Genomic DNA, 57,671 nt, shown 5'->3' on the forward strand with positions numbered 1-57,671 from the left:
TTTTTTTTTTTTTTGTACGAATATATGCTGATCAACAACTAGGGAAAAACTCCCTGAAATTCGGAGATTTCTGCTCGCAAGACTAACAATCAGGGAATTTCTCCCTGAAATTCATCAGATCTGGTGGTGAATTTGGAATTCACTCTCGTTATTAGGGAGGAATTCCCTCATTTCATTGGAATATAGTGTTTTCTGGCTTTTTTTAGGGAGATTTTCCCTAATCTATCTCTTCTAGCTATCACAGGGATTCACAAAATGATCTATAGCGGCAATGGAAATATGTGGACCTGTGTGGCAACTGAAAAACACTATTATCGCAGAGTGAGTAAGAGGGAAACGGAGTGTGGATACGAAAGATGCGAAATGGTTAAGCGTAAGCAGTATTTTTAGCATAGGCGCTTCTTCTTGTTCAACCTGAATATTTCTTGAGTAAATGCTTACCGTCCTTAAAAGGATACCGAAGGCGTTTATCTTGAGTTGTGTTAGATCACGGTATGGATCGGTAGATCGTTGTATAGAAAACGCTTTATCTGATCTTTATAATGAGGGCATACTTGGGGGACACAGGTACAGAGCCTGCCGCCTTCAAGGTCCAAAACGCAGTAACAAGGAGGCAAATCATGCTAACTGATAGTGCTACAACGGTAAAAGTGAATACGGACACAGCATCTCTTATCCGTGTAACCAATGATGAGGTGAATCTAGAGATTGATCTCGGGACGGGTGAAGCATCCGTTGCCCGCGGAAACACTTCTCATATAAAAGGGATTCGCAGCGCATTCCGCTGGCAGGGCCGGGAATACAATACAGAACATTATCAGAGCCACACACTGAAGTCTCAGGAAGTAGTAGTTCGTGAGGGCTTTGGAAAAGGTGTTCACGTAGTCATTTTGCACGAAACGTCCCTGCTGCCACAGCTGGAGCAGCATTTCTATATTTATGAATCTTCATCATTTGTGTTGATGCAAATCGTAATCACAAGCGCAAGCGACAAGGAGATCAAGGCAAACCGGATGGCAGTCCTTCAGACCCAATCGGTGTCACTTGGCGGGGAGTCAGGGCAACCCGAAGAACCAAGCATTCTGCGTGTGCCGTACGACAACGACAAGTGGGTCAGATATACAGTAGTGAAGCCGCCGATGGATACGGAAAGCTATGAAGTAACTGCATTGTTCGCGCCGGAAAGCCGGCAGGGAATTATTATGGGTTCTATTACGCACAAGGTGTGGAAGACAGGGATTCGTATCAAAAGCGAACGGAGCGGAGGGATCGAGGAGCTGGATCTTTACGGCGGCGCTGTAAGTGAAATGACCCGCGATTCCCAGCCACATGGTTATGTGAAAGGAACACGGGTAGAGTCACCGCTCGTTTTCGTAGGGTTTTATGATGATTATAGAAAAGGGCTTGAAGCATACGGTCAGGCTAATACCTGGATAGAGGCTCCTCTGTCATGGGATGGCGGCGTTCCTATCGGCTGGAATAGCTGGTCTGCGGCAATGGCTGAGCTTGATTACGATCTGTATACGTCCACCAGTAATTTTCTGAAAAATGAAGTGCAGCCGCTAGGATTCCAGAATGAGGACACACTGTACATCAACTTTGATGCTTTCTGGGACAATTTCACACCAGAAGAAATGAAGAATGCACTGGACCTGGTTCGGGAGAACGGTCATAGACCGGGAACTTACTGGACGCCTTTTGCCTTCTGGGGAAGTCCGGCTCAGTTTGGGGATCTCGTGGAAGGTACAAACGGCAAATACGCTTATGGTGATATCTTGCTGCGAGACAGCGAAGGAGAAATTTTGCCGGATGTTGATGGAGGGCTGGCCATTGACCCGACACATCCAGGCAACCTGCAAAGAATAGATTGGTACACGAATAAATTCATCTCGGAAGGCTTCGAGTATGTCAAGCTCGACTTCTTGGCGCATGGTGCACTGGAAGGGCAACATTACAATCCGGAGATTACGACGGGAATTGCGGCATATCACTATGGGATGACTTACTTGCAGAACAAGCTCTCACCAGAGGTGATCGGTCGGCCGTTCTTTATCAATCTATCCATCGCGCCATTGTTCCCTTATGCCTTTGCACATAGCCGCCGGGTATCCTGTGACGTCTTCGGTACACTGCACGATACAGAATATTTGCTGAATTCGTTGACACATGGCTGGTGGATGAGCCATACCTTATATCGTTACAATGACCCGGATCATTCCGTGCTGTACAAGAGCCATAACCAAGATGCCACGGGCTGGCATGAAGGTCGGAGTCGGCTGACCGCTTCAGTCATCGCTGGAACGGTGCTGCTGTTAGGAGATGATTTCCGAAAAGAAGAAGCAGCCACCCGGGCCAAAGCGTGGTTGGGCAATAAAGAGATTATGAATATCGCCCGCCTAGGGAAGACCTTCCGCCCTGTCGAAGGGGATCTTGGCAAGCAAGCTTCCAATGCTTTCGTACTTGAAGATGCAGAAGACAATGTATTCTATCTTGCGGTCTTCAACTATGATGCTGCGAATTCCGCTCATAAATCGATCTCTTTAGAGCGTGCAGGACTGAATAGTCAAGTAGCTTACCAACTGCTTGATCTATGGGAAGGCACACAAGGGCAAGCAGCGGGAGAGCTTGCGGTTATGCTCGAACCGGCAGAGTCCAAAATCTTCAAATTAACGGCAAAGTAGAACTGATTATACACATTGAAAAAAGAATACGCGCAACCGCTTCTCGCGGGTAGCGCGTATTCTTTTTATTGAAGTCTTACCTTCGTATTCGGCTTTGTGGATGAATGCGGTACTGTGTGGGATTAATGCCGTAGCAGGTACTGAAATGTCTGGAGAAGGGGTGGATGGAAGGATAGCCCAGCTTCTCAGCAATCGCAGTCACACTAAGCTCACTTTCCAGAAGCAGCCCTGCCGCCCGCCTCATGACTAAATGATGATGATAGACGCGTGGCGTCATTCCGGTCTCCCGTAGAAATAGCTCATGGAAATATGTCCGCTTGAGCCCGCAGAACTGTGCCCAATCTTCGATAGATTTACCACGCTCGGGGTGGGTGTTCAAATATTCGAGCAGGCGGACAATACGATAATCACTTGGCTGATGCTGATGGAGGGCGTTATACCAGCTCAAGATCCAGCCGTACAGATAACTATTGGCCGTCTCATTACGATAGAACAGCGCGTCATTGTAAGACTTGGCAATCATCACAAGACTATCGTATAGCAGGGGATATTTAGCTAGTGGAAATACGCAAGGCAACTCGTTCAGCTCGGCACAGGGTGCTTCGGTGGCTTTTTTTTCAAAATGTAAGCCTTCAGGGGCGTGGATAAATGAAAGGTTATTAGATACTGGAGTGCGGTTGTCCCATAAATCAAAATAGATGTTGTAGGACGACAGTGGATGAGAAGACATGATATGAAAAGCATGGGGTTGACCGGGACGGAGAAAGACAAGCGTCCTCCGTTCAATCGGATAACGTATTCCGTCGATCTCCATCTCACCAGGGCCATCAGTAAACAAGTGGAACGCGTATGCATTACCGACTCTCAGATGCTCATTGCTGCTGCCGTCGTACACATAAGGCATGATTGCGCCGACATACGGAGTTATTTCAGATAGTTTATTCATGTGGCCCCTCTTTTCTTATCTTACCGTACAAATCGTCAAATAATCGAACGGGTCAACAAAGACAGTGGTTCATCCAAATGGTACGATAAATACAATGAATCCGCAACATATTGGATAGGTTTAAGAAAGAATGATTCATCATGAAAGAGATGGAATTATGAATAGGTTTACACTATTTAGCGGATTATTTAACAACGTTTTTAGAGGGTTAACGCGATTGCACAGATTCTACTATGGACAGGAGAAAATAAAATGAGCGATTTTAGATTATGGTATTCTACCCCTGCAACGGATTGGTCACAAGGATTGCCACTGGGCAATGGAAGAATAGGTGCAGTAGTGATAGCTGCTCCGTACCGTGAGGTATGGAACATGACCGAGGTTACCTACTGGTCGGGTCAAGCGGAGTCAGAGCCTGCTCCTTTCGGAGGCAAAGCTGCGCTGGAAGAGATGCGGAAGTACTTCTTTGCTGGCGATTATAACAAAGGTGACCGTCTAGCTAAACAACATCTGCAGCCGAAGAAACGAAATTTCGGTACGAACCTTGGTTTATGCGAGGTTGTCATTGGCTTTGCAGAACAGGACAGGGATTCCGGGTCAGCAGCGGCTATCGAGCGAGAGCTGGATTTGACCTGTGCGGTGGCTCAGACAGTGGTTCAAAGTAGAGGAGCAACGCTGCATCGTGAGATTTTTGCCTCTCATGCTGATGATCTGGTGGTCTCAAGAATTTGGAGCGATGAACCGGGAGGTGTATCCTTTACGATCGGTCTGGAGGGTGGTTCAAAGTCGTTTACGACTCAAGTCGTGAATGATGACACTATTGAATTCAGAGGACAAGCCACAGAGAATGTGCATAGTGATGGCACTTGCGGGGTATGGGCAAAGGGACAAATTAAGGTAAGCATTTCCGGTGGTACGATGTACAGAGGGGACGGTCAATTGAGAATTGCCGGAGCCAATGAGGCGCGAATTTATTTTGCCGTCAGCACTGATTACAATCGTAGTAACTCGGAGTGGGAAATGGAGAGTAGCAGCACATTACAGCAGGCTTTGATTAAAGGATATGCACAGTTAAAAGAAGATCATATCGAAGATTATGAGCAAGAATATGGTAAGGTGGATATCCAATTAGGTACCACTGGGAAGGCGAATCTGCCGACTGACAGGCGTATTCGATTACTGGCACAAGGCCAGGAGGAGGATTCGCAGTTGTTCGCGTTGTTCCTGCAGTACGGACGTTACCTGACTATTGCTGGAGCTCGGGCAGACTCCCCGTTACCGCTGAATTTACAGGGAATATGGAATGATGGCGAGGCTTGCCGTATGGGGTGGAGCTGTGACTATCATTTGGACATCAATACGCAAATGAATTACTTTCCGACTGAAGTCGTAAATCTTGGGGATAGTCATTTACCATTAATGCGCTATATTGAGGATTTGTCTCAGGCTGGAAAGTCAAGCGCTCGCGATTTCTATGGCAGCAAAGGCTGGGTAGCACATGTGTTCTCGAATGTCTGGGGCTTCACGGCTCCGGGCTGGGAGACATCTTGGGGGCTGAACGTTACAGGTGGACTATGGATTGCGACGCATCTGATGGAGCATTATGAATACAGTCAGGACCGTGTATTTCTGGAGCAACAGGCCTATCCAGTGCTAAAAGAAGCCGCAGCATTCTTCCTGGATTATATGACCATTCATCCAAAATACGGCTGGCTGGTGACCGGACCTTCGAACTCGCCGGAGAATCATTTCTATCCTGCGGATAGCAGCGATGGCGCACAGCAGCTATCAATGGGTACCACTATGGATCAGATGCTGGTGAAAGACCTTTTTGAGTTCTGTTTGAAGTCTGCGAAACTACTGAATACGGACGAGGAACTACAGGAGCAGCTGGAGCAAGCGATATCCAAGCTGCCACCGTTTCAGATCGGCAAGAGAGGGCAGCTGCAAGAGTGGCTCGAGGACTACGAGGAAGCGCAGCCGGAGCATCGGCATTTGGCCCATTTGTTCGCGGTATATCCAAGTAATCAGATCACACCAGGTAAGACACCTGAACTTAGCGCTGCGGTGAGAGTAACACTTGAGAACCGGATGGTTCAGGAAGAACTGGAGGATGTGGAATTTACCGCCGCATTGTTCGGTCTCGGCTTTGCCAGATTGTATGACGGGGAAAAGGCCTTTAATCATATTTCTCATTTGATTGGTGGACTCAGTTTCGATAATTTATTCAGCTTTTCCAAATCGGGCATTGGAGGAGCGGAATGCAATATTTTTGTGATCGATGGGAATTTCGGGGGGACGGCTGTTATTGCCGAGATGCTGCTGCAAAGCCATGAGGGTGAGATTCATCTGCTGCCTGCGCTTCCAAAGGCATGGGGTACAGGATCGGTATCAGGACTGCGGGCCAAAGGAAATGCTGAGGTTGATGTAGCTTGGGACACTGGTCAATTGGTGGAAGCAAGGGTCCGTACCTACTCGCCAGGAAACGTGACACTTCGGCTGGGAGATAGAAGAGCTACTGTTCAAGGCGAAATAGGAGGAAGCTACTATTTTAACAGTCAGTTAGAGTTGGCATAATGATTCAGCGGGGGGGATATGAATCCCCGCTTTAATTATGCTAGGTGATTAGCGCATAATTAAAGGGCTATCCGGTCTGTTATGGACCGGATAGCCCTTTTGCCGATATCTGCAAATTAACGATTCATGCCTGAAAATAACTTTCATTTATTTGGACCATAGTAGCCTAAGGGGAAAAGAATATAATAGAAGAAACAAAAAGCAGACAACAAAGAGGAGGGGACATCCGTGTATAGTATTTTTCTAGTTGATGATGAAGAAATAGGCCTTGAGATGATGAGAGATTATATCCGCTGGGAAGAAATGGGTATTTATGTGGTCGGAACTGCGAGTAATGGTAGAGAGGCTCTAGAGAAGATAGAGGCCATTAGACCTGATATTATTCTTACAGATGTCCAGATGCCGATTATGAACGGTATTGAAATGGCTAAAAAAATACATGAGAGCTATGACTGGATGCAGTTAATGTTCCTGACTGGGCATGACGAATTCGACTATGTAAAATCGGCATTAAATGTAGGTGCTGTTGGATATTTACTGAAGCCCCTCGACTTGAATGAAATTGGAAGCGTTATCGCAAAGGTGAAGCAGCGCTGTGAGGAAGTTCAAATGAAGAAGCGTTCCATGGAGGCGGCTAAAACGAACCTTCTTAAGGAGCTTTCCTATGAAAAAAATGCGGAACATGCCGCTGATCTGGCGACCAGCTATTGCAAGCTTACCCGTGAGTCTGAGAGGAATCGCTACACAATGGCGCTGTTCAGTATCGATCCGATTGAGGCAGAGGGAGAACAGCAGAGTCTGGAGGATTGTAAGAACCGGTTGGTAGCTTTTCTGGATCATTTCTTCAAGTCAAAGAATATAGAGACGGTATTTGTGCCCTACAAAGATGGGGAGGTAGGTGTATTTATGGAAGCACGCCAACAGCCTGGGTATTATGCGTGGGAGGATTTGGCAACGGCTATCCGAAGCGGACTGGATTTCACAGTGACGGCGGCAGTCGGTGCGCAGGAAACCGAATTAACAGAGGTACATTGTCTGTATAAGCAGACGCGTGAAATCCTGAATGAGCGTTTCTATAAAGGGACGGGTTCAATTATTCATGCCTTGGCGATTTCAAACCAGTTCGATAGTGAGCATGTGCCACCTTTTAATAGAAAAGAGTGGTTTGAAGCTATCAATCAGCTAGATTTCGAGCAAGCTGCACAGAAGTTGCATCAGTATTTCGAGGGACTAGCCCAACTAAGAATCAAGAAAAAAAATATCTGCGAATGGGCGATTGATCTTGTCGATGAGCTGCTGGAGCAACTGCATCAACCTGTTCCTGAAGGGGTTAAACGGGCGGAGTTATATCATTCCATCTATAATGCATTGACTTTAAATGAGATTGAGGATTTGATCCTGGGCACTGCCGGCAATGCCATGAGCTTGCTGGGTGAGCGTCTTATGGACAAAAACACGAAATTAGTTCACAAGGTCCGCAGTATGATCGACCAGAATTTTGATCAGCCGATTACGATCAATAGCTTATCTGATCAGGTTTATTTGTCGCCCAACTATTTACGCTCCATTTTCAAAGATAAGACGGGTATCACGATTCATGATTATTTAACACGTATCCGGCTCGGTAAGGCTACAGAGTTGCTGGCTGACGGCTCGCTCAAAATTCAGGATATCGCTCAAAGAGTCGGTTACGAAAGCACGTCTTATTTTATCTCCCTATTTCTGAAGAACCAAGGCGTTACACCTAACGAGTACAGGAAGAGTCTATGATTGTGCAGCGCTTCAGTTCGGCAAATAGGAAATAAAGTTACTTTCCCTTACGAATAGTAAACTTGCGATATGGATATTAATCACTCTGCTTTTTACAATTAAGCATGTATTATAACTAGCACATGTGAGGGGCTTCATTCATCAAGGCAATCAAAGGAGTTTTAGTTCATCGAAAATCGGTAGCGCTTTCAAGATGCTTCTTAACCAACTCCTTTGATGACTTGATGGACAGATATAGCCCGAATATCACAAAAGTGCAAGGAGACCTACAAACGGAGGGATTAAATGTTTGGGAAAGCAATGAAAAGAGGATTTTTGTTCTTTGTCATCATCTGCTTGGTAATAGGCAGTGGCGGTCAGCTTGTCAGTACGGTTTATGCCGATGATACGGAGAATACTACCTATGAAGCTGAAGCTGATGGAAATGCTATGACTGGCAATGCTTCTATTTCTGAACACCCAGCGGCTTCCGGGGGGCAGAAAGTCGGAGGCATGTATCAAGGAAGCACTTTGCAGTTCAATCATGTGACTGTAAGTGTGAGTGGGAATTATAAAATTACAGTATACTATTTTTCTGGCGATTCGCGGCCATTCAATATCAGTGCCAATGGCGGCGATAAGCAGTTTGAAGAACCACCCAAGACAGTGGATTGGGATACGGTGGGAGCTTATGATGTGACACTTCCGCTGAATGCTGGAGAGAACAGTATCCTGATTGATGACAACAACTGGTATTCTCCAGACATCGACAAGATCGTAATTCGTGGACTGGACGACAGCGAACCAGGTGAAGGATCTGGAGGCGACTGGAAGGAGAAGCTGCATGGTGCAATCATAGAAGCCGAAGCGCCTGAAAATATAATTACAGGCAACGCCAAAATAGCGGACAGCAGCGTTGGTTCCGGTGGCAAAATTGTAAAGGATATGAATAAAAACAGTACTTTACAGTTCACAAATGTCACTGTGCCGGCAGCGGGAACGTATTTGATCCGTATTTCCTATATTTCCGGTGACCAGCGGCCTGTCTATATACAGGTGAATGATGGACAGGATGAATTGGTTGATCTGCCAAAGACAGCAAGCTGGGATACGGTAGGGACTTATGATGTAGAAGCCTCCCTGCAGGAAGGGTTGAACACGATCACTTTCTCGGATCATGACTGGTACTCTCCAGATTTCGACCGGATTGAAGTCATTCCGTATACGATCAGTTATGAAGCGGAGTCTCCGGTCAATGATTTAACTGGAGAAGCACGAGTTGGCGATAGCCCGAATGCTTCTGGCGGTCAGAAGGTAGGGTACCTGAATGGAGGTAGCTCTATAACCTTCAACAAGATTACAGCTCCAATGCCAGGTGATTACCGAATCACGGTAGCATACTTTTCAGGAGACCCACGCAGTTTCTATGTAAGCGCCAATGGCGGAGTTGAACAATATTATGAGCTGCCTAAGACGCCGGACTGGGATACAGCTCTCACATATGAGCTTACCCTGCCCCTGAACGAAGGCGAGAATACAATCAAATTCTCAGACGGCAACTGGTATGCGCCAGATCTGGATCGAATTATTGTAGAACCGGCATTGGGTACAGATCCTAATCCTCCAGTTGAAGAGGAGGGTGATCTGGGGACACCAGGGACTTCGAATAACTACGGGGCCATCACCGTTACCGAATATACTTATGGAACACTCGTATCGAATGGACAATATGAAGTGTCTTATAATACGAAGTCTGGATATGCAAGCTACAAATGGACGGATGGTCAGAAGCTGCAAGGAATCTATAGCAGCATTAAACTCGGTGAGACTCTCGTTGAAACTAAAAACTATGAGAATCATACAAGTGCTGGTGCTCCGGTAGAAATTCAAGATGGCTTCGGTAAAGGAGTGGAGCTTACTTTTGTTCACACCTCAGCTGGACAGCCAACACTCAAACAGGTTTACAAGTTTTATGACGATCAGAAGTATTTCTTAACTCGTCTGGATGCCGTTAACGATACGGCGCTACAGACGAATTATATGTCACCTATTACCGTAAAACGTTCAGGTGGAGTAGATATCGGTGCCAGTGCAGATAACCGAGTGCTGACCGTTCCTTTTGACAATGATGCTTGGATTCGTTATAAATCTCAATCTGTGAACCGAGCGGATACCAGCTATGAAATGACGACTATCTTTAATAACTCGACACGCAGCGGCCTTGTGCTAGGGTCGGTCACTCATGATACGTGGAAGACTGGGATCGACTGGAAGGGTTCTTCTAATCGGCTCAACGAACTGGTGGTTTATGGCGGCGCTGCAAGTGATGTTACCCGAGATACACAACCTCATGGCATCCTTACAGGCGCAGAATTGTCTTCGCCGCTGATTATGGTGGGGGCATTCAGTGATTACCGCACAGGACTTGAGGAATACGGAAAAGCTAATGCGATCATCACACCTCCACTGTTGCTGAATCCTGAGTTGCCGCAAGGCGTGCCGGTTGGCTTTAACAGCTGGGGAGCTTACGAAGGTACACTTTCATACCAAGACGTTGTGGATGTCTCCAATTATTATAAGGAGCACCTAAATGATTTCAATAATAACGGTAATGTATTTATTAATATGGATTCCTATTGGGACAATTTGAATGATAAGCAGCTTGCTGACGCTGTATCAGTCATTAAGGGTAATGGTCAGCATGCAGGTATCTATTGGGCACCATTTGTCTATTGGGGCAACAATATGAGCCAGCCGGTAGAGGGTACCGACAATAAGTATACGTATGGCGATATTGTCCTCAAAGATGCTGAGGGTAAACCGCTGCCGACGCTGGATGGGGCTTTTCCTCTGGATGTGACACATCCAGGTGCTAAGCTGCGCATGAATTATTTTTTGGACAAATTTAAGGCTCTGGGCTTTACCTTCATCAAATTGGATTTCTTGACGCACGGTTCGCTTGAGGGACAACATTTCGATTCAACCGTAACGACAGGGATTCAAGCTTATAATGAAGGAATGCGTTATGTGAACGAACGTTTGGATGGAAAAATGTTCATTAGCGCATCTATTGCGCCAATCTTTCCAAGTCAATATGCACACAGCAGACGTATTTCCTGCGATACCTACGGTAAGATCAATGAAACGGAGTACATGCTGAATTCGTTGACTTATGGCTTCTGGCAAAATGGCACGATCTACACCTATACGGATCCCGATCATTTGGCGTTGGCCCGTGCTTCCAGCTTAACTGAAGCTCGCAGCCGCATGAACTCTGGCGTCATCGCCGGTACCGTACTTCTCGGCTCTGATGATGTTAACGATCCAAAAGCACAAGAATACATGACTGCCTTGTTTAACAACAAGGAGGTTCTTGAATTAGCGTTAAAAGGAAAAGTGTTCAAGCCGCTGGAAGGAAATACGAATGCCAATGCAGCGGATACTTTTGTGATGAAAGACGGCAACGATTATTATCTAGCCGTATTCAACTACAGCGCCAATGCTTCTGCAGATAAAACAGTGAATCTCGGTCGCGCTGGACTGGACGCAGCGGAATCGTACACGATGCAAGACCTATGGACGGGAGAGGTTTCGACGATTTCAGGAACACTCGCATTGTCCTTGCAACCGACTGAATCGAAACTGGTAAAATTAACGGCCGCTCCAAAGAAAGTAACAGGTGTAAAGCTGGATAAGACAGAGCTAACATTGACCGCTGGTGAAACCGGAAAGTTGACGGCTACGCTATCTCCGGAAGAGGCGGCGAATAAAGCGGTGAACTGGACTTCGAGCGATACGTCTGTAGCCACTGTAGTATATGGAACGGTAACAGCTGTAAACGCTGGGAAAACCACAATTACTGTGGAAACAGTAGACGGCGGCTTCAAAGCTACGGCAGAAGTTACAGTCAAAGCGGCCCCAACTGTAGAACCGGGAAATCCTGAAGTTCCTGCGAATCCGGGTAACAACAACGGTACTCCTGGTAGCATTGTAGACCAAGAGAATGGCGCGGGCACTCTAATCCTTACACCAGAGATGCTGAAAGTGAATAGTGCATCTGGTAATGTCATCGTGGAGATTAAGGGAGATACACAGCAGATACAATTATCCTCTGATGTAGTTCGTCAGTTGGCGAATCACACACTGGTTCTGAAGTCCGGTAAGTTCTCCATGAAGGTGCCTGCCGATCTGATCCGCCAGTTGCAGAGCAAGCTACCGGAAGGTCAGCGGGATGATAGCACTATAACCCTGAAATTAGCACCACTCAGCAGCAAGGCTAATGAGATCATTGCTGCAGCGGAGGGCACTACTCAAGCACAGGTTAGACTCAAGGGTGATATCTATGAGTTCAGTCTGTCGGTGACCACGAAAACTGGCACAACAGAAACGCTTTCTGCGTTCGATCAACCCATTACGCTAAGCCTGACAGTGGGAGCAGGTTTTGATTTGAGGCGTGGAGGCATTTACTATATTGCGGATAACGGTAAGCTGGAATATATCTCTGCGAATTATGCTGATGGTGTATTGACAGCACAAGTTAATCACTTTAGTAAATATGCTGTGCTGGAGCTTAAACGGAGCTTTGTCGATGTGCCAGCCCATCACTGGGCTAGTCCTGCAATCCAAGAACTGGCGGCCAAGCTGTATGTTCAAGGGACTAGCAAAGACAAGTTTGAACCAAACCGTGCGATTACGCGTGCTGAGTTCACCTCTATGCTCGTTCATTCCCTTGGGCTGACCACAAGAGGAGAGGTTAGCTTTGCTGATGTTGCACCGTCTGCTTGGTACGCGGAGTCCATTTCTATCGCTTACAAGGCGGGCATCGTGAGCGGCAGAAGTGCAACCAAGTTCGAGCCGTCTGCACAGATTACCCGTGAAGAAATCACGGTCATGTTAATGAAAGCCTATGAGCTGAAGAATGGCAAAGTGACTGTTGCTTCAGCTGACGTGGCATTCAAAGATATGAAGCAAGTCTCCTCTTGGGCAGCATCTTCTGTAAAGGGAACAGCCAGCCTAGGACTGGTTCAAGGTCAAAGTGAAGGTCTGTTTGCACCAAAAGGGATCGCTTCCCGAGCAGAAGCGACCCAAGTGATCTATAACTTGATTATGAAGTAAAATATTGCAAATATAGAAATGAACGAAGGAGTTAAGCGATCTCTAGATGCTTAGCTCCTTCGTTTTTGGTGTTCACTGAAGCTTTATTAAGTAGCTAGCGTCCTAATGATAATGGTTATATCGAGGGGCTCGTGGCAACTAGGCTAGGTGAGAGCGATTAGGGAAAATCTCCCTAAAAATAGCCGGAAAATTCCTGGATGCAATGTAATTAGGGAAATCCTCCCTAATAATCGGGCGAATTCTGAATTTACCTCCAAATCAGCAAATAATCAGGGAGGATTTCCCTGATTATCAGTATAATGAGCAAAAATCGCCAAATTTCAGGGAGAATTTCCCTAATTGTTAATCAATATTTCTGATTTCTCAATAAGCTTTGCGATTATTCAGATGCGTCGTTCCTTACAGTTCCTTTTGCGGCAAGCGAATTTGCACAGTGGTACCTATTCCGAGTCTGCTAAACACTGTAACGCCGTAATGCTCCCCAAATCTCAGTTTTATCCGTCGATCTACGTTTGAAATCCCATAACCTCGTCCGGGCTTATCCTCAAGTAAAGCGTGAAGTGTCTCACGACTCATCCCCATACCATCATCAATCACGGATAGAAGAATATCATTATCTTTTATTACTCCTTTGATATGAATATTTAGCGGGCTTTCCTGATTCCACACAGCATGAAGCACCGCATTTTCTACAAAAGGCTGCAAGGCTAGCTTGACTGTAGAGTAAGGTAAGATCACTTCATCCACATGGTAGGTGATGTTCAATTGTCCTTTGAATCGGATCAGCTGAATGGCATTGTAGCTTTGCGTCAGCTTCAATTCTTCATTAATAGTTAAGATGCTCTTTCCTTTATTCAGGGAAATGCGATAAAACTTGGCGAGATGAAGCACCAAATCCTGAATACGGGTATCTTGATGTTTTAGGGCAAGAGACGAAATGGAGCCCAGTGTATTGTAGAGAAAATGGGGGTTGATCTGAGCCTGAAGCAGGTCAAGCTCTGCCTCCTTATTCTGTAGCTCCTTCTGATACACTTCGGTGATTAGGCTCTTTAAGCGTGTAGTCATTTGCTTGAAGGCAAAATGAAGCTGGCCAATCTCATCATTACCTAAATACTCATCATTCGTAGGGTTGAAGTCACCACGTTCAAGCCGCCGGATCATTCGGATTAACGTGCGAATACGTTTGCTGAACAGCGATGCCGTAATATATATCAGTATTAATGCTACGACTATAAAAGCTAAAGAAATTTTGATGATGAGCTCGGACAGTGATTTGGCATCCTGAATGATACTGTCATAAGGAAAGATAGATACGGTTTTCCATCCGTTTTTTAGCGTATTGTAGACGGCGAATGCTTTTACCCCATTATATGTAGTATCAAATCGGCCAGAAGGCGATTCATCAAAGCTCTGATCAAGCATTTCCGGCAGACTTGTATTTAATAAGTGCTTGTCAGCAGCTGATAATATAAGGCCCTTGTCATTAACAATAAAAATATCTTTGCCACCCGTCTCTTCCTCCATTAAAGAATAGATCACCGATTCGGATATTTCGAAAACCAGAATACCGTAGGGATATTGATTGCGATTATTGTTCAGTAACCTGGCTAGTGTAAACATCGCGGGATTATCTTGTGACTGCGGTGAGGATAGATGAATAATATTCCCGTGAGATTGCATCAGCTGCTTGTACAGCGCTGTATTTTTAACCTCAGGTGTCACAGGCTTGATATAATAATCATCTTTGGGAAGTGATTCATTTTCCGAATAAATGAAAACGCTACCAAAATCGGGATAAGCGGCCAGTACCGTGTCTATACGATTGCCAATATATTGATAGACGTCTAGATAGGATGGATCATCCTGGTATTCGCTTGTGAGATAAGTGGCCAGTCTGTTATCCAAGTAAATGGAAGCGGAAATATGCTCATAACTGTCCAGTTTGTTCTCCAGGTTCTTATTGATCTGCGCCGTCGAATTCATCATATTGCTGTAAATCTGATCTGTTAATTTTGATTTTGTTAACTCGTAGGAAAGGTAGGCTAATAACATCATTGGAATAATGGTGACCAGAACGAACACAAGGAACAGCTTGGAGCGAAAGCTAAGGTCAATAAAAGGCATATAAATATACTTTTTGTAGAAATGACGCATCGTAGAAGTCCCTTCTTTACTGTGAATTCACGGAAAGCCAAGTTTATCATATCAGACTGAATATCGAAATCCAATGCTCGAATGTTAAGAAACTCCTTTAAAAAGCGCTATCATTCGGAGGATTGAAGTATAGAAAGGAGTTCTATACGGACTTAAGATAAATAGGAGAGAAGTTGAATCGAGATGTAGCAAGGCATGCTGCACGAAATAAAAAGGGAGGGTATTTGATGCATAAAGCAAGCGCTATCAAAACAGTCAGGGGCAATAATTTTTGGTACAGATTAAAAGAGCAGAAATGGTTATTTTTGCTAATGCTCCCTGCCATAATTGCGACATTGCTATTTTCCTATGGACCTATGTTTGGTATGTATATGGCATTTACAAACTATCAACCGGGTGGAGGAACATTTTTTCAACAATTTTTCCATGCCGACTTTGTTGGCTTTAAGTGGTTTGAATATTTCTTTACCACAGGAGACTTCTACCGTGTAATGCGTAATACGCTTGCGACAAGCCTCTTGACCTTGTTATTCGGATTTCCGGCGCCGATCATACTCGCGCTTGTGCTGAATGAAGCAAAACAGGGATTTTTCAAACGCTTTACGCAGACGGTTTCTTATCTGCCGCATTTTATCTCATGGGTTATCGCCGCTAACATTGTAATTACACTGCTAGCTTCCGATGGGATGTTCAACAATCTTCTAGTAACGCTCGGGATTGTGGACGAACCAGTAGCTTTTCTACAAAACGGACCTTTATTCTGGTGGATTATCGCCTTATCTAATATGTGGAAAGAAATGGGTTTTAGCGCCATTATGTACCTTGCTGCAATATCCGCTATTAATCCGGAGCTTTACGAAGCCGCAAGAGTAGATGGAGCTAGCCGATTCAAGCAAATGTGGAATATTACGCTCCCTGCTTTACGTCCAACTATCGTGATATTGGCGATTCTCGCAGTCGGAGGTATTTTGAATGCCGGCTTTGAACAACAATATCTGTTGCAAAATAACACTGTGCTTGAGTACTCGGAAGTTATCGATATTTATGCATACAAATACGGGCTGCAAAACAGCATGTTCTCATACGGGGCTGCCGTGGGGGTATTCAAATCCGTTATTGCCTTCATTCTTGTTGTAATCGTGAATCGAATTTCTAGAAAAGTGAACGACCAAGCGTTGTTCTAAATAACAAAATGGAGAGGAGCGCTTGAGATGTTTTTGAACAGATACGGAGATCATATCTTTAAGTGTTTTGTATATTTGATTCTTATTCTTGTATTGCTAGTTACCTTCTTACCTTTTTGGAATATTCTCGTGCTTTCATTAAATGCTGCTGAGGATACTGTTCGTGGTGGCGTCTACTTTTGGCCAAGAGATATCACCTTTGATAGCTATAAACAAATTTTGAAAGATACCGAAATTATGAATGGGATATGGGTAACGGTTAAACGGACCGTAATTGGTGCACCACTGTCGGTTCTTGTGATTACGATGCTTGCTTATCCGCTAAGCCGGCGGAATTTGATGGGACGCAAGGGCTGGAACCTTTACTTCGTCTTTACGATGTATTTCGGAGGCGGTTTGATTCCTTATTACATGGTGCTTAAAGCCCTGAATATGATCGACACTTTCTCCGTTTTTATTCTGCCAGGCTTGATGAATGTCTTCTATATGATTATTGTCCGTACCTTTATGGAGGGATTGCCTGGTGAGATTGAGGAGTCAGCGAAAGTAGATGGAGCGAACGACTTAATGATTTTCTTCCGGATTGTGCTGCCGTTAACAACACCAGTGCTCGCGACAGTGGGCCTCTTTCAGGCAATATCACATTGGAACTCGTGGTTTGACTCTTATGCCTTTACTTACAGCTCAGACCTGAAGACCTTGCAAGCTGTACTCGTCAAAATACTGAGTCAATTCCAGACCGGAGGTATGGTATCGCAATCGCAAATGCTGGCAAACTCCGCCAAGCGAAATGCGGTTTCAAGCGATACGATCCGGATGGCAGCGACGATGGTTGCAACATTGCCTATCGTTCTAGTGTATCCGTTCCTGCAAAAGTATTTTGTTAAGGGTATGACTTTGGGAGCTGTTAAGAGTTAATATGGTTAAATAACCGAACGCCAGCCGGAGAGGAGTTGTCCAGCTGGCGGCCCTGAAGGGGGGTGAGCGGACAGACTTGCTTGGTTGCTTGATAGACTTGTGACGTAACTTAATTAATGGGAGGAATTAGGGTGTCTATGATAAAGAAAAACAAATTGTTGAGCGTAAGTATGACAGCTGCATTATCTGTGGGTCTATTAGCGGGCTGTGGCTCTAATGATGGAACAGACAATACAAACAAAGCGGCTGGAGACAATACAAAACAAGAGCCGATTACACTTACATGGTTTGATTCAAATACTAAGGGAGAGCCTTTTACTGATGCTGTCGCCCAAGAAATCACTAAAAAGACTGGCATTGAGATCTCCATTCAGCAGCCAACAGGAAATCCGACAGAGAAGCTAAGCTTGATGCTTGCCAGCGGCGACTATCCAGATGTGGTCGTGATGAGCCGCGGGGATGCTTCACTTGATAAATACATCACAAGCGGTGCCTTCATTCCACTCGATGAGTTGATTGAGAAGAATGGTCCTGATATCAAGGAAATGTATGGCGACACACTGACCAAGACGCGTTATAAAGACGGAAAGAACTATTACTTGGCTAACTGGTATGGATTAGATAGTGACCCAGTCTTTGGGATGCTGATGAGAAAAAATCTGCTTGCAGGTCTGGCTCCGGACAAAGCAGATGGCAGAGCACCGCTCACAACAGATGAATTAGAAGCAATTTTGAAGGATTTTAAAGCGAAAAATAAGACGATTGATGGAAAAGAATCTGTTCCAATGACCATGAACGGTGAGAATATGGGAGCCAACCTTGGAACGTTCAAGGGCATGTGGGGGCTGAAAACCTACTACGATAATAATGGGAAATTGCAATATGATGTTAAGGATCCTAAGTATCGTGAAATGCTGCTCTATGTGAACAAATTATACAGAGAAGGTCTGATCGAAAAGGAATTTGCCATTAGTAAAACACAAACCTGGATTCAAAAGCTGGCTACCGGCGCAGTATTCTCTACTCCAGGCGCATATTGGGACCCAGGTAACGCGAATGGTACTTTGAAGAAGGATGGCGGCGAAGATAATCAATTCTTCCCTTATAAGGTTGTGGCACCAGGCACAGACCCTACCCAAACGACATCTGGACCAAGAAGCTCACTGGGATGGGATGCCATCGCTATCACTAAGAATAACAAGCACCCTGAAGAAACAATGAAGCTGTTCAATTTCTTGGCGAGTGATGAAGGGCAGCATTTACTGCTGTGGGGTCAAGAAGGCGTTCAATACACCATGGTGGATGGCAAGAGACAACCAGACCCTGCAATCTTGGATAGCTTCAAGGAAAATTGGGATGACACAGTGAAGAAAAGCGGTGTCCGCAAATGGTTATGGTTTATTAAAAATGGTCTGGATGCCAATGAACAGCCTTACGATATGGCGGTTAAATATCAACGCAGTGAAGTAGATCAGTTGGCGATCAAGAGTCTTGGGGACTCCGTATGGGATACAGCGGAATATGACAACCTGACCCCTGACGGGGGAACACCTGAAGCCCTGACTGCACAGAAGGTAAAAGATATTATGGATCAAAGCATTACGAGAGTGATCATTGCTCCATCGGAAGCCGAAGCTAATTCCGTATTTGACAAGATGCTTGCGGATATGAAAAAGGCTGGGGATGAGAAAGTAGAAGAAATTATTAACCAGAAGTACGCAGAACGTATGGAATTGTGGAATTCAAAATAATTAATGTAAGGGCTTCCTCTCTGCATTCAGGCAGAGGGGGAGCCTTTTGTTATGGCATGCGTATTTTTGCGGAAATCTAGCGGGGCCTGGTGATAGTACTTTTTGAATTGATGATAGAAATGGCTGACATTCTCAAAGCCGGATTCCAGGGCGATTTCGACCACACGCAGTTCAGTAGTAAGTAATAGATTACGTGCCACGTTGAGCCTAAGTTGATTGATATATTCTGTCGGTGTCTGGTTCAAATACTGGCGGAAGGCCCGGTTGACATGACCGGCACTTCTGCCCGACAACTCGTACAGGGTATGAAGACCTTTGTTCAGGTTTTCTTTTAGATGCATCTTGGAAACGGCATGTTCGAGCCACAATGGGAATTCAGGCTGCTCGATGGTTTCTGGAGAGAAAAAATGCTGGGTAAGTGTATCTACGAGTATTCCTTTCAGATAAATCCTGGACTTTACTTTGTCTAAGGTAGAGAGCATTCGGATACGGTCAAAAGCACGAATGAAATCATCCATCTCCAGTTGAGATAGCATGGCGATTCTAGGAAGCGGAGTATTTAACAGCCCGTGCAGGAATTCTTCTTCATTCAGGTAACTAAAGGCATCATTAATGAGGCTTTTTCGGCAGGGAATATTGAGAAAGCGGCAATCGTTATCCCCGTCAGCTTCATAGTGATGAGTATCATCGGGCCGGATGAAGACGAGGCAGCCAGATTGAAGAAGCTGGGTAGCCCCGTTGACAATATGCCGGCATCGGCCTTCAGTGAGTATAAAAAATTCATAAAAATCATGCGTATGTTCTGGGGATACCTGACTCAGAGATTCTACCCAGAAGGGATCAGCTAGCAATTCGGGGTTGATGTGGCTTGCCTCGGTGTATTTGATCATGCTCTTCCTCCAGCGTTTGATGATGTTAAAATAGCACACTATTTTTGCGAACACAATAGAAGAAATGTATACATATTACTGTTAAAATTTTAATACAAGAAGTCAAAATAGCACATCTGTGGAGGCGAAAATATGCAACTTATCGATCTAAATGGAAAATGGAAAATGAAACGGCTTGATGAACCAAATTGGCTGGAAGCCAGTGTACCAGGCTCTGTCTACCATGATATGTTGAACGCCGGAGCAATGCCAGATCCGTTCTACCGCGAGCAGGAGCATGAGGTTCTGGAACTGTCCAATTATGATTACGAATATCAGCGTACCTTTCAGCTGGAGGCGGGAGTGCTAGAGCATGACCACATCTTTCTGCTGTGTGAAGGGCTGGATACGCTTTGTGAGCTTTACCTGAATGGAACGAATATTCTGAATAGTGACAATATGCACCGGACCTATGAAGTGGATATTAAGTCTGTATTGATACCCGGTGAGAATATCATTCATGCTATTTTCCGCTCCCCCGTAGAGTTTACCCTCAGGAAGCAAGCGGAGTTGCCGCTTAGTGGATGTGCTGATGCGGTAGAGGGGATATCTCATCTGCGCAAAGCGCACTCCATGTTTGGCTGGGATTGGGGTCCGAAGCTGCCTGATCTGGGAATCTGGCGGAGTCTCTCTATTCAGGGTTATAACAGCGCCCGCCTTGAGGATGTTTATATTACACAATTTCATGAGAAGGATAAGGTCACGCTGGATGTTCGAGTTAGGACAGCGAGCTGGCTGGAGGCTGATCGGGAGATTGTGGTTAAAGTTCATTCACCAGCGGGTCAAATTCGGGAGCAACGTGTAATTGAGACTATTGGAACAGATCATCATATTACACTGGAAATTACCGAGCCAGAGCTGTGGTGGCCGAATAATCTCGGTGCTCAGCCGCTGTACAATGTAGAGGTTGTACTTGAGGAAAAGGCGCAGGAGTTAGATCGCAGAGAACTGCGGATTGGACTCAGAACCATTACGGTGAAGCAGGAAGAAGACCAGTGGGGAGAATCATTTGCATTTGAAGTTAACGGTGTGCTTATTTTCTCTACAGGTGCTGACTATATTCTGGAGGACAATCTTCTGCCGCGTGTGACTAGGGAGCGTACAGATCGCTTGCTTCAAAGCTGTGTGGCTGCCAATTTCAATACGATTCGTGTATGGGGTGGCGGATATTACCCGGATGATTATTTCTATGATCTCTGCGATGAATATGGTCTTATCGTCTGGCAGGATCATCTCTATGCGTGCGGCATCTATGCCTTGACCGAGGCTTTCGAGGAGAATATCACGAAAGAGACCATTGATAACATGAAACGTCTTCGCCATCATGCTTCGTTAGGCTTGTGGTGCGGAAACAATGAGCAGGAGATGGCTTGGGACGAATGGAACTGGGAGAAGCAGTACTCTCTACAGCTTAAGGCGGATTATATTAAGCAATACGAGGTGCTTCTACCGGCAATCGCTAAACAAATTGATCCAAATACCTTCTACTGGCGGGCTTCACCATCCTCCAAGGGCAGCTTTGATAAGCCGAATGACGAGAATTACGGAGATATGCATTACTGGGGTGTCTGGCATGGGAAGGAGCCATTTACTGATTACCGGAAGCTATATCCGCGCTATATGTCTGAATTCGGGCTACAGTCCTTTCCGGGCTTGAAGACCATCGAAACGTTCACGTTGCCGGAGGATCGTAATATCTTCTCTTATGTTATGGAGTCTCATCAGAAGAACAATACCGGGAATGAGAAAATTCTCTACTATATCGGAGAGACCTACAAATATCCGAAAGATTTCGAGTCTGTGCTATATGCCTCGCAGCTGATTCAGGCAGAAGGGATGCGCTGCGGCGTTGAGCACTGGCGCAGACATAGAGGTCGCTGTACGGGTGCATTGTATTGGCAGTTGAACGACTGCTGGCCGGTAGCTTCTTGGTCCAGTATCGACTATTATGGCCGGTGGAAGGCTATGCATTATGCGGCTAAACACTTCTTCGCGCCGATCCTTGTTTCTGCCCATGAGGAAGGAACGAAGGTCTCCCTTCATGTCTCTAACGAAAGCAGAGAACAAGTTATTGGTGAACTGAGTTGGAGACTGCTCACTGCGACATCTGAGGTCTTACTGGAAGGCACAAAGCCAGTGGAGATTGCCGCATTAAGTACTGCTGAGTTCGAACAGCTTGATTTCGGTCACATATTGGATACGAAAGGGAAGAAACGTGAGACTTATCTGGAATACGCTTTTGAGGTAGACGGGGAGAGGAAGAGCGGCGGAACGGTCCTGTTTGTTAAGCCGAAGCATTTTAGCTTCGTTGACCCTGAGCTTGATGCGGTGCTTACCGAGGAAGAAGAACAATTCATAATTACTGTGAAGGCCAAGACCTATGCTCGTTTCGTCGGCTTAGACTTCAAGGAAAGAGATGCCATCTTCAGCGACAACTATTTTGATATGTCGGGTGGTACAACTAGGAGTATTACCATCGCTAAAAAAGATCTCGACAAGCCAGCTACGGTGGAGGAACTTCGTGCACAGCTTACTGTACACTCCGTATTTGATATTTAAATAGGAGGATTCACAGGAAGTAGGCCCTTAACTTGGGCCTCTTTTTTTATGTATTTTTTTTACTATAGCCGCTAATAATCATTTATTGTTTTGCAAAGCTTAATAACATGAAATTGAATTTTTTATAGATCAATATTTTACTAATGAAGGTATAGATATTCAGATTGTATCCCCTTCCAATTATCTTTAAAATAGACTTCAAACAGCAAGATCTGAAAAGAAGAGTAGGAGGATATTATGAGTATTTATTATGATGACAGCCGCAAGGTATTTCATTTACAGTCTGAGCAATCCAGCTACATTATTGAACTCGTCAGAGGTGAGCTTCCAGCGCATGTTTATTGGGGTCCTAAATTAGAGGGAATAGTGCAAGCGCTGAATTTGGTGGAACGTTGCTCCTTTAGCCCGACCTACACGATGGAGGATAAAAAAATCTCCCTCGACACCCTTCCAAGTGAATTTCCGTCTTATGGAAACGGCGATTTCCGTGAACCCGCGCTTGAGGTTCATTTAGTAGATGGTACGAGCGTTACAAATTTCCTGTATAAGAGCCATAAGATTAATAAAGGAAAACCTGCATTAAAGGGTTTGCCATCCACCTATGTTGAAAGCGAAGCAGAAGCAGAGACACTGGAACTGTATCTTCAGGATGACAAAACGGGATTGATTGCTGTATTAAGCTACACTGTATTTAATGATCAGGATGTAATCACACGTTCCGTGCGAATTGAGAATCAGGGTAAGGATAATGTAGTGCTGAAACGTGTATTAAGCGCAAATGTTGATTTCCATGATTCGGAATATGACATGTTGCAATTATCCGGGACTTGGACGAGAGAACGCCATATCTATAAAAGACCACTTGTACCTGGTATCCACCGAATTGACAGTAAACGCGGTGCCAGTAGTTCCACGCAGAATCCGTTTATGGCCTTGCTTGCAAAAGATGCAACAGAGGATCATGGTGAAGTATACGGGTTCAGCCTTGTGTACAGTGGAAGCTTTCTTGCGCAAGCGGAAGTGGATCCATACGGGATTTCCAGAGTGGGCATCGGCATTCAACCGTTTAATTTTCAATGGTTGCTTGAACCGGGAGAATCTTTCCAGGCTCCTGAAGCAGTGCTGGTAAGATCCAGTCAAGGACTTGGTGGATTATCAAGAACATACCACCGTCTGTATCGGACCCGGTTATGCAGAGGTGAATTCCGTGATCGGAAGCGCCCTATTCTCATCAACAACTGGGAAGCGACCTATTTTAATTTCAACGCAGATAAAATCAAAGAAATTGCTCAAGCAGGCAAAGACCTTGGCCTTGAACTGTTTGTCTTAGATGACGGGTGGTTTGGGAAACGAGACAATGATGATAGCTCCCTCGGAGATTGGGTAGAGGATCGCAACAAGCTTCCGGAAGGTCTCGGAAAACTCGGGGAAGACATTACGGCAATGGGCATGGAATTCGGATTATGGTTCGAACCGGAAATGGTATCGCCAGAAAGCGATCTTTATCGTGAGCATCCGGACTGGTGTCTTCATGTACCAGGTCACAAAAGAACGTTAGCCCGCCAGCAGCTTGTACTGGATTTATCCCGTAAGGATGTATGTGATTATATTGTGGATTCGGTTAGCTCTGTGCTGTCATCGGCTCCGATTACTTATGTGAAATGGGATATGAACCGGAATATGACGGAGATTGGATCTGCTCTTCTTCCTGCAGAACGTCAACGCGAAACAGCTCACCGTTATATTCTTGGACTTTATGATGTGCTGGAACGTATCGTCACCCGTTTCCCTCATATTCTGTTCGAAAGCTGCTCTGGCGGTGGCGGACGATATGATCCAGGAATGCTGTACTATATGCCACAGACCTGGACCAGTGATGACTCGGATGCGATTGAAAGATTGAAGATCCAATATGGAACAAGCATGGTGTACCCTGCAAGCTCTATGTGTGCTCACGTATCGGCTGTTCCTAACCATCAGGTGCACCGTATCACCCCATTGGAAACACGAGGTCATGTTGCGATGTCTGGTAACTTCGGCTACGAACTAGATATGACCAAGCTCACTGAAGCTGAACGCGAAGATATCCGTAAGCAGGTTTCTGAGTACAAAGAACTGAGAATGCTGATTCAATTCGGAGATTTCTATCGACTGCTTAGTCCATTTGAAGGCAATCAGACGGCGTGGATGTTTGTTTCGGAGGATAAAAAAGAAGCTTTTGCCACATATTTCAGAGTTCTGGCTGAGCCTAATGCTCCTCTCCGCAGATTGCGGTTGAAAGGACTCGACCCCGCTAAGAATTACAAACTTGAGTTTAATGGTGAAGTGTATAGAGGGGATGAGCTGATGCACTTCGGACTCACTCTTCCACAGCTTGAGGGCGATTTCAAAAGTTTGCTATTTGTACTCAAAGAGGTTTAATAAAAAGAGGAGCAAGCCACGGGTTTGCTCCTTTTTTATATGAATTAATTTTCGAAAAATACATGTTTGGTGAGGAACGCTAGATCCTGTTCGCGGTAAGTCGAAGGGTTGACCCCAAAATAGGACCGGAAAACCTTTCCGAAATAGCTGGCATTATCAAATCCGGTTTCCGTCGCAATCTGGTTGATACTCAAATCTGTTGTTTTAAGTTTAGAAGCTGCTAACTCAATCCTCCGTCTTTTTAAATACTCAAAGGGTGAAAGATTGATGTTTTTTTGAAATAGTCTGCAAAGATGATGCTTGGAAACGCCAATATGAGCGGCAACATCGTCTAAGCTTAGATTATTATTATGCAGATTATCCTTCATGAATTGAATTGCGGCGTGAAGCTTGTCATTTTTTATATAGGTAGTTAATAAATTTGGTTTCCTAAGGTATTTCTCCATGGACAAGATCCACTGAAAGACTTTTCCCGTTAAAAGATGCAAATCTCTTTCTTCATGAACCTGAATGTCCTTGAATGTATTCCACAATAAATCTATTGAAACCGATTCCTGAGGGAGTTCTACAATGGGACCGCAATGAGCAGCGAGCTGGTTCCAAAGTGAAATCGCTAAAGGCCCCCGTAGATTGAGCCATAAAACTTCCCAAGGCTCGGTGCCTTCTTCCGGATAATAGTACCTGTGTATGCTGGGGACAATCACTAAAAAAGCTTTGCCCTTCGTTAACCGATGAACAACCCCATCTATTTCAATTCTACCTTCTCCCGATAATGTGTACTGAAAAATAACACAACTTCTCTCCGTCCGGTTCTGGCCGTTGAATGAATAGGCAGGTGAATCGAGTAGTTCCCAGCCGATAGAATCAAACAGAAGCATTGAAGCTTCTTCTTCCGAGCGAAAGGTGTAGGAGGAACGGTACATTAGCAACTTTCCTTTCTAAAAAAAGCTTTTGAGAACAGATCAATAATTTACTACTGTTGTTTACTCTATCAAAGTGTAAGCTTTTTTCGTTCTCTGTTCAATCTTTGTTGAATACGCAAGCCTCAGCTCTAAAAAATAAGAGCTGGTGTGGTGGGGGAAATTACCTCACCTTTTTTGTTGCTTAAAATTCCCGATTACGCATATAATACAAACAAGTGTTCTTATTTTTATGGAGGCGATCGCATGCAAATCAGCATCGGCCAAATAATTGAAATTATATATCTGGATAAAGCGAGAAATATCAGCCAGCGAAAAATTGAAATACACAGTATCCGTGACGGCCGCATACGAGCAAGCTGTCTGACTACAGGGACGCCCCGCATGTTCTTGGCAGCAAATATTCTTTCATGGCAACCCGCGCAGGAACAACGTCATGCCTAAGAATCGCGTTATTCTACTGTCTGATTGCCAGGCGTTTTACGCCTCTGTGGAGAAAGCTGCCCACCCTGAATATCGAGATAAACCTGTTGCAGTAGGGGATCCAACAAGAATGAACGGGATTGTGCTGGCAGCCTGCCCGCTTGCAAAAGCAAAGGGGGTAACAACGGCCTCGCGTGTAGGTGAAGCTTTAGCAAAATGCCCGGAGCTAATCGTAATAAGGCCCCGCATGGGGACTTACATTAAAGTATCACTCTTGATATCAGAGATTTACCGAACATATACCGATCTGGTAGAACCCTACAGTATCGATGAGCAGTTTCTGGATGTCACAGGATCTCTTGCGTATTTCGGAGGATCGCTGCAGGACATGATTCATAAAATTCAGCACCATGTATTACTTTCGACGGGAGTCTGGACACGGGTAGGTATTGGATCTACTAAGGTTATGGCAAAGATGGCGACAGATAACTACGCCAAGAAGATGAAGGATGGGATATATGAACTTTCTTTTGACCAATTAGAGACGACCCTTTGGAAACTTCCGGTGCAGGATATGTTTATGGTAGCGGCTAGAATGACCAAGAATTTTTGGCGTATGGGTATATCCACAATTGGAGACATTGCGCGAATGGAACTGTCAGAGTTTAAGCAACGAATGCGAACCACCATGGGTAAGCAAAGTGATATTCAAGCGGAATATTATTGGCAAACTGCGCGCGGGCTGGATCCTAGTCCAGTGGTCACAGGAATGCGCCATCAGATCAAATCTGTGGGACACGGCAAGGCTCTTCGCTGGAATTTATACACCCGGCATACAGATATTGAGGTTGTGCTGCTTGAACTCGTCATTGAAGTATGCCAGCGAGCCCGGCGGTATGGTTATATGGGATCGGTAGTTTCTATTTCAGTTTTAGAGACGGACGGAGAGCGTTCAAACGCTTACGAGCGTCAGATGACATTGCCCGAACCGACATCACTAACACACGAAGTAGCTGCTGCTGCGCAAAAATTATTTGCAGACAACTGGTCTGGCCTTCCCGTAGGTCGATTAGCGATTTCCTTGTCTAACCTATCAGATGATAGCGTCATCCAACTTACACTCTTTGATGACAGGGTTCGGGCTTACAACAAAGAACGTGCAATCGATCAAATAAAAGCCCGTTATGGCAGTAAAGCTCTAATCAGAGCTTCATCTATGCTGGAATCCGGTGTTGCCCTAGAAAGAGCTGAACAGATTGGAGGTCACTATAAATGAGTAAACTTGAGGGTAATGAGCGCTGGAAAACGAAAATGATCATGACCGAACATGTTGAGCAGTACGAGGAACAGCAGCGTGTGAACCCAGATAAAATGATAACTATGGAGGAGCGTACGATGGTTCGAGATCTCATTTTGCTTCCCTATATAGATACCATGGTTAGCAAGAGCTTGAAAGAGATCGAGCCCTCCAGCAACATTCTTAAACGCGCCTATTTGATGGCTGGGCAAGCCATTCAACGCCGGATCATGCAGGATACTTATCGGCTGCAAAAAGAGCTGAAACAGCGGAATATCAGGGTGCTGGCAGATGAACAGGAGGAATTCTTGGTGTATTACAAAATCTTTTGCCGGGGATATCAGGAACGCTTTGGATTAACCCGAGATGTTATGCGTACAGAGATAAGCTTAAGGTTGACGAAATACACTGCTGAACTAGGAGCAATATTAAAAGATCACTTGAAATAAAACAAGGCTTTGTCAGGGATTATTACTGGCGTGGTCTTGTTTTATGTGAACCAGAAATTAATCCCGGAGATCTTCTTCTGATGGAATAATCGCCCAGGGATATGATAAGCTCATGTAGAGTTATCATATCCCTAAACAGAGGAGGGAAATCTATGAGCCGTTTGATCACAGGGAACACTTATTATGGATTTCAGGTCGTTAATGAGGAATTTATCCGGGAGAACGAATCCAACGTATTCACGCTGGAGCATCTGAAGAGCGGCGCCAGGCTGCTGTTCGTGCAGAATCAGGATGACAACAAGGTATTTAGCATAAGCTTCAGGACCCCGCCTGAAGATAGTACGGGGGTCTTTCATATTTTGGAGCATTCCGTATTATGTGGTTCAGAGAAATATCCGGTCAAGGAACCTTTTGTAGAACTACTGAAAGGTTCAATGCAGACGTTCCTGAACGCATTTACGTTTGGGGATAAGACGATGTATCCAGTAGCGAGCCGGAACGATCAGGACTTCTCCAATTTGGTGGAGGTTTATCTGGATAGTGTTTTTCAACCGAATATTTATAAGCAACAAGAAATTTTTGAGCAAGAAGGCTGGCATTACGAGCTTCAGCATCCCGAAGATGAGTTAATCTATAAAGGCGTGGTTTATAACGAGATGAAGGGTTCATATTCCTCGCCGACTACGGTTTTGATGGACCGAATCAAAAAGTCATTATATCCGGACACGATTTACCGCCATTCCTCAGGTGGAGATCCACAGGAGATTCCTGCGCTAACGTATGAGCAGTTTCTTAGAGCGCACAGCAATTATTATCATCCGTCCAACAGTTATTTTTATCTCTACGGAGATGTTAATATTGAAGAAAAGCTGCAATTTATAGACCAGGAATATCTCAGTCATTATGAACATAACAGCTTCGATACTTCCATTCCCCGACAACAGCCCATTGGAATGACGGAGCTGGTAGCGGATTATCCGATTCTGGAAGCAGAAGCAGCCACAGACAAAACTTATTTGAGTCTAAATTATGTGATTGGAGAGTCTACAGATCGGGAGCTGAACCTCTCCTTTGATATTTTAAAAAGCATGCTGATGGACAGCAACGCAGCTCCGCTCAAGCAAGCCTTGCTCGAAAGCGGACTGGGCAAAGACGCGTTTGCTTTTTATTCCGACAGTATGGTTCAACCGCTGCTTGGTATTACGCTGACGCATTCCAATGCTTCCTCCAAAGATGCCTTCGTGGAGCTGGTGAAGACTACATTAAAGCGTTTGGCGGAGGACGGACTAGATGAGAAGCTGGTGCTGGCAGCGGTCAACAGTAAGGAATTTGAACTGCGGGAAGCGGACTTTAACCAGTATCCGAAGGGTCTTACTTACAATATCGAAGTGATGAAGTCCTGGCTCTATGACGGTCAGCCGACTACTCACATGCGCTATGAAGAGGTGCTCACGGCCATTCGGGAAAAGCTTGCGGACCGTTATTTTGAGAAGCTGATTGAGGACTATTTACTGAACAGTGATCATTGCAGTGTGGTGGTACTGAACCCGTCCAAGACGATCGCAGCGGAAAAGGAAGCAGCTACTCAGCATCAATTGAATGAATACAAAGCGTCACTGAAACCCGATCAGCTGGAGCAGCTTGTTCTGAGTACACAGCATCTTCTGGCGCGGCAGAGTCATGCGGATGCAGCTGAAGACTTGCAGAAGCTACCGAGCTTGTCTTTACAGGATATTAACCGCAGCGTAGAACCACAGGTGCCGACCCATGAACAAATCCATGAGGGCATTAAGGTGATCCACCATGAGGTAGCTACCCATAAGATTGCTTACTGCAAACTTTATTGGAATACGGATGTTGTAGCTCCTGAACGAATTCCTTATATGGTGCTACTGGCAGAGGTATTGGGCCAAATGGAGACTGCCTCTTACGCCATTAAAGAGCTCACCAGTGAAATCGGGATCAAAACCGGAGGCATATATTTCAGAAATGAGCTGTTTGGCGCTGCAAAAGCTGCGGGGGCGGGTTATCAGCCTAAATTCTCTGCGCTGGTCAAAGTGATGGCGGGGCATATCGGTGAATCACTGGACCTACTGCGAGAGATACTCTATACAAGTGCGCTCGACAATCTGACTAAGCTGCAGGAAATCGTCCGCCGGGAAGCCTCGCAGATGGAATCGATTCTGAATCAAAGAGGGAATGAGATTGCGGCCAGCCGCCTGATGTCCTATTTCTCGGATATGGGAGCATATCAGGAACAACAGGGCGGCGTTACTTATTACCGCTTTATACGGGAGCTTGCCGAGACGTTCGATCAGCAGGGAGCTCAAGTAGCAGACATACTGAAGGACATTTGTGGGGATTTGTTCAATAAAAACAATCTGATCATCAGCGTGACGGGAACACCTGACTTGTATGAAGAATTCGTCGCTAATGCAGCGAAGCTGGGTATCCAGGATCGGCCAGTAGTAAATAGGCCTAAGATTACGGCGCAGGGACATGCGGACAATGAAGGATTCATGTCTTCCAGCCAGGTGCAATATGTGGTTAAGGGATACGACTTCACTAAACTAGGATTCACATATTCAGGGAAAATGCAGGTGCTCAAGAAAATCATGAGTCTTACCTATCTGTGGAATGCCGTGCGTGTGAAGGGTGGTGCGTATGGCGGGAACCTGGTTCTGCGCAGAGATGGGATGATGATGTTCACTTCCTACCGTGATCCGAATTTGCAGGAGACGCTGGAGGTTTATGATCAGGCGTACCGCTTTGTTGAGGGATATGAAGCAGATTCCGACGAGATGACCAAAGCAATTATCGGCACCTTGTCCATGCTGGATCAGCCGCTGAGTCCCAGTGCACAGGGACGGCGGGCGGACAGACATTATTTTGAACAGGTGATAGAGGCCGAGATGCAGCAAGAACGGGATGAAATCTTGTCGACAACACCGGAAGATATCAGACAGTACACCGATTTACTTAAGGCTGTGACGGAACAAAATTATTTCACGGTGGTCGGCAATGCTTCAAAGCTGAAATCGTCAAAAGCATTATTCGGAAGTTTAGAGGAGCTTGTGAAGTAACGCTCTCTAATGACTCCTCTTCAGAACCTGTCTACTCGACAAGGGCTGGAGAGGAGTTTTTTTATGTTGGACTAAAAAACATTTTTACAAGGAATAGTGGCGTAGGGGAATTTTGGAACTGTAGGAGCGTTAGTGACCGCCTTTGTCACCGGATTTCAACTGTGGAGCGGTATACAATCCGGAAATTTGGGGACAACAGCGGCCGGAAGTCCAAACATTCACCATAGTCACGTACTCACCTTGTTGGAAAAAAATTAAAGTGAACTCATTTAGTTAGAACCTTGACAGTTAGGGTTCTAACTATTATGATAATGATGTTACTTAGAGTTCTAACTAATGCGAATGCGGAGGAAATAACAATGAGAAAACCCGTTGAAAACACACCATTTTCTAATTTGATTCGAGAGATCGGGATGAAACTAAAAAGTACAGCTGATGCCAGGCTGAATGAGCTAGGGCTGAATTCTCAGCAAGGACGCATGATTGGCTATATTTTTGAGCATCAAGAAAAAGGTGTGATCCAAAAGGATTTGGCGGAAGTCTTTAATCGAAAAGGAGCGAGTATCACCAGTATGCTTCAAGGGTTAGAAAAGAAAGGCTATATCAAGCGTGTCACACCTGAGAATGATGAACGGCAGAAGAGTATTTTTGTTTTGGAAAAGGGTGCGCTTTTGGTCGAGGAGTTCAATGAGATTTTCTCTGAGGTAGAAGCAAGCATTACAAAAACACTCCGTCCGGAAGAAACAGCTACCTTAAAGTCTTTACTACAAAAAGTTAATTCAAGTCTATAAACGTTCGGAGGATTAATCATGGAAACCGAAGTCTCCAATCAATATTATTTAGAATCGGCGCCGATCAAGAAGGCAATAGCTCATTTATCCATTCCTATGATGATCGGGATGTCTGTAGGTACCATCTATAATGTAATCAATGCTTATTTCATTGGGTTACTCCACAATACTAGTATGCTGACTGCCATTACGCTGGGTCTACCCATTTTCACAGTCTTAATGGCCTTTGGGAATATGCTTGGCGTTGGTGGAGGAACATTTATTACAAGGCTAGCGGGGCAAAAGGATACGGAGAAGGGGAAGAAGGTTGCCGGATACACTTTTTATGGAAGCATTATGGTTGGTATTCTTATTGCTCTACTAGCGATGTTAGCGATGGATCCAATTACGCGATTACTAGGCGCAGATGCTGCTACTCTAGCCTTTACTAAGGCTTATGCTTTGACTCTTTTTGCCGGTGGATTCGCCATTGTGCTTAATTTTGCCTTGGAACAGCTAGTCCGTTCCGAAGGTGCCTCCAAAGAATCGATGTACGGGATCTTCATCAGTACGGCTTTAAGTTTAATTTTTGATCCACTCTTTATTCTTGTGCTGAAGTGGCATGTGGCAGGTGCTGCGTTGGCGATGGTTTTAGCGAATGTGGGTTCCGCGATTTATTATGTGTATTTTTTAGAAACGAAAAGTGAGCATTTAAGGGGATTTTTGAAGCATTTCAAGATATCTGTACGAGATCAATTAGAAGTATACAAAATAGGAGTATCGGAGTTATTGCAATTTAGTTTTGTGATTGTGAGCACGCTTTTGTTAAATAACTTCGCAATTCAATATGGAGAGAATGTGGTTGCTGGATTTGGTGTGGCCTTAAGAATTGTGCAAGTTCCGGAATTTTTATCCATGGGCTTATTCTTAGGTTTGATTCCACTATTTGCATTTAACTTTGCTAGTCAAAATATGGCGAGACTTAAATCAACGATTAAACATGCTTTTGCCTATATCGGAGGCATTGCATTTGTCTTTGTAGGTCTAGTGTTTTTGTTTAGAGGAACGATCTTGCATTTCTTCTCTAATGACCCTTCCGTGTTAAGTATGGGAACTTATATTTTGGTAGCCATGTTAATCTCTGCTTTATTTAATGGTTTTACAGGTTTGTTTATGAGTGTTTTTCAAGCGACTGGACAGGGGATACCAACTAACATTATGGCCATCACACAAGGCGTATTGTTTATCCCTATGATTATCGTGTTACATTCTGTCTTTGGACTTCATGGCGTGATCTGGTCAATGACCATAACAGAAGTTATAACGAGCTTGATGGGTGTCATCTTGTTTATTATTTTTAGTAAAAAGCTTAAAAGCACGGGTGGGGATGGAAAAGATATTGTAGAGGTTGCGTCGGTGTAACAAAAGCTTTGCTTTACGTAAAAGCATAGAAATATAGTGGATGGCGGGAGCGTGGCTCGCGCTTTTTTGCAAATATAAGAAAGTATAAGTTTTACAATATACTTTATGTCTTATATTTCTCGTATAAACACCTTTGGCGTCCTTATAAGGACGCTAAAGGTGTTTATACTTGGTTATCTAGAAGGTTTCATGACCGAAGGATCGGTAAAATTAGTTCCAAAATGAACAATTATAGTTCTTATGATCAATGCTTACTTTTTCTACAATTAGGGATAAGTAAAGGAGGAGAACTATGATACGTAAATTTCATCTTAAAATGGATACGCGCGAAGCGATCGCTGGGTATTTATTCGTCACTCCACTGATGTTGGGGCTGATCATCTTGACCTTGATCCCGGTCCTGGGTTCACTATTATTAAGCTTCACGAACTGGAACTTTGTAGCTGGTCTAGGGGGGATTAAGTTCGCGGGTTTCGATAATTTCATAAGGCTGTTTCATGATGATGCCTTTATGAAAAGCTTGCTGAACAATTTGCTCTTTATTATTACAGTACCGGTTACGATCATCGTTGCTCTGCTGTTAGCTATCCTGATTGATAAACAGGTTTTCCTGAAGGATTTATTTAAAGTGATTTACTTCCTTCCCTACATTTCCAGTGTAGTTGCCATCGCTATGGTTTGGCAGGTTATGTTTCATCCTTCCCTAGGGCCTGTCAATCAATTTCTGATGTCGCTGGGATGGGATTCTCCACCCAAATGGCTGGCTGATATCCATTATGCGCTGCCGTCGCTGATGATGATCCAGATTTGGATTCAGCTCGGGTACAACATTATTATTTTTATCGCGGGTTTACAGAGTATTCCGAAGGATCTTTATGAAGCGGCTGATATTGACGGTGCCAATGTCTGGCGGAAATTCCGCAACATCACGGTTCCCTGCATTTCGCCAACTACCTTTTTCCTGCTGGTTACAGGGGTCATCGGCTCCTTTAAAATCTTTGATCTCATACAAGTACTGACACAGGGCGGACCGGCTAACTCCACGACCGTTATTGTCTATGAGCTGTATGACACTGCCTTCAATCAATTGAAGACGGGTTATGCTTCTAGCATGGCACTTGTCCTGTTCCTCATCTGCCTGATCATTACAGCCCTGCAGATGTTAGCGCAAAAAAAATGGGTCAATTATTAAAGGCGGAAAGGAGAAATTACAGTGAGAAAAGAGCTTCTATCCAGAACCATCTGGACAATCGCAATGGGACTGCTAGGTATCGCATTTCTTTTACCCTTTCTATGGATGTTATCCACTTCCTTTAAACTGGAGAAAGATGTGTTTAATTTTCCAATAGAATGGTTGCCTCAGCAGTGGAATCTTATTGAAAATTACAAACAGGTTTGGTCCGGTGATTTCGCTCGTTATTACGGAAATTCCATTTATATTACGTTGGCTACGACTATAATTAATGTGCTGATATGCGCATTGGCGGCTTACGGGTTCTCCAAGCTGCGTTTTCCGGGTAGAGATGCAATGTTTATAGTTGTATTGGCCCTTTACATGGTTCCTCCACAGGCTTCGCTGGTTCCGCAGTTTCTGCTGTTTAACTGGTTGAATCTGATTGATACACATTTAGGGTTGATCTTAATTAACAGTTTTAGTATTATTGGTGCGTTTATGCTCAAGCAATTTTTTATGGGGGTAAACAACGAGTATCTTGAATCCGCGCGGATAGATGGAGCAGGTCATTTTCGTTCGTTTCTACAAATTGCCTTTCCGCTGATCCGTCCTGCTGTTGCTACTTATGCTATTCTACGTTTTATCTGGACCTGGAACGACTATCAGTATCCACTCATTTTTTTGAAGTCTAAAGAACTGTTTACTATTCAGTTAGGTATTAGGTTGTTTGGGGACCAATACGGGGATGTCTATTCCCTTATGATGGCTGGTGCGGTGTCCGCAATACTGCCGCTGCTGATTATTTTTGCTCTTGGTCAGAAGCAGGTTATTGAGGGGATTGCCCTCGGCGGTGTGAAAGGATAATAAAAGTCAAAATAGTTTCTCTTCGGTAGAATATGAGAACTTTCCTCATCTATCCTGCATGTTAGGATGTTCTTGTAAGCAGTTACATAGCACTAGCTGTAAGACGAGGTATGCCCAACACATTTATAGGAGGGTCTATATGAAAAAGAAATTATTATCCGTGCTTATGATCTCATCAATGGCGTTGTCACTCACCGCATGCGGTGGAAATGCGAAAACAAATAATGCAGGAGCGACAAATGCGCCTGACACTGGTGGAAATAAGGAGCCTGCAGCAGAGAAGGTTACGCTGAAGCTGAGCACCTGGCAGACAGAAGCTAAAGCGAAGTGGAGCACGATTATCGCAGAGTTTGAGAAGGCGCATCCCGACATTCATGTAGAAGTGGATCTGCTAAATGAAAAAGGCGACTCTGTTGCCTCCATGCAGAAGCTGGATTTGATGGCCGCTGCAAGTGACCCGCTGGATATTGTCGAATTGCCGTATACCAACTATTCGCAGCGCGCAGATATCGGTGTGTTAGCACCGATGGACGAATATATTCAGAAAGAAGGGTATAAGCTCTCCGATGAATATCTAGTGGATACTACGGTCAATGGCAAAGTCTATGCGTTACCGTCATCTATGCAGCGCTGGTTCGTGCTTCTTAACAAAGAAATGCTAGATGAGGCGGGCCTGCCGGTTCCGACCGACTGGACTTGGGCGGATTTCGAAGAGTATGCCAAGAAATTGACTAAGGGTGAGGGTGCAACGAAGCGTTTTGGCGCATATCTGCATAATTGGCCGGATTATTTCCAGCTCCAGCTAATGAGTAAACCAGAGGATAATACTTTCCTGAAATCTGACGGAACCTCCAATGCCCTGGACCCGCAATTTAAGGCTAATCTGCAGATGATGAAGAAAATGATGTACGAAGATAAGAGTGCTACTCCTTACGAGGATATTATTTCGCAGAAGCTTGCCTACCGGAATCAGTATTTTAACGGTTTAGCAGCGATGCTTCCGATGGGTGACTGGATGGTTGCGGAATCGGGTGGAACGGATGCCATTCCAGCAACTTTCGTTACCGCGTTTGCGCCGATCCCTCGACTGGATAGTGAGAGCAAACATTACTCACCTGTTCAGCCAACCTATATGGGGATAGCTGCTAAATCCAAGCATAAGGAAGCTGCTTACACCTTTGTACGCTGGTATACCTCAGAAGGGCTGGAAATCGGCGGACGTGTCTTCTCTGGCTGGGCGAAATCGGACACGAACAAATTGGTCGATACGATTGTAAGTGGTTCTAAGGATCCATCTAAGATAGATGTTGATTCATTGAAATTTACAATGGAGAACTCGAATCCTGGTGCGACGCAAGTTCCGGCTAAATATGCGGATGAAGCTAAGAACAACGTTATTCCAGAAGCGGAGATGTATCTCCTTGGCCAACAGGATCTGGATGTCACTGTTACCAATATCGATAAGAAAATTTCGGAGGTCGTTCAGAACAACAGCGGAAAGTAGGCGGAGACTGATTGTACGCTTCCCCAAGGGGGCTTATAATGTGGGGGCAGGAAAGCATTTCTGCCTCCTGCTCCAAATTTAAAACAGATATGGGGCCTGTCATCCGTGTTTAGAAAGCATCAATCACTTCGAATGAAACTTGTCTGGTCTTCAATGATCTGCGTACTGATCCCGCTAGTCTGCATTTACATGGTTACAGATTACTTAACCCGGGATCTGATTTTGGAGAAGGCCGTTGGCAGCGCAAGAGAGTCTCTCAATGCGTCCAGTGCCAATATGAATGCCATTTTTGAACAAACGCTGGAGCAGTCCAATTTTGTGCTTCAGAACAGCGAAATTAGGCAGATGATGTCTGCTGATCCAGAGACACTCCGTTCAGCGAAGCATATCATCCAGTATAACCGTATGTCACGGATGCTGGATGATATGTTCGTTCTGACAGAATATTTGAAAGTAACGCTAATCGGAAAGAATGGATTTATTTATACCAGCTATCCTTATAGTGACTTTAATCCTTCAACCTTTTATAACGAGCAGTGGATGTCGCTTCTGAAAAAAATTCAACCGATCTCGACCTATTGGAAAGCGGAACACGATACTTACTATAATTACTCGGATAAGAGTTCAGTGGATTGGGTAACCATTGCAAGACCCATTCAATCAACCTCCAGCAGCACGATCGGATATATGATTATCAACATCAATGAGCGCAAACTCCGCCCTTACCTGAACAATGACAATGGCAAAGAGATGATGCTTTTGGATGACAAGGGAACTGTAGTCTCGCATGCTGACAAGGCCCGAATAGGTGAAACGATGACGTGGCGGAAAAAGGATGGCGAGCTTGATACTGTCGAAATTAACGGGGAGAAATTCTTATATGTAGACCAGGAACTGAGCAGTAACAAATGGCGGATGGTAAGCATTATTCCATTGAAGGATGCCTTATCGAAGAATAAGCAGATTTTATTTATCAGCTTAGCCGTGCAAATTCTATTCTTTACCTTGTTTTCCGTTCTCTTAACTGTTCTAATCTCTAAGCTGACTCAGCCCATCGTGAAATTAAGTGCTTTTGTAAAGCGAATAGGCCGTGGTCAATTGGATGAACGTTCACTAATTCGTGGGAATAATGAGGCGGCACAGCTGGCCCGTACCATTGACCAAATGCTAGATCGAATCGAGTCCATGATTGAACAGATCACCTATGAGCAAACAGGAAAAAGAAAAGCTGAACTGGAAATGCTGCAGGCACAGATCAATCCGCACTTTATGTTTAATCTGTTGAATTCGATCCGGTTAAATATTCTGATGCAAGGAGACAAGGAGAACGCCGAGTTGATTGGTTCGTTGTCGTCTTTGCTCCGTATGACCTTTAACAGAGACAATGAGTTTATCCCGCTTCGTGAGGAGACAGATACGATATCTCATTATGTGACTTTGATGAATTTTCGCCATGCCAATCAGGTCAGGCTGGAAATGGATTTAGCAGATGGAACTGCTGAAGCACTGGTGCCTCGGTTTATGATTCAGCCTATGATCGAGAATGCGATCATCCATGGTTTCGAGCAATTTGGTGGTGAGATCTTTATTGAAGCTCATATTGTGGCAACTTCGGGAATGCTGGTTATCACGATTAAGGATAATGGCATCGGCATGTCAGCGGAGAATTTAACAAGACTTCGTGAAACCGCATACAGCAGCGAGCAAATTGCAGATGAGGACAGAAGAGGGTTCTCCGGCATAGGCTTACGCAATGTGGCCCAACGCCTCAGTATGATTTACGGCGCTGCTTTCAAGCTGAATATTCAAAGCGAACCTGATGTAGGGACGGAAATTTGTTTGGAGTTTCCTCTGGATGATGGAAAGGTGGGTGTGGTGAATGCTGACGGCAATTTTGGTGGATGATGACTATCCGGTGATCCGTTATTTGTCGCAGGCTGTGCCTTGGAGTGAGCTCGGGATTGAACTCATAGGGTGTTATTATAGCGGTCTCGAGGCTTGGGAAAAAGCACAGCAGAATCCACCGGATCTGATTATTACCGATATTGGAATGCCCAAGATGAACGGACTAGAGATGCTTGAGAAATTCAGAGCGGTGAACCCTGGAATCCGTGCGATCATTCTCTCCTGCCACAACGAATTCAAGTACGCTCAGCAGGCACTTAAGCTTAACGTGGGGGAATATATTTTAAAGGAATCTCTGGATATCGATCAGCTGCAGCATGCCCTTAGAACCCTTGTAACGGAAGTGGGCCTGAACAGGCAGCGGCATACGGAGATGCTGGTATATAAGCAAAAACAGTCTCAAAACCGCGCCGCGCTGAAGGAAAAGTTTCTAAAAGATACCTTGTACCAGTCCTGGGACAAGGAGGCTTGGATCGAGCAAGCCCGGTCAAACGGAATTATGATCCATGCTAAGAACTATATTCCGGTGCTTATTGTGATTAACCGCCCTGAGGAAGTTTCGAGGGTACGCCGAATGAGTGAATATACGATTTCTTTTGCAGTTGAGAATATCATGCAGGAAGTGCTTGAGGCTGATCACAGTCTGTTTATTTCGAGATATAGTCATAAGGAAATTGTCATTCTTTTTTGCAGTGACAAGCCTTCTAAAGACCACCAAGTGATCTATCATTCAATGCAAAATGCAGCTGCAGCCGTGCAAAAATATCTTAAGCTGTCTGTCTCCTGCCTATTTGGCGCTGAGGCGCGCAGTCCTGAAGAAATTCGTGGGACATTACAGCGGATGCTAAGGGAGAAGACCCAACGCTTTTATCTGCCAACAGCAGGAATTCACCGTTTTGAAGAGATTTGCTTTTCAAAGGAAGATATTTATGCCCAATATGGAAGCATTTACGCTGTTATCAATGATGATATTGCCTTGAACAGGGAAATAGAGCTTCGTGTTCATATCAAGGAATGGAGAGAATGGGTGGCCTCGCAAAAGTTCCATCCCAATGAAGTTAAGGAATGTGTGCTCCGCTTGCTGATGGACTTGCAAATGAAGACGAAACAGCTGTTGCAATCTCCATTGCCTATGGCTGAAGAGAAGCTGTTTAATGTGGTGGGTGACATTGAAACCCTGGAGCATTTGGAAGATTGGCTGGTTCAGTACTTGGAGGAATTAGCACGGAAAATAAGTATGTTCTCCATCAAGTCCAAACGGAGTGAGGTCATCAAAGCCCAGCAGTTCGTGATTAGTCATGTAACGGAGAAAATAACGCTAGAGGACATGGCAGGACGCTTGAACTTGAATGCCAGCTATTTCAGTCGCCTCTTCAAAAGGGAAACGAACCAGAATTTCATTGAATATGTAAATATGCTAAAGCTTCAGAAGGCAAAAGAACTGCTTAATCAGTCTGGAAAGACTGTAGAAGAGATTTCCGAATATCTGGGATATGCGAACAAAAGTTATTTCATCAAGCTGTTTAAGCGAGAAATGGGCATGCGGCCTAGTGAATATGCGGCTTGGCATTGAGTTTGGATTGGGAGGGACCATTACTGTGGAACTGAAGGGTACTAAAAATGAATTACAGCTGTTCTTAAATGATCTGTATGCTCCGCTAGAGCAACGATTTACTGCTGGTCATGCAGGAATCGAGATGGGAGCTACAGGATCTATATATAATGAAGCGACTGCGCTTATGGAAGCCTTTGCCCGTCCTTTATGGGGGCTTGTTCCCCATGCCAGCGGTGGAGGAGAAAGTGCGCTCTGGCCGATGTTTCTAGAGGGGATCATTAACGGGACTGACCCGGAGCATGAAGAATATTGGGGTGAATTCTCGACCAAAGACCAGCGTATGGTGGAACAAGCCGTCCTGGGACTGGGGCTTGCTCTTGCGCCGCATAAGCTGTGGGAACCATTGAGTGATGTTCAGAAAATGCAGGTATATAACTGGTTGAACCAGATCAATCATGTGGATCGCTCGAATCCGAATAACTGGCTGATGTTCACGGTTCTTGTCAATGTGGGCTTTAAGAAAGTCGGATTGCCCTACGATCAAGAGATCATGGATGATTATCTGGAGAAGATTGACACCTACTACTTGAGTGATGGATGGTATTCCGATGGGCTGACCGATCAGAGAGACTATTATATTGCTTTTGCTATGCATTATTATACGCTGATATATGCTAAATTGATGGCGGAGGATGATCCTCAGAGGGCTGCAGTTTACCGGGAAAGATCCGCACAATTTGCCAAGGATTTTATGTATTGGTTTGCTGAGGACGGAAGTGCGATTCCTTTCGGACGTAGTCTGACCTATCGTTTTGCACAGGTCTCTTTCTGGAGTGCGCTGGTGTATGCCGAGGTGCTTCCTTTCTCATATGGCGTTCTCAAAGGAATTATAATGCGCCATTTTCGTTGGTGGTTTGAGAAGCCTATTGTGGGAATAGACGGATTACTAAGTATCGGATATGCTTACCCGAATCTGGTAATGACGGAGAACTACAATGCCCCCGGATCACCGTATTGGGCCTTTAAAGCTAATCTCATTCTAGCCTTGCCGGACGATCATCCTTTCTGGCAGGCAGAGGAAGAGCCGCTACCTGAATTGAAAGAGCTACGGGCTCTCCAAGAGGCGCGTATGCTGGTGAGTCGTCCGGAAGGAAATAAGCATGTTATTGCCTATACCTCTGGTCAGATGGCGAACTTTGATATGGCCCATAGCGCAGCTAAATATTCCAAGTTTGCTTACTCTACGCTGTTCGGCTTTAGTGTACCGAAGGCGGGTTACGGGTTGGTTCAAGGCGCTTACGACTCTACGCTGGCACTGTGCGAATGCGATGAACATTACCGGGTACGCAGATTTTGTGAAATGTGGGAAATTGGAGAGCGTTATGTATATTCCCGCTGGCATCCCTGGAGTGATGTACAAGTGGAGACATGGATTATTCCGGCAGGTTTATGGCATGTCCGTATTCACAGCATTCATAGTGCCCGGCATCTAGATCTAGCAGAAGGTGGATTTGCTATTGGCCAGTCTGCTGGCTTCTCACGTAGTGAACGGGAAATCATTAATGTAACTAACACGGCCGTTTCCGTGCAAATGCCTTGGGGAATAAGTGCTATACATATGCTAAACGGCTTTGACCGGGCAGAGTGCGTGTATCCTGAACCCAATACCAACCTGCTGAAGCCGCGGACACTTCTTCCTAGCTTGTGTACTCGATTGGAGCCCGGAGATCAGGTATTGATGTCTGCTGTCTTCGGAGCAACGAATACGCCAGAGAACCAGTCAGCACTAGCTTTGCCACCAATTATTAAGCAGCATTCGGATGGAAGGATTTCTGTATACGATTCCTGTAACGGTGAACTGCTCTATACTGCTGACTTATCGGAAAGGAGAAACAAAGATGTGGAATAAGGCGATTGAGGATGCGATTCACAAAATTAAGAGAAATATTGCTAACCATCCGGGCAAACTGCCTCATATAGCAGAGGGACAACAGTACGAATGGGGAGACAATGATGATTGGATAGAAGGATTTTATGTAGGGATGATGTGGCTTGCTTATGAATATAGCAAAGATCCAAGCTATAAGGAGGCGGCAGCCTATTGGTTAGGTGACTTCAAGCATCGTTTGGATCATCATATTGCGCTGGATCATCATGATATAGGTTTCTTATATTCACTTACTGCTGTAGCGGAGTGGAAAATAACAGGCAGCGAAGCGGCACGGGCTGTCGGTCTACAAGCTGCGGATACGCTATGCAAGCGCTGGCGTGAACCAGCCGGGATTCTTCAGGCATGGGGCTTGGAGAATGACCCGGAAAATGCGGGACGAATTATTATTGATTGCTTGATGAATTTGCCGCTGCTGTTCTGGGCGACAGAGGAAACGGGGGACAATCGCTATTATGATATAGCTCTCCAGCATGCGCTAAAGAGTCAGAAATTTCTTGTGCGCGGCGATGCTTCCTCTTACCATACGTTTTATTTTGATCCGGTCACTGGAAATGCAATTCGTGGAGGAACACATCAAGGCTATGAGGATGGGTCGACTTGGACACGGGGGCAAGCCTGGGGAATATATGGATTTGCTCTAGCTTATCGTTATACACGAGAGGAAGACTTTCTTAATACCTCTAAAAGTCTGGCCCATTACTTTATCAGCCATCTTCCAGAGGATAATGTGGCGTATTGGGATTTTGATGTGCCAGTGGAAGCGGGTACGCCTCGCGACAGCTCGGCTTCGGCCATTGCGGCTTCCGGTCTAATAGAGCTGCTGGATCTTCTAGATGCAGATGACCCGGATCGCGCTATTTATGAAGATGCCTTACTCCGCAGCATGAAATCCTTGGTGGGACATTATGCGACCTCTGGAAATCCGGAGGCGGAGGGGCTTCTAAAGCATGGTTCTTATCATGTCAGAGGTGGACGTGTGCCGGATGGTCACATGATTTGGGGAGACTATTATTATTTGGAAGCACTGATCCGTATGCAGACCGGAATCCGCGGGTATTGGTAGTAGATGAATGGAACAACGGTTCATTCACGTAGTGACCACAACGAGCGTCAACATACATCCTAATCTGAAAATAAAGGGAGAGTTCCACAGCCGTTTCATGGCTTGTGGGACTCTCCCTTTTTGTGATGTGCGTATATTATTCTCCATACAACATTCCTGTCTATAAGAACTGATTATGTATTGGATGTTGTGTGGATTCCCTAATGATCAGATGGGTAGGAAGGAGAATTTCTATGAAAGGCTCCTCGGGATGATCGATGCGCCAGAAGAGCTGTTCTATAGCTTTTCGTCCAAAGTAAGAAAAATCTACATCCATCGTTGTAGTCAAAGGAGTTGTTATCCGTGATAACTGTCCATTATCAAAGCTCACAATAGATACATCTTGGGGGATCTGATACCCAAGCTTGTACATCACGGAATTGATCAAGAACCCCAAGCCGTCATTGACACAGAACCAAGCCGTAGGCTGCTCATCCAACTTTTGTACAGCGTTGAACACATCATCCATTTCTTCAATGGCATGATCGAACACCCATAATGGGTTGTATTCAATGGCAGATTGGTATAGAGCCAGGCGATAACCTTCTAAACGCTCGTAATAGCTTGGTGAGAATTGAATATTGCCGATGAATCCAATACGGGTATGTCCCAATCCAATTAAATGCTGCACCGCTGTATAAGCGGCATAACGATTATTGGTGAGAATACTATCGGCCTTAAGATCAGGGTGATGATGATCAATTAACACGGTGGGAATCCCTGTGCCCGTCACTGCTTGAATATACGGGGTCGTAATATGGGACAAAATCAAGATTCCTTCTACAGAAGGATCAAATAATATAGGAGGCAGAATCAATTGTTCGGAAGCGTGATGATCAATCGATTGAATAACCATACGCTTATTCCGCTTCGCTGCTTCCTTCTCAATACTCAAATAAATTTCTCCAAAAAAATTACGTTTGGAAAATGCAAATTCTGATGCCAAAATGACAAAGGTTCCAGCTTCTTCTTCTGTGCTTTTGCGCCCTCGCGAATAGGTGTAACCCATTTCATTCGCAGTATCGATAATTAATTGTCTCGTTTCCTCACTCACACCGTCTTTACCGGAAAGAGCCTGAGAAACAGAGTTCTTCGATATATTCAATCGATCGGCGATATCTTGCATTGTCACCTTCACCTTCATGCGAAGATACGTCCTTTCTAATTAGAAGTGTAATGAATATTCTTCCATACTGTCTCTCATAATACTAAAGATTATGCTGTAAAACTACATTACAACTATAAATTATTTTAACATTACAAACTATATAAGTAAAGGTAATTTGTAATGTAATTAATTGTGTCTTTTTCATTAACACTCGAATAACAGGTTGACATTTTCGCTAAAAACTATAATAATAGCAATTGTAACGCTTACAAAGTTACTTACAGGTATATATTTATTAAATTTTGTAACGTTACAAAATTATATCTAGGAATTACAAAATGCTGCACTGATGTGCATCGATACTCAGGGAGGGTTTATTTTATGAAGAAGAAGCTTTCAGTAATGCTTGCACTTACGCTTGTATTCACGATTCTTGCCGGTTGTGGTTCAAAGAGCGGTAGTTCAGGCACTTCAGCTGATGGAGTAACAACTATTGAGTTCTGGGCTGCACCTAACCCGACTCAACAAGCATATTGGCAGAAAATCGCCAAAGAGTATGAGACTGTTAACCCTAAGGTGAAAATTAACGTAAGTGCGATCAAGGAGTCCCCTACTTCTGAGGCAAGTATCCAAGCCGCAATCGCGGGTGGAAGCGCTCCGACGATGACTGAGAATATTAGCCGTGGTTTTGCAGCACAACTTGCGAACAGCAAAGCGTTAGTTCCATTGGATACGATTGCTGGCTTCAATGATATTGTGACAAAACGTAATATGACCAAAACGATTGAGCCTTGGGAATTTGCCGATGGTCATCAATATGTTCTTCCAATCTACTCCAATGCAATGTTGTTCGGATGGAGAACGGATATTTTGAAAGAAGCTGGTGTGAACGAAGTTCCGAGAACATACAGCGAAGTGATTGAGGCAACGAAAAAATTAAAAGCGAAATACCCGGATAAATATCTTTGGGCGAAACCTGACTTAGCAGACCCTACCTCTTGGAAAAGATGGTTCGACTTCTTTATGCTGTACAATGCAGCTTCAGATGGCAACAAATTCATTGAAGGAAGCCAATTTGTTGGCGATGAAAAAGCTGGTGTAGACGTTCTTTCTTTCGTGGACAATCTTCGTAAGGAGAAAGGGCTGTTGTCTCAGAATGTAACAGAACCTTTTGAAAATGGAGTGGGCGTATTTACGGATGTAGGACCTTGGACATTCAGCACATGGGCTGAGAAATATCCAGAGCTTCAGTACAAGGAAAACTTTGAAGTAACATTGCCTCCTGTTCCTGACGGTATGGATCCAGCGAATGCAAAAACATTTGCGGATGCTAAAGGAATTGTTATCTATGCTTCGGCAAGTCCAGAGCAACAAGCTGCTGCAATAGAATTCATCAAGTGGGTTTACTCGGATGACAAAAATGATGTTGCCTTTTTCCAAGAAACTAACTTGCCTCCAGCACGTGATGATGTAGGTACAAATGAAGTATTTAAACCAGTATTTGAAAAAACGCCTGTATTGCAAGAGTATGCAAAAGCAATCCCGAATGCTGTTCCATCCATGGACAATCCGAAATTCAACGAATTGCAAACCTTTATTGGTCAAGAGGCCTTTAACAAAATCGTTCGTGGTGAGATTGATCCAAAAACGGGTTGGGACAATATGAAGAAGGCGATTGAAGGGGAACTTCAATAATGATTGAAAAAAATAATAATCGGTTAGGCTGGCTTTTTGCCAGCCCTTACCTTATTTTTTCGACTGTGTTTTTCTTGGGCCCGCTTATCTGGTCTTTATATTTGTCTTTTACTAACTGGGACTTGATTTCACCAACTTATGATTTTGTTGGATTCAAAAACTTTACCAAAGCATTAGGCACACCAGGGGTAAGATCGGCATTTTGGGTAACGTACAAATTTATGATCGTATTTGTACCGATTGTCACAGCCATGTCGCTTTTTGTAGCGGTAATTGTAAAAGGCTTACCTAAATTAAAAACGGTATTTCTTATTGGATTCTTCTTGCCTTACCTATCCTCAGGGGTTGTTGCATCCCTTATTGTTAAAGGCTTTTTGTCACATACAAGTCCTGTTCAGACGTTTCTAAGGGAACGGTTAGGTCTTGATATTGACTGGCTCGGCGGATCTTTCTCGGCATTGTTCGTCGTTGCGATGATTATGGCTTGGAAATTTACCGGTTACTATGCGTTAATTCTTACTTCAGGTTTAGAAAGCATTGATCAGGAAGTATATGAAGCAGCGGCAATTGATGGCGTGAAGGACAGCCAAAGGTTCTGGAAGATTACGTTGCCTTTGCTTTACCCTGCGATTTATACAACCTTAATTTTATCCTTCGGTGCAACATTCGGTATCTTTACTGAGGTCTACCAATTAACAGGCGGCGGACCAAACTACGCAACGAATACATGGCAAATGGAAATATACAGTCAAGCATTTAAGAACCTGCAGGCAGGTTACGCGTCAGCTATCGCGATTATGGCTGCGGTTGCGACATTTATATCTATATTCGTAATCCGAAAAATTCTGGAAATGTGGGGTAAGCGCAATGGTTGGGTCTAATTCAAACATCAAGCTCCGGCTGTCGATCCGCTATCTGATTGCGATCGTACTGCTTGTGATTATGGTATTCCCCTATTTATATATGGTATTGAATTCACTTGCAGATTGGTCACAGGTAGACCGGAAGCTGATACCGACGAAATTTACGCTGCGCTCGTATCAATGGCTCTTTACAGGTGGTGAGACCGGGATTACAAGACCATGGATTCACGCCTTCTTTAACAGTGTGTTCGTTTCTTTGGTATCTACAGCCTTAATGATGATGTTCGCGATTATGGTAGCTTATGCGTTGGCGAAGCTGAAATTCCGCGGGAGAGACTCTATTAACAACTTTGTGTTGTTTCATATGTTCTTCCCGGCAATCATTCTGATCATCCCTAACTTTTTGATTATTCAAAAAGTAGGACTGTTCGATACGTATTGGGCGCTCATTATTCCCAAGGCGATGAGTTTATGGGGGATCTTCATGTACACCAACTTCTTTAAGGCGGTGCCCGACGCCTTCATTGAAGCCGCCAAGCTGGATGGGGCATCCGATTTCAAAATCCTGTATAAGATTATGATGCCGATGTCGAAGTCCATTACGACCGTTGTATTCCTATTCCTGCTAATGGAACGTTGGACAGAGCTCCTATGGGATATGATCGTCGTCCGAAGTGACGGCATGCTAACATTGAACGTTTTATTATCTCAGATGTTTGGTCCGTATCAATCGTATCCGGGTCCGATGTATGCCGGTGCAGTGATGCTCACCTTGCCAATCATTATTTTGTTCATTATTTTCGGCAAGAAGTTCCAGGAAGGCATGCAATTTAACTTGAAATAGGTCTGCACAGGAGGGGTATCGGTTGGAACAGCCGTGGTGGAAAGGGACGGTATTCTATGAAGTGTATATGCCAAGCTTCTGTGATAGCAATGGGGATGGGATTGGTGATTTCGAAGGTCTTACTTCCAAGCTGGATTATTTGCGGGAACTTGGCATCGGGGGGATTTGGCTAACGCCGTTCTATAAGTCTCCTAAAGTAGATAACGGGTATGACATTGCAGATTATTGTCAGATTGATCCAGACTTTGGAACGATGGAAGATTTCGAACGGTTTATTCAGGAAGCGAAGGCTCGCGGGATCAGCGTGATTGCCGATCTTGTCCTGAATCATACGTCTTCAGAGCATGCATGGTTCAAGGAATCGCGATCTTCAAGGACGAACCCGAAGCGGGATTGGTACATTTGGAAGGACGCTGTGAACGGCGGCGTACCTAATAACTGGGAATCGTTTTTTGGTGGAACCGCGTGGGAATGGGATGCTGCAACAGAACAGTATTACTATCATGGGTTTGCGAAAGAACAGGTCGATTTGAACTGGGCAAATCCCGAAGTTAAAGAAGCGATGAAGGATGTTATGGCTTATTGGCTGGGCAAAGGCATAAGTGGCTTCCGGTTAGATGTTATCAACTTCTTATCGGTGTCCGATCAATTCCCGGATAACCCGATGGATGGAGTAACGGGTGAGCAGAAGCATGTACATGATCAGAATCAAGATGGAATTATGGATGCCATCGAGGAAATTAGCAGGTTTGTTCATGCGCATAGCGGAATGTTCATGGTAGGTGAAGTCGGCTCTGAAGATATGGACATGCTGAAGCGTTACAGCGGAACGGGTAAGTTTGATGTGGTCTTTAATTTCAATCTGGGAAGCCAGAAGGAATTTAGTCCAGAGAATTTGTTCGCCGAGCTTAAGACGATGGAGAAGATGCACCGTGCAGATCAGATTCCAACGTTATTCTTCGGTAGTCATGATATGGACCGCGTAATTTCGCGTTTTGGTGAAGGGGACGCGGAGATTGAGGAAGAACGGGCCCGCCTTATGGCAACGTTGGCCTTGACCGCAAAAGGGGTACCTTTCTTATATTTCGGTGAAGAGATTGGGATGCGGAATTTCGTAGCCCATAAGCTGGAAGATATGCGGGACATCCAAGGATTGAAGGCATATGAAATCGCACTACAGCGGGGGACAACTCCAATGGAAGCCCTGGAAATTGCGAATGCAAAGGGAAGAGATGCATCTCGCTCCCCAATGCAATGGAACGCAAGTCCACATGGCGGGTTTACGTCAGGAACACCATGGATTGGCCTGGGCCCAAATTATCAGCAATTAAACGTGGAGTCCGAAAGCAATCAACCGAATTCATTATTACATTATTATAAAAAGCTTCTCCACTTGCGCAATACACAGGATGTATTTCAATTCGGGGATTATGACGTGCTGGAACGCAGAGGCAATCTTATTTTATATGTAAGAACATTGAAAGAAACCAATACCAGAGCGCTCGTAGCCTTGAATTACGATAATCAGAGCATACAGATTGATCCTAGTGAGCTGCTGGATGGGCAAGCAATTAATATATTATCGAGCCGCCGAGAGATAGTGAGCGGCACAGACTTGGTAACGCTGTTGCCGAATGAAGCCGCAATATGGATGCGTGCGCCGCTATTATTTGACTAGAGAGGAATTTTATTATTATGAAACTGCTCAAGAATGCTGTGAAGACATGTGAACAACTGCTTATGGAATACGCGATGAAGGACGTATCCGTAACCAATACACAGAAGTTAACATTCACAGGTGTAGATCATAAAGATGTCTACAATATTACAGCTCCATTCCAAGATGAGGGTGAGTGGGTGATCGCGGGTCGGGTTGAATCCCGTGACAGCGAGCATTCCGATGTCGTCTTTTTTGTCGAACGTGATGGACAATGGGTACCCTGTGAAGGAGCGCCTACCCTTGAACTTCAAGATCCTTTTTTTACGAAAATTAATGGCGAATTGATAGTTGGCGGCGTTCAAATTTATCCACATCCGGTAAAGGCTGATGCCTTAATGTGGCGTACAGTATTCTACCGCGGGAAGAACATCGCGAGCTTAGAACCATTCTTTAAAGGACCGGATGGCATGAAAGATCTGCGCCTAGTGGATCTGAAAGATAGCATCGGAGTACTGACCCGCCCTCAAGGAGATAAAGGAGGACGCGGTAAAATCGGCTTTACCCGCATTGCATCGTTAGAAGCGTTATCCATTCCATTGATCGAAGAAACACCGTTATTGGATGGACAGTTTGTTGATGAAGAGTGGGGCGGTGCGAATGAAGCACACTTGCTAAAGAACGGACTGCTCGGTGTTCTTGGGCATATCGCTTCTTTTGATGATGCGGGCGATCGTCACTATTACCCGATGGTATTCGCTATCGATCCGGCAACGGGTGAATATTCAGATATTCAATTAATCGCTGTACGCAATCAGTTCTTGCCAGGTGCCACGAAACGGCCTGATTTGGAGGATGTTGTATTCAGCGGCGGGCTCGTACGTCATGAAGACGGTACAGCTAACATATATGCAGGAATCAGCGATGCGGAAGCACAACGTGCGACAATCCCTGATCCATTTTCTCAATTTGAAATTTTGTAAACATGAAATCCATTTGGTTAAGGGAGTTATTACAACATGAAAATCTATCGTTATGAACAAAATCCACTTATTACACCGGCGGACGTTAAGCCGTATCACGATGACTTTGAAGTGATTGGTGCATTTAATGCCGGTATTGCTAGCTATAATGGTGAAATATTAATGTTTCTCCGTGTAGCAGAACGCCCAATTAGCAAGGATCCAAAAATTGTGAAAGCTCCGATTTATAATCCGGAGACCAATGAATTGGATATTTTGGATCTGGATACAGATGATGAGCGCTTCGACTTCTCTGATCCGCGTGTGATCAAAAATAAATCCGCTAGTGCTACATTTCAGTACTTGACTTCATTATCTTATATCCGAATCGCTCGAAGTAAGGATGGACATCATTTTACGGTGGATGAGAAGCCATTTGTGTACCCTTCCAATTCACTGGAGACCTTCGGGGTAGAAGATCCTCGGGTAACCCGAATTGGGGATACCTATTATATTTATTTCTCGGCAGTCTCCCCTGTGGGCGTTGGAGAATCGCTGGTATCCACTAGAGATTTCGTGAATGTAAATCACCACGGCATGATCTTTGGGCCGGATAATAAAGATGTATTGATTTTCCCGGAGAAAATTAACGGCAAATATTATGCATTGCACCGTCCAACAACGAAAAGCACGGGAGATCCGGAAATATGGATCGCAGAATCGGACAACTTATTATATTGGGGTAACCATAAGCACCTGATCGGTTTGCGTGAGGGGATGTGGGATAGCGGCCGGATTGGCGGCGGTGCGGTTCCATTCAAGACTGATAAAGGCTGGTTGGAGCTGTATCATGGGGCCACGCTGGAACACCGTTATTGCATGGGGGCAGTCCTATTAGATCTCAATGATCCCTCGAAGGTGATTGCACGTTCCAATGCTCCTATCATGGAGCCGGAAGCGGATTATGAGAAGAATGGATTCTTCGGCGATGTTGTATTCTCTTGCGGTGCACTCGTGGAAGACGATGTTGTAAAAATGTATTACGGAGTCGCGGATACATCAATGGCTTGCGCAGAACTTAGTGTACAAGAAATTTTAGATAGCTTGATATACGTATAACAATAAAACGTCAAAACCGAAGTGGTTTTGGCGTTTTAATTTGGGAGAGAGGATGAAGAGAATGAACATTAAATTAACTGAAAACTGGAAACTTCGTGATTTTCATGTAGGGGAAGCCCGGGATCTTGAAGTTGCATCGCCAGAGTTTATTGATTATTTCTGGATGACCACCTCAGTGCCCGGTGACATCCATACGACGCTTCGGGAGAAAGGCATTATAGATGATCCTTTCTTTGGCCACCAAGATCAGAAATGTCGTTGGATTGAAGAAAAGGTATGGTGGTATCGTACGGTCTTTTCTTACGATTCTGATCTTAAACCTGGTGAGAAGATGGAGCTATTATTCGAAGGGTTAGATACCTATGCAACCGTATATCTCAACGGTGTGGAGCTTGGATCAACAGATAATATGTTCATTAGCCATTCATTTGATGTAACCCGTGAATTAAATAAAGGGAAAAATACGCTTGCCGTAAAATTTGATCCTATTCATGTACATGCAGGTGCTAAGGTCCAATATTATTGGTCAGGCTTTAGTAAGAAACGGATCTGGACACGTAAAGCGCAGAGTCATTTTGGATGGGACTGGGGTCCGCGTCTGGTCTGTGCAGGCATTTGGAAAGAGGTGCATTTGATTAAACACCGTCATGCACATTTAGATCATGTGTTTGCTCGAACAACTTCGGTAGAGGGTCAAGTGGGTGTTGTTGATGTGGATTTATGCGCACATGCCTTTGATCGCGGATGTTCGTATACGGCGCGTGTGGAACTTTTAGAAGGTACAGAGCGTGTTGCGGAAGAACATGTCTCTTTGGATAAGATTGGAGGGATTACAGTTGACGGTGCGATTACAGCGCGTACGCTTCATCATTCAGTTACCTTGCAAGTGACGGATCCGAACTTATGGTGGACCCATGATCTAGGAACACCTTTCTTATATCATCTACGCGTTACGTTATTTGCTGATGGGGAGCAAATAGATACCTATGAGCAGCCATTTGGGATTCGAAAGATCGAGTTGATGCAGCTGGATGAAGAAGGGCACCATGCTTTCACTTTTGTATTGAACGGGGTTAAGGTTTTTGCTAAAGGTGCAAATTGGATCCCTATTGATAGCTTTATTGCGACCGTGCCAGACAGCCGCTATACACATCTGCTTCAGATGGCCAAGGATGCCAATATGAATATGATTCGCGCTTGGGGTGGAGGCATTTATGAGCGGGATATTTTCTTTGATGAATGTGATCGGTTAGGAATTTTAATCTGGCAGGACTTCATGTTCGCTTGTGCGTTGTATCCAGATTACAATCGTAATTTTATGAATAATGTTCACCGCGAAATTGAGCAGGTCGTAAAACGTCTTCGGAGTCGTACGAGCCTTGCTCTATGGTGTGGGAATAACGAGAATGATTGGTTGTATGAGGCACTGTCCTCTAACGGCGAGATCACACATCCCTTTTATGGAGAAAAAATTTATCATGAGCTCATGCCCGCAGTACTAGAGCAACTTGATCCATCGCGAACGTTTTGGCCTAGCTCGCCTTTTGGCGGCAATGATCACAATTCACGTGATGTGGGTGATACTCATAACTGGCAAGTCTGGCATGGGAATAATGAGCCGCGTCAGTTTGGTGAACCGCAGACACAGGATTATAGTGTTGAAGGGATATCGTTCAAACGATTCAAGTCAGACTTCACGAAATTTGCCAGTGAATTCGGGCTGCATGCCGCTTCCAATCGTTACACCTTAGCAAAGAACATGCCGGACAATCAGTTCTATTGGGATAGCGATGAAATGAAGTATCGTAATAAAGATGTCCATTATCCTAAGGGCATTATGCTCATGGAAGGTTATACAGGCGTTCCGAAGGATATCAATGAATATATTCAATTCTCCATGCTGACCCAGGCAGAGGGATTGAGGTATGGGATTGAGCATTACCGCCGTAATAAGCCGGATACAAGCGGGGCTTTATTCTGGCAGTTCAATGATTGCTGGCCGGGAACAAGCTGGTCTGTTATCGATTATTATGGTTTACCAAAGGCGAGCTACCACTATGCGCGTAAATTCTTTGCACCGGTACTCTTATGTGTGGATCATGATCCGAATGGACTGCTGCAGTTATGGGCTCTCAATGATCGCTGCGAAGCTTATCAGGATGAGGCGGAATTAACGATCTATCGGATGGATGGTACAATTGTATATCAGCGTACATTCGATGTTACCGTTGATTCGAACAGTAAAGTTAATTTTGCCAAGTTAACTGAAGCTGAGGTACTGCAGCAACATAGCGCTGGCGAGGTTGTGGTCGTACTTCGTTCGAAGAAACGGGTAACAGAAGATTATGTACTCTATTTAAGAGACTATAAGGATATGGATTATCAACCCGCACATGTTCAGATCTCCGTGGATGAAGCGAAAGGACATATCCACTTGATCTCAGATCGCGTTGCCCGGATGGTGATGATCGAACTGGATGCACCTTGGGTGATCATGGACGATAATTTCTTTGATCTGATTCCGGGTGAGGAGAAGACAGTTCGTGTGCATCATGTGGATGCCGGGGCACTGCCTTGGGAGACTTTACGTGTAACGGCAATGAATGATGCGGGTTAACAAAAACTTGGATTTAAGGAGATGAGTTAAGATGAAGGCGGCTGTATTTCAAGGAACTAAGCACATTGAATTTAAGAACTGGGAAGCTCCGGCTGTGGGCTCCAAAGAAGTTAAACTTCGTGTGAAATGCTGCGGGATCTGTGGTACAGATCAGCATATTTATCATGGATACCCAGGGTCTGCTGAAGTGACAGCTCCGATTGTGTTAGGACATGAGCTTGCGGGCGAAATAGTGGCTGTGGGTGATGAGGTTACGACCTTGCAAGTGGGGGACCGTGTATCGGTTGATCCGAACATCTATTGTGGAAACTGTTATTTTTGCCGGAATGGAAAGGTACATTTATGCGATAACTTGCAGGCTGTTGGGGTGACTCGTGACGGTGGCATGGGCGAGTATTGTGTTGTTCCTGTAGCGAACTGTTACTTGCTACCTGATGAAATGAGCTGGATCGAAGGAGCAATGATTGAACCTCTAGGTTGTGTGCTTCACGGTTATAAGAAGCTGGATATTCGTCCGTCACATCAAGTCCTGATTATCGGCGGAGGTTTTATTGGTCAATTGTTCTTGCAGCTCGTCAAAGCTGCGGGTGTTAAAGGGATTATTGTCAGTGAGCCAGAGGTGTTCAAACATGACCGATTAGTCGAATTAGGCGCGGATGAAGCCGTATCTCCTACAGCAGAAGGTGTGATGGAAGCTCTCCATCATCAATTTGACATTGTCATCGAATGTGTCGGCCGGGCGGATTCCATGGAGCTGGCGGTTAAGGCATCACGTAAGGGTGGACAAGTATTAATGTTTGGTGTTGCTTCCCCGGACACGTTGATTCAAGTCTCACCATTCGAAATTTTTACAAAAGAGTTGAACATCATGGGCTCGTTCATTAATCCATATACCCATGAGGAATCGATTGCGTTAATTGAAAAGGGGATCGTTCAGATTGAGTCGTTGATTAGCCATCAGTTTTCGCTGAAAGATATACCGGAAATCATGGGCGAATATCCAAAACTGCGTGTTTCTAAAGGGGTTATTATGCACGAGAGGTAGTATTGAATCATAGTAAGCGTACAAGAACGATGACTGTTGGCTATTTGCCATAGGTCATCGTTTTTTTGTGCGCTTTAAGCGGGTCCCCGATAGAAGGAGTTAATAAATATTTAATAGATAGCGAGTAGAATGGCAATACAACCTCAGACATAAAGCTTTGATAAATGTCATACATGGAGAGGAAGCCTATGAACAAAATACTATTGATAGAAGAAAAGCAGAGTTCAGCTAAATGTATGGAACTGAAGTTGTCACATGAATCGTACTCCATCACTGTTACGCACGACGGACTTCAAGGTCTGCAATTAGCTCGAGAAGAAGAGTGGGATATAATTTTATTGGATGTAATGGTTCAAGGCCTTAGTGGCGCAGAGATGTGCAAAAGAATAAGGGAAACTAAACAAACACCAATCATAATCCTTGCAGAAGAAGCGGGGCTCGCGGATAAAGTCAGAGGTCTGGATAGCGGAGCGGATGATTACATTCTGAAACCATTCGCTATGGAAGAGCTGCTGGCACGAATGAGATCACTGTTAAGAAGGGCAGGTACTTTTAACACAGGACGGATGCTAATATTTCGCGATTTGGAGATGGACATTGACGGCCGAGCGCTGAGAAAGAAGAAAATATTTGTTAATTTAACGAAACGGGAATTCGAAATACTATTAGTGCTAATGGAGAATAGGGGCAGAGTAATGACCCGGGAGATGCTGCTCGAAACCGTATGGGGATATGATTCCGAGGTGGATATTAAGGTAGTCGACGTGTATATCAGCTACCTTAGGAGTAAAATTGATGAGGTGGGACAACCAAGCATTGTGCAGACGATGCGCGGCCTCGGATATGTGATTCGTAAATGAGTTACTCCGTAGATTTGATGAACGAGAAGACACTTCCATAGGTCCCTGTATATACGGGCTGCCCGAATTTTTGTGACCATTCATTAAAAAGCTTATGTGAGACTCCATTGCCGGTAATTACATAATCGGGATGATCATAGTCTACAATTTCAGGAAGATACTCAGAGAACCCGTACATGGAACGCTCAAAAGCAGTCCAGCCCAATGTACCAAGTGAAGCCTGCGTAACGAAGGGGTCCTGTCTGCCATCACACAGCACATCTCCACCTCGAAACATCACATACCCGGATGAACCATAGCGGGCAAGAACCTTTGGACGAGTACCTTCAGGGGTATGCTGCATAATATAGTTCATTTCATTCACAGGATAATTATTTGCATCAATAACAGGGGGTACAAAGAATATATACACAATATTTAGGAGTAGTCCTATCGCAAGCCATAGTCGTAAGGTGCTTTGACGGAACAGAACAACGGGTTTACGGAAGTAAGGAAGCGCATCAAAGAACACGGCCGCAAAATAAGGAACAAATAGCCACATAAACAGGTTCTGCTTGAAGTTCGATACGCCGAGATAGAGAATCCCAAGCATGAGAAAGAAGCGGAATGGTTTACGTTGGAGTGCGAAAGGAAGCGTACAGGCAAAGAACAGAAGCAAGAGTAGAATGGGTAAATTCTCCAAGCTATTGAACTGAATAGGCTGCCATTCGTTGATCAGCAGGTTAAAGTTCTTTTTCGTAACAGTCAAAATAAATAAGAGGCTTTTTGCACCTCCGGGATTTAGAAGACCAGCTAACCAGACTAGAACAAAGACTGTGATTTTACGCCAATGGAGCGTTTTATTAATCAAGGATTCTAGCAGAGCCATTCCTGTAAATACAGCTGTTACAAGCCATACCCCTGCATGAAAGTTGGCGATAGCTATAGAAAGTGCAACCATTGCAGCGGCGTATTTCTTATGAGCTGTCATCTGGTATTCCCGTAAATAAACGAAGAACCAGACAATCATAAACGAGGAGATCATCTGCGGACGACCCTTGAAATAATTGTAGTAAATCCAGCAGGTAATTAGCAGTACAAAAGGGAGCATCAGCACATGGTCTTGTTGAAGTCCTAGCTCTTTGCGGGACACTTTCCCTAACCGAAGCAAACCGAGTACTAAAAAGAACAAACAAACAGCGGTCAAAATATACACCCCTGGCCATCCAAATGCAGCATAAAGCGGAGCAACGAGTAGTTGGAATCCGAATTCATGAGGGACATAAGGCAGCTTATCTCCATAAAAAGTATGTATGGCATGATGCAGGATTTGTCCGTGCTCTATCATATATTGTCCTAGCTCTATGTGCCAGAAAGTATCAGGATCATTATAAGAGAATTTGGGAATCATCAGCAGTATAATAGCTATTACGAATAGACCATATAAAAACTTAGGTGATTGTAATTTTTTCATTATGGTACTTCCCCCGACTTTTAGTTCAATTATAGCGTTACATTC

The 57,671-nt window shown here is 44.6% G+C and carries 37 protein-coding genes; 31 read left to right on the forward strand and 6 right to left on the reverse strand.

The window, feature by feature from the left end; all coding sequences use genetic code 11:
• Positions 1-620: 620 nt before the first annotated feature.
• On the forward strand, positions 621-2,681 hold the full coding sequence (locus CA598_RS14260) for an alpha-amylase family protein (protein WP_094876926.1): 2,061 nt from the start codon (positions 621-623) through the stop codon (positions 2,679-2,681).
• Positions 2,682-2,757: 76 nt separating this feature from the next.
• Here CA598_RS14260 and CA598_RS14265 read toward each other — a convergent pair whose 3' ends face one another.
• Positions 2,758-3,627, reverse strand: a complete 870-nt coding sequence (locus CA598_RS14265) for an AraC family transcriptional regulator (protein WP_094876927.1) — start codon at positions 3,625-3,627, stop codon at positions 2,758-2,760.
• A gap of 252 nt (positions 3,628-3,879) precedes the next feature.
• On the opposite strand from CA598_RS14265, the gene CA598_RS14270 reads away from it, so the two are divergent.
• The 3 genes from CA598_RS14270 (at position 3,880) to CA598_RS14280 (ending at position 13,068) form a co-directional block, all read left to right on the forward strand.
• Entirely contained in the window at positions 3,880-6,204 is a 2,325-nt protein-coding gene (locus tag CA598_RS14270) for a glycoside hydrolase family 95 protein (RefSeq protein ID WP_094876928.1), read from the forward strand.
• 228 nt (positions 6,205-6,432) lie between these two features.
• Complete coding sequence (locus CA598_RS14275) at positions 6,433-7,974, forward strand: response regulator transcription factor (RefSeq protein ID WP_094876929.1); 1,542 nt, start codon at positions 6,433-6,435, stop codon at positions 7,972-7,974.
• Positions 7,975-8,259: 285 nt separating this feature from the next.
• On the forward strand, positions 8,260-13,068 hold the full coding sequence (locus CA598_RS14280; protein ID WP_094876930.1) for an S-layer homology domain-containing protein: 4,809 nt from the start codon (positions 8,260-8,262) through the stop codon (positions 13,066-13,068).
• Between the two features lie 399 nt (positions 13,069-13,467).
• Here the strand turns inward: CA598_RS14280 and CA598_RS14285 are convergent, their stop codons facing one another.
• The gene (locus CA598_RS14285) at positions 13,468-15,222 is read right to left on the reverse strand and encodes a cache domain-containing sensor histidine kinase (RefSeq protein ID WP_094876931.1); all 1,755 of its coding nucleotides are present in this window, start codon (positions 15,220-15,222) and stop codon (positions 13,468-13,470) included.
• A gap of 227 nt (positions 15,223-15,449) precedes the next feature.
• Between CA598_RS14285 and CA598_RS14290 the strand changes: the two genes are divergently transcribed.
• From CA598_RS14290 to CA598_RS14300, 3 genes are all read left to right on the forward strand, one after another.
• On the forward strand, positions 15,450-16,406 hold the full coding sequence (locus tag CA598_RS14290) for an ABC transporter permease (RefSeq protein ID WP_094876932.1): 957 nt from the start codon (positions 15,450-15,452) through the stop codon (positions 16,404-16,406).
• Between the two features lie 27 nt (positions 16,407-16,433).
• The gene (locus tag CA598_RS14295) at positions 16,434-17,324 is read left to right on the forward strand and encodes a carbohydrate ABC transporter permease (protein WP_042190738.1); all 891 of its coding nucleotides are present in this window, start codon (positions 16,434-16,436) and stop codon (positions 17,322-17,324) included.
• A 137-nt stretch (positions 17,325-17,461) separates the two neighbouring features.
• Positions 17,462-19,075 (forward strand): extracellular solute-binding protein, encoded by a 1,614-nt coding sequence (locus CA598_RS14300; protein ID WP_179283669.1) that lies wholly within the window; start codon positions 17,462-17,464, stop codon positions 19,073-19,075.
• A gap of 26 nt (positions 19,076-19,101) precedes the next feature.
• Here CA598_RS14300 and CA598_RS14305 read toward each other — a convergent pair whose 3' ends face one another.
• On the reverse strand, positions 19,102-19,965 hold the full coding sequence (locus tag CA598_RS14305; RefSeq protein ID WP_094876933.1) for a helix-turn-helix domain-containing protein: 864 nt from the start codon (positions 19,963-19,965) through the stop codon (positions 19,102-19,104).
• 132 nt (positions 19,966-20,097) lie between these two features.
• Between CA598_RS14305 and CA598_RS14310 the strand changes: the two genes are divergently transcribed.
• Both CA598_RS14310 and CA598_RS14315 read left to right on the forward strand, forming a co-directional pair.
• Positions 20,098-22,563, forward strand: coding sequence for a beta-mannosidase (locus CA598_RS14310; RefSeq protein ID WP_094876934.1), 2,466 nt, complete (start codon positions 20,098-20,100; stop codon positions 22,561-22,563).
• Positions 22,564-22,800: 237 nt separating this feature from the next.
• The gene (locus CA598_RS14315; protein ID WP_094876935.1) at positions 22,801-24,984 is read left to right on the forward strand and encodes an alpha-galactosidase; all 2,184 of its coding nucleotides are present in this window, start codon (positions 22,801-22,803) and stop codon (positions 24,982-24,984) included.
• Between the two features lie 44 nt (positions 24,985-25,028).
• Here the strand turns inward: CA598_RS14315 and CA598_RS14320 are convergent, their stop codons facing one another.
• Positions 25,029-25,907 carry a helix-turn-helix transcriptional regulator gene (locus CA598_RS14320; protein ID WP_094876936.1) on the reverse strand — a complete coding sequence of 293 codons (879 nt, stop codon included), beginning with the start codon at positions 25,905-25,907 and terminating at the stop codon, positions 25,029-25,031.
• Positions 25,908-26,150: 243 nt separating this feature from the next.
• Between CA598_RS14320 and CA598_RS14325 the strand changes: the two genes are divergently transcribed.
• The 13 genes from CA598_RS14325 (at position 26,151) to CA598_RS14385 (ending at position 43,364) form a co-directional block, all read left to right on the forward strand.
• Positions 26,151-26,348 carry a hypothetical protein gene (locus tag CA598_RS14325; RefSeq protein WP_094869477.1) on the forward strand — a complete coding sequence of 66 codons (198 nt, stop codon included), beginning with the start codon at positions 26,151-26,153 and terminating at the stop codon, positions 26,346-26,348.
• Positions 26,341-27,603 carry a DNA polymerase IV gene (locus tag CA598_RS14330; protein WP_094869476.1) on the forward strand — a complete coding sequence of 421 codons (1,263 nt, stop codon included), beginning with the start codon at positions 26,341-26,343 and terminating at the stop codon, positions 27,601-27,603. The genes CA598_RS14325 and CA598_RS14330 overlap by 8 nt, the downstream gene beginning before the upstream one ends.
• Positions 27,600-28,073, forward strand: a complete 474-nt coding sequence (locus CA598_RS14335) for a YhjD family protein (RefSeq protein WP_094869475.1) — start codon at positions 27,600-27,602, stop codon at positions 28,071-28,073. Before CA598_RS14330 ends, CA598_RS14335 begins: the two co-directional genes overlap by 4 nt.
• Positions 28,074-28,225: 152 nt before the next feature.
• Complete coding sequence (locus CA598_RS14340; RefSeq protein WP_094876937.1) at positions 28,226-31,156, forward strand: insulinase family protein; 2,931 nt, start codon at positions 28,226-28,228, stop codon at positions 31,154-31,156.
• Between the two features lie 359 nt (positions 31,157-31,515).
• Positions 31,516-31,947 (forward strand): MarR family winged helix-turn-helix transcriptional regulator, encoded by a 432-nt coding sequence (locus CA598_RS14345; protein WP_094869473.1) that lies wholly within the window; start codon positions 31,516-31,518, stop codon positions 31,945-31,947.
• Between the two features lie 18 nt (positions 31,948-31,965).
• Entirely contained in the window at positions 31,966-33,348 is a 1,383-nt protein-coding gene (locus CA598_RS14350; RefSeq protein ID WP_094869472.1) for an MATE family efflux transporter, read from the forward strand.
• A gap of 292 nt (positions 33,349-33,640) precedes the next feature.
• The gene (locus CA598_RS14355; RefSeq protein WP_094869471.1) at positions 33,641-34,540 is read left to right on the forward strand and encodes a carbohydrate ABC transporter permease; all 900 of its coding nucleotides are present in this window, start codon (positions 33,641-33,643) and stop codon (positions 34,538-34,540) included.
• A gap of 63 nt (positions 34,541-34,603) precedes the next feature.
• Positions 34,604-35,386 (forward strand): carbohydrate ABC transporter permease, encoded by a 783-nt coding sequence (locus CA598_RS14360; RefSeq protein WP_094869525.1) that lies wholly within the window; start codon positions 34,604-34,606, stop codon positions 35,384-35,386.
• Positions 35,387-35,525: 139 nt separating this feature from the next.
• Complete coding sequence (locus tag CA598_RS14365) at positions 35,526-36,890, forward strand: ABC transporter substrate-binding protein (RefSeq protein WP_094869470.1); 1,365 nt, start codon at positions 35,526-35,528, stop codon at positions 36,888-36,890.
• A gap of 105 nt (positions 36,891-36,995) precedes the next feature.
• Positions 36,996-38,795 carry a cache domain-containing sensor histidine kinase gene (locus tag CA598_RS14370; protein WP_256990506.1) on the forward strand — a complete coding sequence of 600 codons (1,800 nt, stop codon included), beginning with the start codon at positions 36,996-36,998 and terminating at the stop codon, positions 38,793-38,795.
• Complete coding sequence (locus tag CA598_RS14375) at positions 38,770-40,368, forward strand: response regulator transcription factor (protein WP_094869469.1); 1,599 nt, start codon at positions 38,770-38,772, stop codon at positions 40,366-40,368. The genes CA598_RS14370 and CA598_RS14375 overlap by 26 nt, the downstream gene beginning before the upstream one ends.
• 25 nt (positions 40,369-40,393) lie before the next feature.
• On the forward strand, positions 40,394-42,259 hold the full coding sequence (locus tag CA598_RS14380; protein WP_256990507.1) for a DUF2264 domain-containing protein: 1,866 nt from the start codon (positions 40,394-40,396) through the stop codon (positions 42,257-42,259).
• Entirely contained in the window at positions 42,249-43,364 is a 1,116-nt protein-coding gene (locus CA598_RS14385) for a glycoside hydrolase family 88 protein (protein ID WP_094876939.1), read from the forward strand. Before CA598_RS14380 ends, CA598_RS14385 begins: the two co-directional genes overlap by 11 nt.
• Before the next feature lie 160 nt (positions 43,365-43,524).
• Here the strand turns inward: CA598_RS14385 and CA598_RS14390 are convergent, their stop codons facing one another.
• Positions 43,525-44,529 carry a LacI family DNA-binding transcriptional regulator gene (locus tag CA598_RS14390; RefSeq protein WP_373455826.1) on the reverse strand — a complete coding sequence of 335 codons (1,005 nt, stop codon included), beginning with the start codon at positions 44,527-44,529 and terminating at the stop codon, positions 43,525-43,527.
• Positions 44,530-44,892: 363 nt separating this feature from the next.
• Between CA598_RS14390 and CA598_RS14395 the strand changes: the two genes are divergently transcribed.
• The 9 genes from CA598_RS14395 to CA598_RS14435 all read left to right on the forward strand — a co-directional run bounded on the left by CA598_RS14395 (position 44,893) and on the right by CA598_RS14435 (position 56,173).
• Positions 44,893-46,206 (forward strand): extracellular solute-binding protein, encoded by a 1,314-nt coding sequence (locus CA598_RS14395; protein WP_094876941.1) that lies wholly within the window; start codon positions 44,893-44,895, stop codon positions 46,204-46,206.
• A 2-nt stretch (positions 46,207-46,208) separates the two neighbouring features.
• A complete protein-coding gene (locus tag CA598_RS14400) occupies positions 46,209-47,087 on the forward strand; it encodes a carbohydrate ABC transporter permease (RefSeq protein ID WP_179283670.1) in 879 nt (292 codons plus the stop codon).
• Positions 47,074-47,913, forward strand: a complete 840-nt coding sequence (locus CA598_RS14405; protein ID WP_076284699.1) for a carbohydrate ABC transporter permease — start codon at positions 47,074-47,076, stop codon at positions 47,911-47,913. Before CA598_RS14400 ends, CA598_RS14405 begins: the two co-directional genes overlap by 14 nt.
• Before the next feature lie 22 nt (positions 47,914-47,935).
• Positions 47,936-49,591 (forward strand): alpha-glucosidase, encoded by a 1,656-nt coding sequence (locus CA598_RS14410; protein WP_256990508.1) that lies wholly within the window; start codon positions 47,936-47,938, stop codon positions 49,589-49,591.
• A gap of 17 nt (positions 49,592-49,608) precedes the next feature.
• Positions 49,609-50,553, forward strand: coding sequence for an MTP-1 family protein (locus CA598_RS14415; RefSeq protein WP_094876942.1), 945 nt, complete (start codon positions 49,609-49,611; stop codon positions 50,551-50,553).
• Between the two features lie 36 nt (positions 50,554-50,589).
• On the forward strand, positions 50,590-51,651 hold the full coding sequence (locus CA598_RS14420; protein WP_094876943.1) for a BtaManbiosPhlase: 1,062 nt from the start codon (positions 50,590-50,592) through the stop codon (positions 51,649-51,651).
• A 67-nt stretch (positions 51,652-51,718) separates the two neighbouring features.
• Positions 51,719-54,268, forward strand: a complete 2,550-nt coding sequence (locus CA598_RS14425; protein WP_094876954.1) for a beta-mannosidase — start codon at positions 51,719-51,721, stop codon at positions 54,266-54,268.
• A gap of 31 nt (positions 54,269-54,299) precedes the next feature.
• A complete protein-coding gene (locus CA598_RS14430) occupies positions 54,300-55,313 on the forward strand; it encodes a zinc-dependent alcohol dehydrogenase family protein (protein WP_094869461.1) in 1,014 nt (337 codons plus the stop codon).
• Between the two features lie 188 nt (positions 55,314-55,501).
• On the forward strand, positions 55,502-56,173 hold the full coding sequence (locus CA598_RS14435; protein ID WP_094876944.1) for a response regulator transcription factor: 672 nt from the start codon (positions 55,502-55,504) through the stop codon (positions 56,171-56,173).
• Position 56,174: 1 nt separating this feature from the next.
• On the opposite strand, the gene CA598_RS14440 is transcribed toward CA598_RS14435, so the two are convergent.
• Entirely contained in the window at positions 56,175-57,626 is a 1,452-nt protein-coding gene (locus CA598_RS14440; RefSeq protein WP_094869459.1) for a hypothetical protein, read from the reverse strand.
• Between the last annotated feature and the right edge of the window lie 45 nt (positions 57,627-57,671).

Source organism: Paenibacillus sp. VTT E-133291, assembly GCF_002264395.1.
Classification (GTDB): domain Bacteria; phylum Bacillota; class Bacilli; order Paenibacillales; family Paenibacillaceae; genus Paenibacillus_AQ; species Paenibacillus_AQ nitricinens.

Coding starts and splice junctions, on each gene's coding strand:
- CA598_RS14260 (WP_094876926.1), top strand. CDS start 621: ATGCTAACTGATAGTGCTACAACGGTAAAAGTGAATACGGACACAGCA.
- CA598_RS14265 (WP_094876927.1), bottom strand. CDS start 3,627: ATGAATAAACTATCTGAAATAACTCCGTATGTCGGCGCAATCATGCCT.
- CA598_RS14270 (WP_094876928.1), top strand. CDS start 3,880: ATGAGCGATTTTAGATTATGGTATTCTACCCCTGCAACGGATTGGTCA.
- CA598_RS14280 (WP_094876930.1), top strand. CDS start 8,260: ATGTTTGGGAAAGCAATGAAAAGAGGATTTTTGTTCTTTGTCATCATC.
- CA598_RS14285 (WP_094876931.1), bottom strand. CDS start 15,222: ATGCGTCATTTCTACAAAAAGTATATTTATATGCCTTTTATTGACCTT.
- CA598_RS14290 (WP_094876932.1), top strand. CDS start 15,450: ATGCATAAAGCAAGCGCTATCAAAACAGTCAGGGGCAATAATTTTTGG.
- CA598_RS14295 (WP_042190738.1), top strand. CDS start 16,434: ATGTTTTTGAACAGATACGGAGATCATATCTTTAAGTGTTTTGTATAT.
- CA598_RS14300 (WP_179283669.1), top strand. CDS start 17,462: ATGATAAAGAAAAACAAATTGTTGAGCGTAAGTATGACAGCTGCATTA.
- CA598_RS14305 (WP_094876933.1), bottom strand. CDS start 19,965: ATGATCAAATACACCGAGGCAAGCCACATCAACCCCGAATTGCTAGCT.
- CA598_RS14310 (WP_094876934.1), top strand. CDS start 20,098: ATGCAACTTATCGATCTAAATGGAAAATGGAAAATGAAACGGCTTGAT.
- CA598_RS14315 (WP_094876935.1), top strand. CDS start 22,801: ATGAGTATTTATTATGATGACAGCCGCAAGGTATTTCATTTACAGTCT.
- CA598_RS14320 (WP_094876936.1), bottom strand. CDS start 25,907: ATGTACCGTTCCTCCTACACCTTTCGCTCGGAAGAAGAAGCTTCAATG.
- CA598_RS14325 (WP_094869477.1), top strand. CDS start 26,151: ATGCAAATCAGCATCGGCCAAATAATTGAAATTATATATCTGGATAAA.
- CA598_RS14330 (WP_094869476.1), top strand. CDS start 26,341: ATGCCTAAGAATCGCGTTATTCTACTGTCTGATTGCCAGGCGTTTTAC.
- CA598_RS14335 (WP_094869475.1), top strand. CDS start 27,600: ATGAGTAAACTTGAGGGTAATGAGCGCTGGAAAACGAAAATGATCATG.
- CA598_RS14340 (WP_094876937.1), top strand. CDS start 28,226: ATGAGCCGTTTGATCACAGGGAACACTTATTATGGATTTCAGGTCGTT.
- CA598_RS14345 (WP_094869473.1), top strand. CDS start 31,516: ATGAGAAAACCCGTTGAAAACACACCATTTTCTAATTTGATTCGAGAG.
- CA598_RS14350 (WP_094869472.1), top strand. CDS start 31,966: ATGGAAACCGAAGTCTCCAATCAATATTATTTAGAATCGGCGCCGATC.
- CA598_RS14355 (WP_094869471.1), top strand. CDS start 33,641: ATGATACGTAAATTTCATCTTAAAATGGATACGCGCGAAGCGATCGCT.
- CA598_RS14360 (WP_094869525.1), top strand. CDS start 34,604: ATGGGACTGCTAGGTATCGCATTTCTTTTACCCTTTCTATGGATGTTA.
- CA598_RS14365 (WP_094869470.1), top strand. CDS start 35,526: ATGAAAAAGAAATTATTATCCGTGCTTATGATCTCATCAATGGCGTTG.
- CA598_RS14375 (WP_094869469.1), top strand. CDS start 38,770: ATGCTGACGGCAATTTTGGTGGATGATGACTATCCGGTGATCCGTTAT.
- CA598_RS14385 (WP_094876939.1), top strand. CDS start 42,249: ATGTGGAATAAGGCGATTGAGGATGCGATTCACAAAATTAAGAGAAAT.
- CA598_RS14390 (WP_373455826.1), bottom strand. CDS start 44,529: ATGCAAGATATCGCCGATCGATTGAATATATCGAAGAACTCTGTTTCT.
- CA598_RS14395 (WP_094876941.1), top strand. CDS start 44,893: ATGAAGAAGAAGCTTTCAGTAATGCTTGCACTTACGCTTGTATTCACG.
- CA598_RS14405 (WP_076284699.1), top strand. CDS start 47,074: ATGGTTGGGTCTAATTCAAACATCAAGCTCCGGCTGTCGATCCGCTAT.
- CA598_RS14415 (WP_094876942.1), top strand. CDS start 49,609: ATGAAACTGCTCAAGAATGCTGTGAAGACATGTGAACAACTGCTTATG.
- CA598_RS14420 (WP_094876943.1), top strand. CDS start 50,590: ATGAAAATCTATCGTTATGAACAAAATCCACTTATTACACCGGCGGAC.
- CA598_RS14430 (WP_094869461.1), top strand. CDS start 54,300: ATGAAGGCGGCTGTATTTCAAGGAACTAAGCACATTGAATTTAAGAAC.
- CA598_RS14435 (WP_094876944.1), top strand. CDS start 55,502: ATGAACAAAATACTATTGATAGAAGAAAAGCAGAGTTCAGCTAAATGT.
- CA598_RS14440 (WP_094869459.1), bottom strand. CDS start 57,626: ATGAAAAAATTACAATCACCTAAGTTTTTATATGGTCTATTCGTAATA.